Raw genomic sequence first — 54,963 nt, forward strand, 5'->3', positions numbered from 1 at the left:
CGTCGGTAACCGCGGCCTCAACACCCTGGCCGGTCGCCTGCTCGGCTCGGTGCCCTCGGGGCCCGGCCGCTTCGCTTCGTTCGTCGAGCGTCAGCGCACGGTGTGCACGATCAGCACGTCGCAGCGCGACTTGCGGGCCACGTCCGAGGGCACCGAGCCGAGCAGGCGACCGGCCAGGGTGTTGAGGCCGCGGTTACCGACGACCAGCAGGTCGGCCTCCACGTCCTTCACCAGGTCCAGCAGCGACTCGACCGGCTCGCCGACGACGGGCTTCTCCACGACGTTCACCGCGCCGAGGGCGACGGCCTTGTCGCGGGCGACGCGCAGGATCTCACTGGTGGGCGCGGAGCCGCGCACCTGGTAGGCCTCGTCCTTCAGCACGTCCGCGGCCGCGGCGACATCGCGGTCGTCGGTCGGGAAGTAGGCGCAGGCGATGTACAGCGTGGCGCCCTCGTCGCCGGCCAGAGCCGCGGCCCGCTCGACGGCGACGTACGACGAGTCCGAGCCATCGGTACCGACGACGATCGTCCGGTAGGCGGTCATTTCTCCTCCAAGTACAAGGGTCGGGGCCGCGGATTCCTCGACAGTGGGGTTTTCACCGCGGCAACTTCGCCTGACAATAGCGGCATAACCGGCGGAAATATTCGATATCGCAACACATCACACCGCGTGGCGGGATCGGCGACTGTGACATTCCCGGCACGCTCCGAACACGGCCCCGGCTACCAGCGAATTTCCCGGCGATCGCGACGCGGAACACACAATGCCAACAGCCTTGCACGCCTGGGAGATTCGTCACAAGCCCGAAATGTCCGCGGGCCGTTCGTTGTGTCATGTCACAACGAACGGCCCGGGAATCAGTGACGTCGTTTTGCCGGTCGCGGCGGATTTCCTAGGAGAGGTCGAAAAGCGGTCCGGTGAGCGTCAATCCGAGATCGTGACCGACGTGGGCGAAGAAGGCGAACAGCATGAGCGACGCGCCCGCCAGTGCGATGTCCTTGTTGAAGTGCACCATCTCGCCCTGCTTCGCCTCGGGATCGGTCTCCTTCCAGAAGGCGTGCATGAGGAAGGCGGTCGGCACCAGGAACAGGATCAGCAGCAGTGCGCCGAGGTCGGCCCAGACGCCCAGCAGCACGCTCAACCCGCCGGCCAGCAGCAGCACGCCCGAGGCGGGCACCGCCAGCGTGGGCATGGGTATGCCCTTGAACTGCGCGTACTGCGCCATCGACTCACGCTGCGCCAGATGCCCGAAGCCCGAGCCGAGGAAGAGAAACGCGAACAGGATCCGTCCGATCAACACCAGCACGTCCATGGCCCGCTCCTTCGATGATCGATGTGCCATTGGATGACATGGCAACCAACTTCATCAGGCTCACCGCTATTCCCGTACCAGTCAGTTTGTCAGGATGGTAGCGAGATGCGGGCGTATTCGAGCGGAGGCATTCCGATCTCCTTGGCGAACTCGTTGGAGAAGTGCGCCTGATCGAAATAACCGAGTTCGAGGGCCAGCGCGGCCAGGTCCGAGGTGCGGCCCTCGGCCAGCAGGTGCGCGCCGTCCTGCAGCCGATAGCGGCGCAGGACCCACTTCGGCCCCGCCCCGACATAGCGGCGGAAGAGGCGCTGCAGGGTGCGGATCGGGATGCCGAAACGCTCGGTGACCTGGTCCACCCGGGTCAGGTCGGGATCGTGCTCCATGGCCTCGATGATCGTCAGGACCTGCCGGTAGGCCTCCTGGTCGCCCTCGACGCCCTGGGCCGCCACCAGGAAATCCTCGATCAACTCGCGGCGCAGCAGCGCGTCGTCGGTGGCGAGCACGGCCTCGGCCAGGGTGTCGGCGGCGGGGAAGATCTCGGCCGCCGGGACCGAAGTGTCGCTGAGCGCGCCCACATCCAACCCGGTGAATGCGCCGAAGCCGCCGGCCCGGAACTTCACCCCGAACGTCTCACCCGCCCCGGCCAATTCGCGCACGTACTTGGTGGTCCACACGCCGGTGACGAAGGCGCCGGTGCGTTCGTGGGTGCGCTCGAAGGTCAGGTTCACGCACGGGTACGGCAGCACCTCGGCATAGAACGGCGGTTCGCCGCCGCGGTCCCAGCGGACCGCCCAGTACCACTCGACATAGCGCGACACCCGTGCGCCCGCGGGCAGCCGGGCGTGGTTGCTGGTCGCGATTTGCTGGCGGGGTCGCAGGATGCCCTTGGCCGTCTCCGGCGGTGGCACCGGCCGTGGCGCGAACCGGTTTTCGGGATTGTCAGCGCTGGTCATCGCCCCTGTCGCTTTCTTACAAGACCATCGCGGCCGCGCCGAGGAAGGTAGTGGCCATGAGCGAAACAGTGAATCCGATCCCGCAGGACTACCACTCCATCACCTGCTTCCTGGCCGTCCCCGACGCCAATGCGGCCATCGACTTCTACAGCGCCGTGTTCGGCGCGAAGGTGCTGAGCCGCAACGATCTTCCCGACGGCCAGGCCGCGCACGCCGAACTGCTGATCGGCGACTCCACCATCCAGGTCGGCATGCCGATCCCCGACGAGGGCCTGCGCGCACCCGCCGACGACTGGGTCCACACCAGCGTGGTGCACTACTGCCCCGATGTGGACGCGGTCTCGAAGTTGGCCACCGAGAACGGAGCCCGCTTCGTCTCCGAGCCGCAGACCTTCGTCACCGGCGACCGCTACGGCCGCGTCATGGACCCGTTCGGCCACCGCTGGATCGTCATGACCCGCGTCGAGGACGTCTCCCGCGAGGAAGCCGAACGCCGAGTCAACGAATGGATGGCCAATTCCGCCTCCCCGAGCCTTTAGCGGGCGGCTCAGAGCCGTCAGCACTGGGCAACCCGTGCCGGCGGTCGGGTGCCGAACCGATTTCGGGCGTACCCGGCGAGTTACCCCCACCGCCCCGAAATCAGTTGTCGCGCCGGCATTCGAAGGACCGCCGTACGACTTCCGCCTCACGACAACCCGGCGGCATCCATGCCGCGTAGTTCCTTCTTCAGGTCGGCGATCTCGTCGCGGAGGCGACCGGCCAGCTCGAACTGCAGCTCCCGGGCCGCGCTCATCATCTGCGCGGTCATGTCCTTGATCAGGTCGGCGAGTTCGGCGCGCGGCATGTTCCGCACGTCGCGCCCCTCGTAGACACCGGCGCTCACCGCCCGTCCGGGCTCGCCCTGGGCACGGCGGCCACGGCTGGCATTGCGGCCGGAGCCGCCCACCTCGACCTCGGTCTCCTCGGCCTCGCGGTACACCTGGTCCAGAATGTCGGCGATCTTCTTGCGCAACGGTTTCGGATCGATACCGCGCTCTTCGTTGTAGGCGACCTGCTTGGCCCGGCGGCGTTCGGTCTCGTCGATGGCGTGGCGCATGGAGTCGGTGATCTTGTCCGCGTACATGTGGACCTCACCGGACACATTGCGCGCCGCGCGGCCGATGGTCTGGATGAGGCTGGTGGAGGACCGCAGGAAGCCCTCCTTGTCGGCATCCAGAATGGCGACCAGCGACACCTCGGGCAGGTCCAGGCCCTCGCGCAGCAGGTTGATGCCGACCAGTACGTCGTATTCGCCCAAGCGCAACTGCCGCAGCAATTCGACGCGGCGCAGGGTGTCGATCTCCGAGTGCAGATACCGCACCCGCACACCGAGTCCCAGCAGATAGTCGGTGAGGTCCTCGGCCATCTTCTTGGTCAGCGTGGTGACCAGCACGCGTTCGTCGCGTTCGGTCCGCAGCCGGATCTCGTGCACCAGATCGTCGATCTGTCCCTTGGTCGGCTTGACCACCACGTGCGGGTCGACCAGGCCGGTCGGGCGGATCACCTGTTCGACGAACTCGCCGCCGGTCTGGCCCAATTCGTAGGGGCCCGGAGTGGCCGACAGATACACCGCCTGACCGATCCGCTCGGCGAACTCCTCCCAGGTGAGCGGCCGGTTGTCCACCGCCGACGGCAGCCGGAAGCCGTACTCGACCAGGTTCCGCTTGCGGGACATGTCGCCCTCGTACATGCCGCCGATCTGCGGCACGGTCACGTGGGATTCGTCGATGACGAGCAGGAAATCGTCGGGGAAGTAATCGAGCAACGTGGCCGGCGCGGAACCCGCGGGCCGCCCGTCGATATGCCGCGAGTAATTCTCGATACCCGAGCAGAAACCGACCTGCTTGATCATCTCCAGGTCGTATTGGGTGCGCATCCGAAGCCGTTGCGCCTCCAGCAGTTTGCCCTGCTTCTCCAAATCCGCGAGCCGCGTCTCGAGTTCGGCCTCGATGTCGTGCACCGCGCGTTCCATACGATCGGGACCCGCCACATAATGAGTGGCCGGGAAAATCCGCACCATATCCACCTGGCGCACCACATCACCGGTCAGCGGGTGCAGATAGTAGAGCGCCTCGATCTCGTCGCCGAAGAATTCGATGCGCACCGCCAATTCCTCGTACGAGGGAATGATTTCGACGGTATCGCCGCGCACCCGGAAACTGCCGCGGGTGAACGACATGTCGTTGCGGGTGTATTGCACGTCCACCAGCAGGCGCAGCAGCCGGTCCCGATCGATCTCGGTGCCGACCTCCAGCTGCACCGACCGATCGAGGTAGGACTGCGGGGTGCCGAGGCCGTAGATGCACGACACCGACGCGACCACCACCACGTCGCGGCGCGAGAGCAGGCTCGAGGTCGCCGAGTGGCGCAGCCGCTCCACGTCGTCGTTGATCGAGCTGTCCTTCTCGATATAGGTGTCGGTCTGCGCGATGTAGGCCTCGGGCTGGTAGTAGTCGTAGTACGAGACGAAGTACTCGACCGCGTTGTTCGGCAGCATCTCACGCAGCTCGTTGGCCAGCTGTGCGGCGAGGGTCTTGTTGGGGGCCATGACCAGGGTGGGCCGCTGCAACCGCTCGATCAGCCAGGCCGTGGTCGCGGACTTGCCGGTACCGGTGGCGCCGAGCAGCACCACGTCCTTCTCCCCCGAGCGGATGCGCCGCTCGAGCTCGGCGATGGCGGCCGGCTGGTCACCGGCCGGAACGTGCTCGCTGACCACCTGGAACTGGCTGTCGGTCCGCTCGACCTCGCCGATGGGCCGATGCTCCGAATGGGCCAGCGGCAGGTCGTCCGGGATCTCGGTTGCGAAAGCCATGGGACCAGCCTAGGACGGACCACCGACAAGAACACACAGCCGCTCGCCTGTTCACCGAGGGCGGACCCGACCGTGCCCCCGGTCGCGATCGGCAGTGCCCGCGGTCACGTCGCCGCGCGATGGCTGCCCGCACGGGGCACACCCGTCCAATCGCGCGACGGCTCCGAATTCTCTAGTCCGGTACTCATTTCGGTAAAGGACTTCCAATGTCCGAATTGACCTTTACCCCAACGGATTTCAGGCCGTCCGGGCCGATCGGTGTCGCGTAGATCTCAGTCCGTTCACGACGGTTTGAATCCCCGGTTCCAGGTGTACTCTGAGCTCGCTGGTCGCACGATTCGAGAGAAGGCATGGCGATGACCGGTTTGTTTACGCCACAGCGGAATTCCACCAATGGCGCGCGCCCGCACCGGACGACCGACGGCACCCCCGCGGTGTCCCCGCATCGCCCCAGACTCGAGTATTTCAATCTCGCGGATCTGTCGTGGACCGATTATCGCGGGTTTCTGCACCCCGTGGAGCGTTTACACGCCGAACCGTTCGGTCTGTATATCGAACGGACAGTGGACAATCCGCGGTACCACTACGTCGAGTCCTGGCTGCTGCCCGAGCTGTCGCTGCGCGCCACGGTGTATCACCTGCGTCCGGGCCACGATCGGACCCAGACCCACTACCTCGACATCGGCGAGTACGGGCCGTACGAGGACAAGAAGTGGCGCGCCGAGAGTCACTATCTCCACGTGGTGGCCCGCCCCGGCCGCGCGCCCGAACTGCTCGGCATCGACGACCTGCTGACCGCGCACGCTGCCGGCCAGTTCGACACCGCGCAGACCCATCGGGCCATCGAGCGGGCGGCCGCCGTGGTCGACGGCCTCGGCGCCTGCGGGCACGATGTCGACCGGTGGCTCGCCACCAAGGGCGTCACCCTCACCTGGCTCTGACCCCGGGCACCGCCCAGAGAACGCGAACGCCCGGTCCGGATGGATCCGGACCGGGCGAGGTCTTGCGGGTATCTCCGCCCTCCGACTAGCCGGAGATGCTCGGCAGCAGGCCGTTCAGACCGCCCGACAGGCTCGGGAACAGGCTGCTCGAGCCGCTGCTCAGACCGCAGCCGACGCTGCCGGTGCTGGTCAGCGGGTTGGCCTCGGCCACGTCGACGTCGATCGACTTCGAGATCAGGGTCTGGGTCACGGTCAGCGTGTGCTTGCCCGCCGTGCTCGGAGTCCAGTTGATGGTGACCTTGCCGCTCAGCAGCGACGGGGTGACCGGGCTGCCCGGCAGCTCGGTGCCATTGTCACGGAAGGCCACCGACAGCAGCCGGTCGACGTCGATCGACGCGGTCAGCGTGTAGGAGCAGCCGACATTGTGGCTGGTGCCGGAAACCTCGAGGCCGGTCGGCCACGCTCCGGCCTGGGGCGCCGCCAGGACGATGGTCCCGGCCACGGCACCGAAGGTCGTGAGGCCCATGCCGACCCGGCGGGCACGGGTTTTCTGTTCGCTCATGCAGGTATTCCCTTACGGTTGAGCCCGCCCACGAACGGCGGGTAGTCGTGCGCGACGATACAGCGCAATCGAACAATAGCGAAACATGTTCGCTTCAAATAGAGTTTTCGGGATATTCGCCCCGCTCCACGCCGGATTCCAGCAATCTGCGGGCGACGCCACCCCCGCTCCCCTGGACGGCCGCCGCTCGACAGGCGATGCTGAATGACATGACTCGGGCGCCCGCGGTGGATCTGCACCGACCCAAGGTGGAGTACTTCAATATCGACGAGCTCACCAATATCGATCCCAAGGGTTTCGTGCGGCAGGTGGAGCGCTACCAGGTGGAGCCGTGGGGGCTGTACATGGCCCGCACCTCGGACCACCCCGAGTTCCACTACATCGAATCCTGGCTGCTGCCCACGGTGTCGTTGCGCGCCACCGTCTTCCACTTCACCCCCGCGCATCTGCGCGACCAGGACTACTACATCGACATCGGCGAGTTCGCGCAGGTCGGGCCGAAGCGGTGGAAGTCGGTGGACCACTACCTGGACCTGGTGGTGCGTCAGGGCAGAGAGGTGGAGCTACTCGACGTGGACGAGCTGCTGGCCGCCCACGCCGCCGACTACCTGACCCTGGCCGAGGCCCAGCAGGCCATCGAGTCCGCCACCGCGACCATCGACGGAATCGCCGCGCACGGACACAGTTTCGAGGACTGGCTGGCCGCCCAGGGCATCACGCTGACCTGGATGTAGACCGAGAAACCAGGGGCCGTCCGCACCGAGGGGTGTCGACGGCCCCTATTTCGTCGGTCAGGCGCCGATGATCAGGGTGACCGCCCGGCCCGGGTCGGCATTGGCGTGCAGCCGCTCCCCCGCCGCGAGCTCGACGCCCGCGGCCAGCGGATCGTCGGCAGCGACGGGCGGAAAACCGATGTCCGCCAGGCGATCCCGGAGCGAGTCCGGGCCCACCCCGGTCGCGACCGTGATCCGGATGTCGAGGACGTCGGCCGCGGGCTTGCCGGCCACGGCGGTCGCCCCGACGTGTTCGATGCTCGCCGCGTCGGCCGCGCACGCCAGCGCGAGGCGGGCGATCACCCGCCGCGCCTGCGCGGGCCATTCCGGATTCGCTTCCACCACGGGCAGTTCCGGCCGCGCGGCGGGCGTGCGGGTGCGCAGATTGCGCTCGAAGGGCACGAGGCGCTCGTCCCAGAGCCGGTGCACCTCGGCGTCGATCAGGCCGGTCGCGCCATTGTTGTCGAGCAGGACGTCGGCGGTGGCGCGACGCTGGGCGTCGGTCGCCTGGGCGGCGATGCGGGCGCGGGCGTCGGCCTCGTCGATGCCGCGGAACTCCACCAGGCGGCGCAGCCGGGTCTCCTCGGCGGCGTCCACGATGACCACCAGGTTCATGAACGGCGCCAGGCCGTTCTCGACCAGCAGCGGAATGTCCTGCACCACAATGCCGTCGGCGGGCGCGGCGGCGATGAGTTCGGCGGTGCGCTTGCCGACCAGCGGATGGGTGATGCCGTTGAGGGTGGCGCGGGCCTCGTCGGTGGCGAAGGCCTTGGCCGCCAGGGCGGGTCGGTCGAGGCTGCCGTCGGCGGCGAGGATGTCGTCGCCGAACGCGGCGACCAGGGCGGCCAGGCCCTCGGTGCCGGGGGCGACCACCTCGCGCGCGATGACATCGCTGTCCACGAGCACGGCTCCGCGCTCGGTGAGAATGCGGGCCACGGTGGACTTGCCCGCGCCCATGCCTCCGGTGAGACCGATTCGCAACATTCGACCAGTCTCGCATCGTTGCCGGTTCCGTCGCGTGCCAGGGTTACCCACTCGACCCTGGTCAGGATTACCCACTCGACCCGGTCGTTTCACCTGCAAGCACAGTCCTTGCCCGTTCCGTGATGCCGGTGAGATCATTTCGCAACTTTTCCGGCCAATCCCGACCGTTTGTCGGCAACATTCCGACACGCCGGGGCGCACGCCCCGCAAAATTCTGTGACTCACACTTTTGTTCGGCTATTGTTCGCCGCAGGCGATCTTCAGGCCGGTTAACACGCAAGAGAAGGAACATCAGTGAGCACCAAGAACCTCCAGACGGGTCGCCACCGTCTGGGCCTGGCGGGCACCGTGCATTGCATCGAGATCCCCGCCGTCGCAGCCGCTCTCGCCGAGCACGGACGGTCCTGGCTGACCGCGCTGTTCAGCCCCGCCCGGCACAGCGCGACCGCCAGGCGAAAACCGTCACCCGAGTCCGGCGTCGTCCGCCGCTGGGTGCCTGCCACTGTCGGCTGATTCCGCCGGAATCTCCAGCACCGCTCCCTGATTCGCCACATACATACGCAGTGGCTCGGTCCGAACCGGACCGAGCCACTGTGTTGTGCGCGTGCCTCCTTACGCGGCAGCGGAATTACGCGATGCCGCTGGGCTTGCGCCGGGTGCCGGGATCCTGGCGCGGCATGGAGTTCGGCGGCACCGGGTACGGGGTGCCGACGGTCGCGGTACCGAGGGCGATGTTCGGACCGCACTGCGCGATGGCGTCGTTGACCTTCCGGTCCGCCGGGGCGAACACGGGCTTGGACGCATCGGCGCCGGAACCGAAGTCGAAGGCCGAGGTCATGTCACCGGTGACGCTGCGCCGCCACGCCGTCAGGTTCGGCACGTCGACTCCGAAGCGGCGCTCCAGGAGTCGCAGCTGCGAGGTGTGGTCGAAGGTCTCCGAGGCGACCAGGCCGCCGCGGCTGTAGGGCGAGATGACCAGGCCCGGTACGCGGTAGCCGAGACCGATCGGACCGGTGATGCCCTCGTGCTTCTTGTCGATCGGCACCGTGACGTACTCCCCCGGCGTGCCCGCGGGCGCGGTCGGCGGGGTGACGTGGTCGAAGAAGCCGCCGTTCTCGTCGTAGCTGATGATCAGCGCGGTCTTCTCCCACACCGCCGGGTTGGAGGTGAGAATGTCGAGCACCTGCATGATGCCGACCGCGCCGAAAGCCGGTGGCAGCGCGGGGTGTTCGCAGTTCAGCAGCGACGGGATCACCCACGACACGGCGGGCAGCTGGTTAGCGGCGACGTCGGCGGCGAAGTCCTGCGGGTAGGCCGGGGCCTTACCGCGCCGGGCCAGTTCGGAATTCGGGTCGGCGGCCTGCTTGAAGCAGCCCATCATGCCGTCCAGGATCACCGACGACAGCGGGCCGACGTCCCGGTTGTTGTAGATCTTCCAGCTGACGCCGGCATCGGAGAGGTTCTCCGGCATGGTCCGCCAGCTGTAGGCGTTCTGCGGGATCAGGGTCGGCGTCTCGAGCAGCGGGCCGCCGTTGCGCCCCTCGGGGTCGATGGTGGCCGACATCCAGTACAACCGGTTGGGGTCGGTCGGGCCGAGCACCGAGCAGTGGTAGTTGTCGAGCAGGGTGAAGGCATTGGCCAGGTCCCAGTGCACCGGAATGTCGGCCTGGGTGTAGTAACCCATTGCGGCGGGCGCGTTTCCGGGTCCGACCGAGGCGATCGACATGGGCATCCAGCCGTCGTTGCGGCCGTTGTTCCAGGCCTTGTGCATGGCCGCCCAGCTGTGGTCCGGGTCGTTGATGCACTCACCGTCGAGGCTGGCGCCGCGGGTGGTGTCGAGGCGGAACGGGTTGAGGAAGCCGTCCGCGGTGGGGCCGACGCCGGGGGTGTACCCGTACTGGTTCCAGGCCGGGGACGGGTCGTCGAACCCGCGCACCCCGGACATGGTGCCGAAGTAGTGGTCGAAGGAGCGGTTCTCCTGCATGAGCAAGACGAAGTGCTCGATGTCGCCGAGGCCGCCCATACCCGCCGGGTCTGCGGCGTAAGCCTTTTCGATGATCGGTCCGGCGACCGACGCGAGCGCGCCCGCACCGCCCGCTGCCATGGCTTTCGCCAGAAATTCCCGCCTGTTGACTCCGGCGAACACGCCCATGGTGCGGTGGTGCCTTCCCGCTAGAAGTGACAGTGAAGGGACAGCGCCGACCCGGATCGGTCGCGCGTCCAGTTCGTATCCAACCTGCGCGTCATGACAGCTCAGCGAACCGCTGGTAAACGAAAGTCCCCTGGTCGAGGACCAGGGGACTTTCGTTATCGCTTAACGCGGATCAGCGAATCAGGCGTTGCCCGACAGCTTCTCACGCAGCGCGGCCAGCTGCGCATCGCTCGCGAGCGAGCCACCGGCCGGCGCGTCCGAGGAGGAAGCGGCAGCCTGCGAACCGGACTCCGAGGAGTAGTTCTGCGGTCCACCGTTGGCAGCCTCGGCGGCGGCGTCGGCGGCCATCTTCTCCATCTGAGCGGTGTGCATCTTGTGGCGACGCTCGGCCTCGGCGTACCGGGTCTCCCACTCTTCACGCTGCTTCTCGAAACCGTCGAGCCATTCGTTGGTCTCGGAGTCGAAGCCCTCGGGGAAGATGTAGTTGCCCTGGTCGTCGTAGCTGTCGGCCATGCCGTACTTCGACGGGTCGAACTCGGCGGTGTAGTCCTCGTTGGCCTGCTTCAGCGACAGCGAGATCCGGCGACGCTCGAGGTCGATGTCGATGACCTTGACCATGGCGTCGTCGCCGACGGCGACAACCTGGTCCGGGACCTCGACGTGGCGCTCGGCCAGCTCGGAGATGTGCACCAGGCCCTCGATGCCCTCTTCGACGCGCACGAACGCACCGAACGGAACCAGCTTGGTGACCTTGCCCGGCACGATCTGACCGATCGCGTGGGTGCGGGCGAACTGACGCCACGGGTCTTCCTGGGTCGCCTTGAGCGACAGGGAGACACGCTCGCGGTCCAGGTCGACGTCGAGAACCTCGACGGTGACCTCGTTGCCGACCTCGACAACCTCGGACGGGTGGTCGATGTGCTTCCAGGACAGCTCGGAGACGTGCACCAGACCGTCCACGCCACCCAGGTCCACGAAGGCACCGAAGTTGACGATGGAGGAGACCACACCCTTGCGGACCTGGCCCTTCTGCAGCTGGTGCAGGAACTCGCTGCGGACCTCGGACTGGGTCTGCTCGAGCCAGGCGCGACGCGACAGGACCACGTTGTTGCGGTTCTTGTCGAGCTCGATGATCTTGGCCTCGATCTCCTTGCCGACGTACGGCTGGAGGTCGCGGACGCGACGCATCTCGACCAGCGAAGCCGGGAGGAAGCCGCGCAGACCGATGTCCAGGATCAGGCCGCCCTTGACGACCTCGATGACGGTGCCCTTGACGGCCTCGTCCTTCTCCTTGAGCTCCTCGATCGTGCCCCAAGCCCGCTCGTACTGAGCGCGCTTCTTCGACAGGATCAGGCGGCCTTCCTTGTCCTCCTTGGTGAGAACGAGGGCCTCGACCTCATCGCCCACGGAAACGACCTCATTGGGGTCGACATCGTGCTTGATGGACAGTTCGCGAGACGGGATCACGCCTTCGGTCTTGTAACCGATGTCGAGAAGGACCTCATCGCGATCGACCTTGACGATCGTGCCTTCGACGATATCGCCGTCGTTGAAGTACTTGATGGTCTTGTCGATGGCGGCGAGGAAGTCCTCGGCAGTGCCGATGTCGTTGACGGCAACCTGCGGCGAGGTGACAGTGGTGGGCATGTGTTGGGAGGCTCCGGACGGATTGTGGTCGGTAGTGGACATGTGGACTTTCGGTTTTGCTGCGAACAGCGGGCAATGGATCTAACGTTGCACAACGCTGCCGTGGCTGTAACTTCCAAAGACAGCTTGCGGACTCACAGCACGATTATCTGCTCTACGCGGTCTCGAGAAACCGGGTACAGAAGACACTCGCGGAAAACAGCGTACGCGACGGGTGTTGTACCAAGCAAACATGGGTCCCATCGCAAGCCTCGCTAGGGTGTGCCCATGTCCGAAGATCACTCTGCCACCCCCGACGACGCCCGGCACGCCCAGGCCAATGCCCTGCTCGGCACGGTGGGAGTGACCCGCGCCAAGGTCGATTCGGAGTCGAGTCAGCGCGCCAGCCGCAAGTGGTGGGACGCCGACGCGGCGGCCTACCACGAGACGCACGCCGACTTCCTCGGCGTGGACTCCCCCGCCGGCGAGTTCGTGTGGTGCCCGGAGGGGTTGCACGAAGGTGACTGGCATCTGCTCGGCGATATAGAGGACAAGCGGATCCTGGAGATCGGCTGCGGCTCGGCCCCCTGCTCGCGCTGGCTCGCCTCGCACGGCGCGCACCCGGTCGGCCTCGATATCTCCCGCTCCATGCTCGACCGCGGCCTGGCCGCGATGGCGGCGGGCGGACCCCGCGTCCCGTTGGTCCAGGCGGGTGCGGAGGATTTGCCGTTCGCCGACGAATCCTTCGACCTGGCCTGCTCGGCCTTCGGCGGGGTCCCCTTCGTCGCCGACTCGGCCCGCGTCATGCGTGAGGTCCACCGCGTCCTGCGTCCCGGCGGCCGCTGGGTCTTCTCCGTCAATCACCCCATGCGCTGGATCTTCCCCGACGACCCGGGCCCCGGCGGCCTGCGCGCCACCATTCCGTACTTCGACCGCACTCCCTATGTTGAGGTCGGCCCCGACGGCGAGCCCACCTACGTCGAGCACCACCGCACCATCGGCGACCGCGTCCGCGAGATCGTCGCCGCGGGGCTGATCGTGAAGGACATCATCGAACCCGACTGGCCCGAATGGCTCGACCGCGAATGGGGCCAGTGGAGCCCCCTCCGCGGCGAGATCTTCCCGGGCACAGCCATTTTCGTCACCGAGAAAGCGAACTGAGGCCCGCGACCGGCTATTTGGGCTCGCGGCCCGCTTGTCGGAGAGCCATCCGGAGCGCGTACTCGATCTGGGCGTTGATGCTGCGCAGGTCGTCGGCCGCCCATTTGGCGATGGCGTCGTGGACGGCCGGGTCCAGGCGCAGCAGCACGCGTTTCGGCTCGCGTTTGGCGGCGGACATCAGGCGTAGAGGGTGCCGGCGTTGACCACGGGTGCGGCGGAGCGGTCCCCGCACAGCACGACCAGCAGGTTGGACACCATCGCCGCCTTGCGCTCCTCATCCAGATCGACCACGCCCTGTTCCGCGAGCCGGTCCAGCGCCATGCCGACCATACCGACCGCGCCTTCGACGATGCGGCTGCGGGCGGCGACCACCTGGGCGGCCTGCTGGCGGACCAGCATGGCCTGGGCGATCTCCGGCGCGTAGGCGAGGTGGGTGATGCGGGCCTCGATGATCTCGATGCCGGCCAGTTCGGTGCGGGCGCGCAGCTCCGTGGTCAGCTCACCCGCGACCTCCACGCCGTCACGCAGGCTCGAGGTGCTCGCGTCGTCGGTCTGGTACGGGTGGGTGGTGGCCAGGTGCCGGACCGCGGTCTCGGACTGGGTGCGCACGAAGTCCTCGTAGTCGTCGACGGCGAAGGCGGCCTTGTAGCTGTCCACCACCTGGTAGACGACGACCGCGGCGATCTCGACCGGGTTGCCGTCGAGGTCGTTGACCTTCAGCTTCTGGGTCTCGAAGTTACGGATGCGCAGCGAGATACTGCGCCGGCTGGACAGCGGGGTCACCCAGTGGAAGCCGGACTCGTCGACCGAGCCGATGTAGCGGCCGAAGAACTGGATCACCTTGGCCTGGTTGGGATTCACCGTGACGAAGCCGCTGGCGGCGAGCACCGCGGCCAGGATGGTGACCGCCAGCGCGATGCCGATGACGGTCCGCGCGGCCCCGGTGGCGCCGCTGCTCAGCGCGTGCGACTCCAGCACGATTCCGACGACCAGCAGGACGAAGACCCCCAGCATGAGGAACCCGTTCAACCGGAAGGCCCGACGCATCTCCATGACACTCTCCTAGTATCGAAGTGATATCACGACGATAGCGCGGTCGTACCGGAGCGGCAAGCTCGAAAACAGCTCGCCCCGCCGCACACAGGCGCGGCGGGGCAAAGGTTGTGGTCCCGGCCGATCAATTCGGGCGGATATTGCGGTTGTTGCGGAACAGGTTGGCGGGGTCGTACTTCGCCTTGAGCGCGGCCAGCCGGTCGTAGATGGCGGGGCTGTAGCCGGCGCGGGTCTGCGCCTCGTCGGCCTGGTCGCCGCTGCCGTAGAGGAAGTTGAGGTTGTGGCCGACGGTCCACGGCCGCAACGTGTTTCGCGCCAGTGCCAGCTGGTCGCGCACCGCCTCGGCATTGTCCGGCTGCGGCATGGCCAGCACCCGTGCGATGTACTGCGCGTCGCGGTGGTCCATCGAGATTCCGTACGGGCCCCGACGGCTCAAAGCTCCACCCAGGTGCCGGAATCCGGCCACCGTGGGCAGCGCGGCCCCGGGTCCGGTCGCCGCCAGGAATGCGGCGGCGGCGTCGGCGGGCAGGTCCGAGAGCAGCGCGTTGGTGGCGGTGTAGGCGTGCGGGTGATCCGGATCCCGGTAGATGGCATGGCTTTCCGTGTAGGGCATCACCCGCAGGTCGTCGGTCATGCGCTCCCCGACCGCGCGCAGCGGCGCGACGAGGCGTTCGCCCTCCTCCTCGGTACCGGTGAACGCGATATTGACGGTCGCCACGTACCGCCCGCGCAGGTGCGGGGGCAGCTGCGGGATATCGGGGAAGGTCAGCATGGTGATGGCCGAGGTGACGGTCTCGGGCGCCTGCCGGGTCCACCGACGCCAGGCCTCCAGCGCCGGAGCCACCAGCGCGGTGTCGAACTGCAACTGGCCGCCGTACACCCGGGTGACGGGCAGCAGGTCCAGTTCCAGCGCGGTGACCACGCCGAAGTTGCCGCCGGTGCCCAGCACCGCGCCGAACAACTCGTCCTCGGGCGTCAGGCGGCGCAGGCGGCCGTCGGCGGTGACGATCTCGATGGCTCGCACATGCTCTGCGGCATAACCGTATTCGCGCGCCAGGATGCCGATCCCGCCGCCGAGGATGTAGCCGACCACGCCGACCGAGAGCGAGGAGCCGTTCAGCGGCGCCAGGCCGTGCGCGGCGGCCGCCTCGATCAGGGCTCCGGCCTGCACGCCCGCCCCGATTCGGGCGGTGCGCGCGTCCGCGTCGACGCGGATGTCGGTGAGCCGGCGGGTGGTGATGAGCACGCCGTCGGTGGCCACCGACAGTCCGTGCCCGGTGGCCTGCACGGCGACCGGAAGTCCGTGCCGCGCCGCGTATTCCACCGCGGCGCGGACGTCCTCGGCGTGGGCGGCGGCCACCACGACGGCGGGCCGGTGGGTGTACGCGGTCTGGAATCCGGCGATCTCGGCGTCGTAGCCGGTGTCGCCGGGCTGGAACACGGGTCCGGTGGTGGCGGGCAGTTCGGTGATCGCTGTCTTCGTCATGTCACCTACCCTGCTCGCCCCTGAACGATAACTCCAACAGATAGTTCTTCTCGTAGCTAGAATCAGCAGTTATGGAACTGCGTCAGCTGCGCTACTTCGTCACGGTCGCCGAGGAAGCGAACTTCACCCGCGCGGCGGCCCGCCTGCATCTGGCCCAGCCCGGCCTCAGCGCGCAGATCCGCCAGCTGGAACGTGAACTGGGACAGCCTTTGCTGGATCGGACGAGCCGTTCGGTCACGCTCACCCCGGTCGGCGAGGCGGTGCTGCCGATCGCCCGCGCGGCCCTCGAACACGTCGAGCGCATCACCCACACCGTGGACGAATTCACCGGCCTGCTGCGCGGGCACGTGCGGGTCGGCTTGATTTCCGGCGCGGCGGGCGAGGAGATCGACATCGCCCAGGTGTTGTCCGACTTCCACCGCGATCACCCACAGATCGGCATCTCCCTCACCGAGGACACCTCCGACGCCATGTACGGCGCCCTGCGTCGCGGCGAGCTGGACATCGGCCTGCTCTCCATCTCGGAGGATCTGGACCCGAGCATCGGCACCGAGCTCATCTACGAGAGCACGATCGTGGCGGCCGTGGCGGCGGCGGCCGAGGGCTTCGGCGACCGGATCATCCTGCCCGAACTGTGCGAGCACCCGCTCATCTGCCTGCCCACCGGCACCGGGCTGCGCGCCCTGCTCGAAAACGCCTGCGCCGCCGCCTCTCTGACACCCGATGTGGCGTTCGAGGCCGCCGCACCCCCGCTGCTGATCCGACTGGCCGCGCACGACCTCGGCATAGCCGTCATTCCGCGAATCCCGGCGGACGAGGCCGCCCGCCTCGGTATCCGCACCCTGGAGATCGATCCGGCGATGTGCGGCCGCCTGGTGCTGGCGTGGAGCACCGAGCGCCCCCTGAGCCCGGCCACGAAAGTCCTGCTCGGCCAACTCCGTATCGCGCTCGCGACCTGGAAGACGCCGGGTCAGGCGAATACGGCCCGCAAGCCGCCGTCGCGGACGGCCTGAATCCCGACCAGCGCCAGCAGCACCACGCCGGTCACGATGTGCTCGATGGCGTCGCTCCGGTGATTCGGGAAACTGAACATCAACACGTTGTGCGCGAACAGCGCCCAGATCCCGACCACGAATCCGCCTCCGACAGCGGCGATCACGCAGTACCAGGCGGCCCAGCGCTTGCGCAGGGCGGCGAGCAGCGCCGGCGCGAACAGCAGCAGGCCCGCCAGCCCGTGCCAGCCGTTGTAGTCCATGCCGAGAACCGGTGTGGCCGGGGCGTGTTCGCCCATCGCGAAGCTGGGTTCGGCGATCCAGCCCACGATCGCCCACACGATGTGGACGACGCCGACCACGCATATCGCCCCTTGCAGAAAGCTCCATCGCGCCCGCGCCACCGGACGCTCCCCTGTCATCGCCATGCCGTCTCCCAACGGTGCGACCGAATATCTACTACAAACTGTAGTTGACTTGACAGCCCCGCGTAAGTGCCAACACAAAATTACCCAAACTTCCCTATTGATACTCACGACAGGGAACGTTAGGGTAGTTTTCGTGACCGATCGTCTCTACTCCGTCGAGGAAGTCGCCGAACGCCTCGGCCTGCACGTACGCACTGTCCGCGGGTACGTGCGGGAAGGGAAGCTGCCCGCCACCCGCATCGGCAAGCAGTACCGCATCACCCGGGCCGATCTGGAAGCCTTCACCGGCCTGCCCGCACCCGAGGGCGGATCGACTGCCCCGCAACGGTATTCGGAGGTGTCCAGCATCATCGAGGTCGATGCCGCGGATCCCTCGATCGCCGACCGGGTCAGCACGCTGCTGACCGCGGCGGCGGGCACCCACACCGGAGACGGGCAACCGCTGCGGGTGCAGACCTTCTACGACCGCGAACGCGCCCGCCTGAAGGTCATTCTCGTCGGCGGCCTGGGTGATACCGCCCGGCTGCTCGAATACATGGAAGGAGTTCTCGCGTCGTGAACGCGATCTACAAGTCCGAGGCCGGACGGGCCGCCATCCAGGCCCGCTACCAGGAATTGGTGCGCCGCTGGCCGGTCGCGGTGGAGCAGTTGCACATTCCGACCCGGGAGGGCGACACCTTCGTACTGGCCTCCGGCCCGAAGGACGCGCCGCCGGTCGTCCTGCTGCACGGGTCCGGGGCCAACTCCGCCACCTGGCTCGGCGATATCGCCTCCTGGGCAACCGATTTCCGCGTCTACGCCGTCGACATGGTGGGCGAGCCCGGCGGCAGCGCCGAGTCCCGCCCGGCGCTCGGCTCGGACGCGGTCGCATCGTGGCTCGACGATGTCCTTGCCGGACTGGACATTTCCGCTGCCGCGTTCGTCGGCATGTCCTTGGGTGGATGGACCGCGCTGGACTACGCGGTCCGCCGTCCCGACAAGGTGACCAAGCTGGCGCTGCTGTGCCCCGGCGGGATCGGCAAGCAGCGCTTCGGCTGGATCTTCAAGAACCTGCTCGACCACCTGTTCAGCAACCACGATCTGCGCCGCTCGGCCGCCATCGTCACCGGCCTGAACCTCACCGACCACGCCGAGATCCTCGACGACGTGACGCTGACCTTCACCCACTTCAACCCGCGCACCGGCAAACTGCCCCTCTTCACCGACGCGCAGCTGAGCGCCCTCCCGATGCCGGTCCTGGTGATCGTGGGCGAGGACGACGTCATGTTCAAGTCCGCCGACACCGCCCGCCGCGCACAGCAATCCATCCCGAACGCGACCACCCGGGTGCTCCCGGGCGTCGGTCACGCCATCCTCGGCCAGACCGCGCCCGTGCTGGAGTTCCTCCGCAAGTAGCAGATCAGGGAGCCCTCGCACCGAGGGCTCCCTGATCTCGTTGCGGGACTAGAGGATTCGCGAAAGGAACGCCTTGGTCCGGTCGTGCTGGGGGTTGGCGAGCAGCTCGCGCGGATCGCCCGCCTCCACCACGACACCGCCGTCCATGAAGGCCAGCTGGTCGGCGACCTCACGGGCGAAACCCATCTCGTGGGTGACGACCACCATGGTCATGCCCGAGGCCGCGAGTTCGCGCATGACGCCGAGCACCTCACCCACCAGCTCCGGGTCCAGCGCCGAGGTGGGCTCGTCGAAGAGCATCAACTTGGGGTCCATGGCCAGGGCGCGCGCGATGGCGACACGCTGCTGCTGACCGCCCGACAGCTGGGCGGGGTAGGCATCGGCCTTGTCCGCCAGGCCGACTCGGGCCAGCAGGTCCCGGGCGCGGGCCACCGCGTCGGCCCGCTTGAGCTTCTTGACCTGGGTCGGCGCCTCGATGATGTTCTCCAGCGCCGTGCGGTGCGGGAACAGGTTGAAGTGCTGGAACACCATCCCGATATCGCGGCGCTGCTTGGCGGCGTCGCGCGGGTGCAGCTCGTAGAGCTTGCCGTTCTTCTCGCGGTAGCCGACCAGATCGCCGTCCACGTACAGGCGCCCGGCATTGACCCGCTCGAGGTGGTTGATGCAGCGCAGGAAGGTGGACTTGCCGGAGCCGGACGGGCCGATCAGGCACAGCACCTCGCCACGCTTCACCTCGAGGGTGATGCCCTTGAGCACGTTCAACGCGCCGAAGCTCTTGCACACCCGGTCGGCACGCACCATCGGCACCGCCGAGGGCGGCAGCGAGCCGTCGATCAGCGGCGTGGATTCCTTGGAGAACGAGATCGAATCCTCGGACATGTTCACCTATCCCGTTCCGCCGGCGACCTGCGCCTGGGCCAAGGCGCGCAACTGTTTCGCGGTGAGCTGCCGGGAGGAACCGCGCGAGTAGTACCGCTCCAGGTAGTACTGGCCGATCATGAGCACGCTGGTGACGGCCAGATACCAGGTGGCGGCGACCAGCAGCAGCGGGATCGGCTGGAAGTTCACGCTGTAGATGTCGCGAGCCCGGCCGTAGAGGTCGGTGGTGAGCGGGATGGCCGTCACCAGCGAGGTGGTCTTCAGCATGGAGATGAGCTCGTTGCCGGTCGGCGGGATGATCACCCGCATGGCCTGCGGCAGCACCGTGCGGGTCATGGTCTGCGACCACGACATGCCCAGCGCCACCGACGCCTCGCGCTGCCCCTCGCCCACGGAATTGATTCCCGCGCGCACGATTTCGGCCATGTAGGCGGCCTCGTTGAGACCCAGGCCGATCATCGCGAAGAAGAACGGCGCCGACCAGTGCTGCACATCGAAGTGCGCCAGCGACGGCCCGAACGGCACACCCACGGTGACGGTCTTGTACAGCGACGGGAACAGGCCCCAGAACACCAGCTGCACATAGACCGGCGTCCCGCGGAAGATCCACAGGTACGCCCACGCCACCGAGCGCAGCACCGGGTTCGGCGACAGGCGCATGACCGCCAGCAGCACGCCGAGCACCACGCCGATCAGCATGGCCAGCACGGTCAGCTCCAGAGTCACCAACGCGCCCTGGGCGATTCGCTTGTCACCCAGGTACTTGAAGTAGGTGTTCCAGTGGTAGGCCTCGTTGGTCTTGGCGCCCCAGATGAACAGGGCCAGGGCGATCAGGATGATCGCGGCGGCGATCCACCGGCCCGGCCGTCGCAGCGGAATCGCCTTGATCGGCTCGGGCTCGGCGCTCTCGACCGGCACCGAGAGGTGGTTCTTGTCCTGCGACATAGGAGGTCAGCTGGCTCCGTTGATGACGGACTTGGTGATCGCGCCCTCCTGGACACCCCAGTTCTCGGCGATCTTCTTGTACTGGCCGTTGTCCATCAGGTACTGCACGGCTTCCTGCAGCACCGGCGCCAGCGTGGAGTGCTTCTTGACCGGCCAGCCGTAGGGCGCGGAATCGAAGATCTTGCCGGCGGGCTCGATCTTGTCGCCCGCCTGCTTGATCGCGTACGCGGTCACCGGGGAGTCGGCGGACATGGCGTCGACCTGGCCCTGCACCAGCGCGTTGGCGGCGGCGGACTGCTCGTCGTAGGCGACCTTCTGGATCTCCGGCTTACCCGCGGCGACGCACGCCTTGGACTTGGCCGGGATCTCGTCGGTGTCCTGAACGGTGGTGCGCTGCACCGCGACTCGCTTGCCGCAGGCATTGTCGGGGTCGACGGTCTTGCCCTTCTGCTGGGCCCACTGGCTGCCCGCGGAGAAGTAGGTGACGAAGTCGGCGGTGGCCTCGCGCTCCTTGTTGTCGGTGAAGGAGGACATGCCGAGGTTGTAGGTGCCGGCCTCGATGGAGGGGATGATCTTCTCGAAGTCGGCTTCCTTGTAGTCCGCGTTCAGGCCCAGCACCTTGGCGACCGCGTCCATCAGGTCGACGTCGAAGCCGACGATCTTGCCGCTGGACGGATCCCGGTACTCGTTGGGCTGATACGGAACGTTGACGCCGACGGTCAGCTTGCCGGAGGACTTGATGTCGGCGGGCACCTTGGCCGCGATGGTGTCGACCTTGGCCACGTCGACCTTGGCCACCTCGGGACCGCTGGACTCCGAATTACTGGTACAGGCGGTCAGTGCGAGAGCGCCACCGGCGACGACGACAGCGGCTCGCAGGGCACGCCCGCGAAGAGAGTTACGAACAGACACAGCAGTCCTCCACAGTTCGGGTGCGCGACATCCGTGGGTCGCCCGCCGTTTGAAATGTAAGCGAGTGACACCGTCCGCGTCGGCCGGTAACCGAAGATTAATCGGCGACACGCCAGAGCGGGGCCGAACACGCCCGGCCCGGAATGCGCGCTCACCAGCGGTGCAGCCGTGCGCGCACCTGCTCGGTGAATTCGGAGGTAGAGGCTAGCCCACCCAAATCGGACGTTGCAACACCAGCCCGCAACGTATCAGCAACTGCCCGCTCGATGCGCTCGCCGACCCGGTCCAACGCGCTGTGGCGCTGAGTGCGACCCATCCAGTGCAGCATCACCGCCGCGGAGTTGAACAGCGCCACCGGATTCGCGCGATTGCGCCCCGCCAGGGTCGGGGCCGCGCCGTGCACCGCCTGCGCCATGATCTGGGTATCGGAGCAGTTCACCGAGGCGGCCATACCGAGCGAACCACTCAATTCACCCGCCAGATCGGACAGGATGTCGCCGAACAGATTCTCGGTGACGATCACGTCGTAGTCGCGGGCCGCGCGGACCAGATGCGCGGCCGCCGCGTCCACGTGCTCGTCGTCGACCTCCACGTCCGGGTAGTCCGCGGCCACCTCGTAACAGATGTCGCGAAACATCCCCATCGTCATGGGCAACACATTGGCCTTGTGCACCACGGTCAGCTTCTTCGACCGCTCCGACGCGATCTCGAACCCCAGCCGCGCGATGCGTTCGATCGCCGCCCGGGTGAACACGCCGACCGACAGCGCGACATCCCGCGACGGCTGGAACTCACCGGAACCAGCGGCCATATTGCGGTCGGCGTAGAGGCCCTCGGTGTTCTCGCGCAGGATCAGCAGATCCATGTCCGGAGCCAGGGCGCGCACACCCTCGAGGCTGCGGGCCGGGCGCACGTTCGCGTAGAGACCGAAGCGCTTGCGGACCGCGCCCGCGGGCGGCAGGCCGGTGCGGTGTTCGGGAGCGTAGGAGGCGCTGTCGTGCGGGCCCATGATCCAGGCGTCGAGTTCGGCCAGCCCGGCGAGCGTCTGCTCGGGCACCGGGTTGCCGAATTGCTCGATCGCCTCGTGCCCCAGTGGCAGCGGCACCCACTCCACCGGCGGCAGGCCCGTGGTCTCGAAGGCGTCGTCGACCACATGCCGGGTGGCACGGACGATTTCGGGGCCGATGCCGTCGCCCTCCAGCACGCCCAGCCGGATTCGAGTCTCGCTGTCGCTCATGGCAGTCATCCTCGCGCAACCCCCGCCGCCGTCGCGCCCCGGCACACGCTGCCACGCCTGTTTCGAGACCTGGGCGGCGAATCGCGCGTAAGTTCAGGACACCATGGTGCAATCGGTGGAACTGGTCTTCGACGAGGCGTCCGAGGCCGCGGTGCGGCGGCAGTGGGCGGCGCTGAGCGAACTCGGCCTGCACACGCCCGGGCCCTGGTATCGGCCGCACATCACCATGGCGGTGGCCGCCGAGATCTGGCCGCGGCTGGACAAGGTCCTGGCGCAGCAGGACTTCCGGCCGTTCCCGGTCCGGCTGGGCGGGCTGCTGGTCTTCGGATCCCATGCGGCCGTACTGGTTCGGGCGGTGGTGCCGTCCGAACCGCTGATCTCCTTGCAGCACAGGCTGTTCCGGGTGGTCGCCGACTGCCCGGGGATCCCCGGCAATGTCCGGCCCGACAGCTGGACCCCGCACGTCACCCTCGCCCGCCGGCTGAAACCGGGCCAATTCGACGCCGCGCTGGGCGCGGTGGGCTGGGACAAGGACGTGCGGGCTACCGTGGAGGACATCCGCCGGTGGGACGGTGACCGGCGCGCCGAATGGTCGGTGACCGCCGGTGACCGGCCCGCCCGGTAGCGCGGGGAAGATAACCGCAGGGCCCGGTGTTGGACCGGGGACATCGATACGAGAGGAAGCCATGGCCACCCAGACCCTGACCGAACAGAACTTCGACGAGGTAGTCACCGGTAACGACGTGGTTCTCGTCGACTTCTGGGCCTCGTGGTGCGGTCCGTGCCGCAGCTTCGCCCCCACCTTCGAGAAGTCGTCCGAAACCCACCCCGACGTGGTGCACGGCAAGGTCGACACCGAGGATCAGCAGGGACTGGCCGCCGCGGCCAACATCCGCTCCATCCCGACCATCATGGCGTTCCGCGAGGGCGTGCTGGTCTTCGCGCAGCCCGGCGCGCTGCCCCCGGCCGCGCTCGAGGATCTGGTCACCCAGGTGAAGGCCCTCGACATGGACGAGGTGCGCAAGCAGCTCGCCGAGCAGGAATCCGCCAAGTAGCCGCATCCCGCCGCAGCGTCAGCGCCGCAACTCCCGAAGGAGTTGCGGCGCTTCGCTTTTCACGGCTGATTCAGAAGTGCGAGCCGAGGTGGTTGATGCCCGCGATCATGGCGCGGATGGTCGACTCGGCGGCGTCGTCGGCGAGCGCGGCGCCCCAGCCGCGGCGGCCGTTGAACTCGCACTGCACGAAGGTGGCGGTGCCGTCCGGGGTGCTGCGCTGATGGAAGGCGAGGATCTCCACCGGGTAGCCCTCGTCGTAGAGCGCCGAGGTGAGCGCGGCCACCGGGCTGCCGGTCGCCACGACGGTGCGCAGGTGGGAGGCGATTTCCAGGGTGGCCGTACCGGCGCGGTCGCCGATCGGGGTCCACTCGCTGAGCTTCACCGGGCCCATCGGGTCGCAGTAGCGGTCGTGGAACTCGGCGGGGGTCAGGCCGGTGCATTCGGCCCGCAAGGTCGCGGGGGCGGCGGCGATGAACATGGCGGTATCCAGGGTGATGGTCATTGAACTAGGTCTTCCCGACTTCTTCCGAAGAATTGACAGAGGGGACCAGCAAAAGAAAGTTCTATCGGCCGCAGCGAGGGGCCGGTCCGAATCAGACCCCGCTACGGCGGAGAACTACGAGTACGCGATCGCCGGCCACATTCGCGGTAAGCGAAATAAGCGCTGCGCGGTCGCGGTCTGCGACGTCGAGCGCTGCGCTGCGGCTGTTGGCGGGATTCGGCACGGGTCCGAGCATAGGGGGGAGCTCACGCAATGGCAACCACATTCGTGAGGGACCCACGGGTAACTTCGTCGCAGGTCACCGCCAATGCGACGGGCGCCACACGGCCTCCGGCGCGGCCGCGAGCAAACACTGTGGGCCCGGCAAACATCCGATTCGTGAACATCCCCAGGTCGACGCAATTCCGGCAACCCGTACAACGGGTGGCGGGCGGGTGCCGACGCGCGCGGAGAGGGCGGCCGAGACACGAACCGCCCACACCGAAACCCGGTGCGGGCGGTCCGCGTGTCGCGCGACTCGCGAGTGCGTGTCGAGTTCCCTAGTGCGCGGCCGAATCCCAGCTGCGGCCCACGCCCACCGACACCTCCAGTGGCACCGACAGCTCGATGGCATTGGACATGTGCTCGCGCGCAAGCGATTCCAACTGCTCCCGCTCCCCCGCGGCGACCTCGAAGACGAGTTCGTCATGGATCTGCAGCAGCATGCGGGATTTCAGGCCCGCCTCCCGGATCGCCTTCTGGGTGTCGATCATGGCGACCTTGATGATGTCGGCCGCGGTGCCCTGGATGGGGGCGTTGAGGGCCATGCGCTCGGCGGCCTCGCGGCGCTGCCGGTTGCTGGAATCCAGGTCCGGCAGGTAGCGGCGGCGGCCGAACAGGGTCTCGGTGTAGCCGACCTTGCGGGCCTGATCGACGGCGTCGTGCAGGTAGTCGCGGATGGCGCCGAAACGGTTGAAGTAGATGTCCATCTGGACCTTGGCCTCGTCGGCGCTGATCTTCAACTGCTGGGACAGGCCGTACGCCGACAGACCGTAGGCCAGGCCGTAGGACATGGCCTTGATGCGGCGGCGCAGCTCCGGCTCCACCTCGGCGATCGGGATGTCGAAGGCCTTGGAGGCGACGAAGTTGTGCAGGTCCTCGCCCGAGTTGAAGGCTTCGATGAGGCCCTCGTCCTTGGACAGGTGGGCCATGATCCGCATTTCGATCTGGCTGTAGTCAGCGGTCATCAGCGACTCGTAGCCGGGGCCGACGACGAAGGTGTCGCGGATGCGGCGGCCCATGTCGGTGCGGATCGGGATGTTCTGCAGGTTCGGCTCGGTCGAGGACAGGCGGCCGGTGGCGGCGACGGTCTGGTTGAAGGTGGTGTGGATGCGGCCGTCGTCGGCGACCGACTTGAGCAGGCCGTCGACGGTCACCTTGAGGCGGGTGGCGTCGCGGTGCTCGAGCAGGTGCTGCAGGAACGGGTGCTGGGTCTTCTCGTAGAGGCCCTCGAGCGCGTCGGCGTCGGTGGTGTAGCCGGTCTTGGTGCGCTTGGTCTTCGGCATGTCGAGCTCGTCGAACAGGACCACCTGCAGCTGCTTGGGCGAGCCCAGGTTGATCTGCTTGCCGATGACGTCGTACGCGGCCTCGGCGGCCTCGGCGACACGGTCGGCGAACTCGCGCTGCAACTGCTCGAGCTGGGCGGAGTCGACGGCGACGCCCGCGGCCTCCAGGTCGGCCAGCACGCTCAGCAGCGGGAGCTCCATATCGCGCAGCAGCGCGGTGGACTCGATGCGCTCGAGTTCGGCGTCGAAGGCGTCGGCGAGGTCGTAAACCGCTCGGGCGCGCAGCATCTGGGCATTGGCGGCCTCGGCGTCGACCTCGTCCTCGTCGTCGAGCAGCGACAGCTGGGTCTCCCCGGCATTGTCGACGCGCAGTTCCCGGCTCAGGTAGCGCAGCGACAGGTCCTCCAGGTTGAAGGTGCGCTGGCCCGGCAGGATCAGGTAGGCGGCCAGCGCGGTGTCACTGGTGAGCCCGGCCAGCCGCCAGCCGCGCCCGCGCAGGGCGTGCATGGCGGTCTTGGCCTCGTGCAGCGCCTTCGGCGTGGCCGGGTCGGCCAGCCAGTCGCCGAGCGCCTTCTCGTCCTCGGGGGTGAGGGTGTGCACGTCGATGTAGGCGCCCTCGCCGTCGGCGGCGGCCAGGGCGATGGCCTGGGTGTCGCCGTGCGTCGGCGAGCCGTTGCCGACCACGGAAACCCCGTGCCGCACACCGGTTCCAGCGTGCTCGGCCAGCCAGGCGGCGACGGTGCCGGCGGCCAGCGCGCTGCCGCTGATCTCGAAGCCGGACTCGGCCTCGGGCTCCACCGGGGCCAGGGTGTCGAACAGGCGGTCGCGCAGCACCCGGAATTCCAGCTCGTCGAACAGCCGGTGGATCTTGTCCCGATCCCATGGCTGCATGGCCAGCTGGTCGGGTGCGTAGGGCAGCGGCACCGTCTTCACCATCTCGGTGAGCTGCCGGTTGAGCACCACGCTGGACAGGTTGGCGCGCAACGCGTCTCCGACCTTGCCCTTCACCTTGTCCACCTGGTCGACCAGGGTGGCCAGGTCGCCGTACTCGCGGATCCACTTGGTGGCGGTCTTCTCCCCCACGCCCGGGATGCCCGGCAGGTTGTCGCTCGGGTCGCCGCGCAGCGCCGCGAAGTCCGGGTACTGCGCCGGGGTGAGCCCGTACTTCTCCTCGACCGCGGCCGGGGTGAACCGGGTGAGCTCGGAGACGCCCTTCTTCGGATAGAGCACGGTGACGGTGTCCTCGACCAGCTGCAGCGAGTCACGGTCACCGGTCACGATGAGCACCCGGAACCCCTGGGCGACGGCCTGCGTGGTGAGCGTGGCGATCAGATCGTCCGCCTCGTACCCCTCGATGGCCATGACCGGAATCCCCAGCGCGCCCAGCACTTCCTGGGTGGTCTCCACCTGCCCCTTGAACTCGTCCGGGGTGGTCGCCCGATTCGCCTTGTACTCCGGGAACGCCTCGGTCCGGAACGTCTTGCGGCTCACGTCGAACGCCGCCGCCACATGCGTCGGCTTCTCGTCGCGCAGCAGGTTGATCAGCATCGCCGTGAACCCGTACACGGCATTGGTGGTCTGCCCGCTCTGCGTCTTGAAGTTCTCCGCGGGCAGCGCGTAGAACGCGCGATAAGCCAGCGAATGCCCATCCAGCAACAGCAGGGTCGGCTGCTCCCCGGACACGGCTTCGGACGCAACAACAGGACGCTGATCAGTAGAGGCAGGGGTCACCCGCAAGAGTCTAGGTACCGCCCCCGACATCCGTGGGCAGCGGGCGTACTCGGCCCGTCGCCCCAGGTCAGCGAAACCGATTTCATCCTCGACCCGCTACCTGGTAGCGTTGCCCCCGCCAAGGGGTGTAGCTCAATTGGCAGAGCAGCCGTCTCCAAAGCGGCAGGTTGCAGGTTCGATTCCTGTCGCCCCTGCTTGAAGGTTCGGGCCGGTCACCGGAAGGTGACCGGCCCGAATGCTTTTCGGGCCCCGGCGGATCAGCCGACGCCGAGGTAGGCGGACTTGACGGCGGGGTCGGTGAGCAGGGCTCGGCCGCCTCCGGTCTTGGTCACCTCACCGGTTTCCAGGATGTAGGCGCGGTCGCTGCGGGTCAGGGCCTGCTGGGCGTTCTGTTCGACCAGCAGGACCGTGGTGCCCTGGGCGTTGATGTCGGCGATGATCCGGAAGATCTGCTGGATCACCATGGGGGCCAGGCCCATCGACGGCTCGTCGAGCAGCAGCAGCTGCGGGCGGGCCATGAGGGCGCGGCCGATGGCCAGCATCTGCTGCTCGCCGCCGGAGAGGGTGCCGCCCACCTGGCGACGACGTTCCTGCAGGCGCGGGAACAGCTCGAAGACCCAGTCCAGTGTCTTCGCGTAGTCCGCCTTCGACGCGAACGGCCGTGCGTGGCAGCCCATGTCGAGGTTCTCCTGGACCGTCATGCCCGGGAAGACGCCGCGGCCCTCGGGGGCCTGGATCAGGCCCGCCACCACGCGTTCGTGGGCCTTCATGCGGGTGATGTCGCGGCCCTGGAACATGATGCGGCCGCGGGTCAGCGGCAGCAGGCCCGACAGGGCGCGCATGGTGGTGGTCTTGCCCGCGCCGTTCGCGCCCAGCAGGGTGACCAGCTCGCCCTGCCCGACCTCCAGCGAGATGCCGTGCAGCGCTTGGATTCTGCCGTAGTTCACGACCATGTCCTCGACCGTCAGCAGCGGCTCGCCGGTCGCGGCGGTGGGCGTGACGGAACCGGGCGCCTGCTTCGCCAGGTCCGGAACCGGCTCGGCGGCAATGCTTCGCGCCTCGGCCGCGTCCTCGGCCGACTCGGCGTCGGCCTCGTCGGGCACGCCCAGATAGGCGTTGATCACCGCGGGATCCTGGCGGATCTGCTCGGGCAACCCGTCGGCGATCTTGCGGCCGAACTCCAGCACCACGATGCGGTCGGTCACGCCCATGACCAGTCGCATGTCGTGCTCGATGAGCAGCACCGTGTAGCCGTCGTCGCGGATCTTGCGGATCAGATCCATGAGCGCGGACTTCTCGCTCGGATTGAACCCGGCGGCGGGCTCGTCCAGGCACAGCAGTTTCGGCTCGGTCGCCAGCGCGCGGGCGATCTCCAGGCGGCGCTGATCGCCGTAGGAGAGGTTGCGCGCCTTCTCGACCGCGTGCGCCGCGATGCCGACGTACTCGAGCAGCGCCATGCCGCGCTCGAGCGAGTCCTTCTCCTCCTCGCGGTGCCGCGGGGTGCGGAAGAGCGCGCCCGGGACCGAGGTCTTGTGCCGGGCGTCCGCGCCGACGACCACGTTCTCCAGCGCGGTCATCTCCCCGAAGAGCCGGATGTTCTGGAAGGTGCGCGCGATGCCCAGCCGGGTGATCTCGTTGCGCTTGGTCTTGGTCAGCGGCTTGCCGTCGAAGTAGACCGTGCCGTCGGACGGGCGGTACACCCCGGAGATGGCGTTGAAGCAGGTGGTCTTGCCCGCGCCATTGGGCCCGATGAGTCCGAGGATCTCGCCGCGGCGGATCTCGAAGCTCACATTGTCGAGCGCGGTCAGGCCGCCGAACCGCATGGTGAGTCCGTCGGTGCGCAGCAGCGGCGCGCCGACCGCGGTCTCGATGTCCCGGTGCGGCGCAACGACTTCCGCGACCACCTCGGGGTCCTTGTAGACGGGCAGCACCTCGGTCACGTCGAGCGTGCCGGCGCTGGGCTCCACCTCGGGCCGCGCGTACCCGGCCGCCATGTCCTCGTTGTCGAACAGCGCGTCGCCCGGCCCCGTCACTGTGCGGCTCCTGTCGTCTGCGCGGCCGGCGCCGGCCGTCGCACCGCCCGATACACCTGCCGCCCGTAGGTCAGCAGTTTCTGGCGCGCCGGGAACAGACCCTGCGGCCGGAAGATCATCACGACCACCAGCGTGAGACCGAAGAAGAGGTACTTGTAGTCACCGAGCGACTGCCCGCCCACGTTCACGCCCATGAACCGGTTGGGCAGGTACACGATCAGGAACGCGCCGACGATCACGCCGAGCTTGTTGCCCTGACCACCCAGCACCACCGCGCACAGGAACAGCATCGAGTTGATGACGTTGAACCCCTGCGGATTCACGTACTGCACCTGCCCCGCGTACAGCGCGCCCGACAGGCCGCCGATGGCCGCGCCGATCATGAACGCCCACAGTTTGAACTTGAAGGTGGGCACGCCCATGATCTCGGCAGCGTCCTCGTCCTCCCGGATGGCGACCCACGCGCGGCCCACCCGGCTGCGCTCGAGATTGCCGACCAGCATGAGCACGACGACCACCAGGACGATGCCCAGCCAGTACCACCAGGTGCCGGAGTTGGCCCGGTCCAGCACATTCCAGGTGTGCACGTCACCGAGATTGCCGGAGGAGAAGTAACCGCCCGGATGGGTGTCGGACTCGCCGAGGTGCGGGTACTGGATGCGGGACAGGCCGAGGCTGCCGTTGGTGATCTCGGGCAGATTGTCGGCCAGCAGCCGGACGATCTCACCGAAGCCCAGGGTCACGATGGCCAGGTAGTCGCCGCGCAGGCGCAGCGTCGGCGTGCCCAGGATGAGACCGGAGATCGCGGTCGCCAGGATCGCGATCGGCACGCAGGCCAGCCACGCCCACTTCGGGTCGAGCCAGCCGCCGTTGGTCTGATTCCAGGGACTGTTCGGACTGGTCAGCAGGCCGACCGAGTACGCGCCGACCGCGTAGAAGCCGACATAGCCCAGGTCGAGCAGACCCGCCTGCCCGACAACCACATTCAGGCCGATGGCGATGAGCGCGTACATGGCGAACTGCGCCATCACCCCGCCGAAACTGGTGCCGGGCGTGTCCAGCAACGGCAGCTTGAACAGCGGCAGCGCGGCCAGCACGATGATCGCCGGAATGCCGAACGCCCACTGCGCCGGGCGCGAGAGCCCGGCCCACCAGGCGCGGATGGCGTCGCCGACGCCCCGGCCCGCGGGTGAGCTCTGCGGCGCGGGAGTCGTTTTCGTGTCGGTCATGCGCGCGCCCTCCCCAGGCTCTCCCCGAGAATGCCGGTGGGCCGGACCATGAGCACCGCGACCAGCACCACGAACGCGACCACGTCACGCCACTGATCGCCGAAGAGCACCTGGCCGTAATCCTCGGCCAGGCCGAGCAGCAGGCCGCCCAGCAGCGCGCCGCGCAGGTTGCCGATGCCGCCCAGCACCGCGGCGCTGAAAGCCTTGATGCCCAGGATGAATCCGCCGTTGTAGATGATCCCGTTGGGGATCTTGAGCGTGTACAGCAGCGCGGCGGCGCCCGCGAGCACACCGCCGATGAGGAAGGTCAGCATGATGACCCGCTCCCGGGAGACGCCCATCAGCGTCGCCGTGTCGGGGTCCTGGGCGACCGCGCGAATGCTGCGGCCGAATTTGGTCCGGTTGATGAGCAATTCGGTGGTGAGCGCCAGCGCCACCGCGGCCAGCACGATCACCAGCGCGATATTGGTGACCGACGCGCCGAAGATCTTGAACTGCTCGGTGGGCGTCACCAGCTGGATCGGCTGCTGCGCGTTGGTGCCGCCGAGCTTGTTGCCGGTGAGCTTGGGCAGGATGTAGTGCACGAATTCCTGCAGCACGAACGACATTCCGATCGCGGTGATCAGGAAGATCAGCGGTTTCGCGCCGCGTTTGCGCAGTGGCCGGTACGCGACTCGTTCGAGCCCCACCGCGGCCGCGCCGGAGACCAGCATGCCGAAGACCATGGCCGCTGCGAGGTAGACCACGGTCAGTCCGACACCCTGGGAGTACGTATCACCGCTCGCCGCGAATCCGAACACCATCAATCCGACCAATTGGCCGAAGGTGCCGAGCATGAATACTTCCGAATGGGCGAAATTGATCAGGCGCAACACACCGTAGACGAGTGTGTAGCCGACCGCGACCAGGGCATAGATCGAGCCGTAGGTGAGTCCTTCGACGGTGAGCCGCCAGAATTGATCGGCGACCCCGGACAGATCGAACTTGATGGACCCGCTCGCGAGGAGGGTCACATCGGCCAAAGCGGGTGCAGACATTCGTTACTTTCCGCTGTCGTGGAAAACAGCGTGTGCCGAAACGAAATTCGGCACACGCTGTTCCGATTAACAGTGATCGCTACTTGACCTGATACATCCAGATCAACGCGTTGGCCAATTCACCGGTGGAACCCCACTTGTACTGACGCGCCAGACCCTGGCCGTCGTAGCCGCGCACGTATTCGACCAGGTCGGGGCGGGTGACCTTACCGGCCTCGATGCCCTTGAGCACGATCGTGGTCAGGTCGTAGCCCTCGGTCGAGTAGGTGCCGGGCTCGTAGTTGTTGAACGCCTTGTAGGCGGTGGCGAACTTGTCACCGGCCGGACCACACGGGCAGGAGAGCAGCGCGTCCTTGGACTTGCTGCCGGCCTGCTTGGTGAACTCGACGTCCTTGGTGCCGTCGTCGGAGATGAAGGTCGCGGTCACGCCGCCGTCACGCAGCTGGCTCACCAGCGGGGCGGCCTCGGCGTAGTAGCCCGCGTAGAAGATGCCGTCCGGCTTGGCCGATGCCATCTTGGACACCGTCGCCGAGAAGTCCTTCTGCTTCGCCTTCACGCTGGCCGCGCAGCTCGGGTCGGCGATCGGGCCCAGGCCCTCGGTGACAGTCTTGGCCAGGCCGGTGCCGTAATCCGAGTCGTCCTGGATGACGCAGATCTTCTTGAACTTGCCGGTGCCCTTCAGGTATCCGGCCACCGCCGGGCCCTGGATGCCGTCATTGCCCAGACCGCGGAAGAAGTTGGTCCAGCCGTTGGTGGTGAGGGTGACGTTGGTGGCCGACGGCGTCAGTGACAGCAGGTTGGCCTGGTTGAGGATCGCGCCGGTCGCCTTGGTCTCGCCGGAGAAGGTGGGGCCGATCAGCGCCACGATCGACGGGTCGCTGACGATGGTCGGAATGACCTGGGTGGCCTTCTGCGGGTCGCCCTCGGTGTCGAATTCCTTGACCGAGACCTGGCAGCCGGGGTTGGCCTTGTTGTGCTGGTCCAGCGCCAGCTTCACACCGCGGATGATGTTGAGGCCGAGGTTGGCGTTGTCGCCGGTCAGCGGGCCGGCCATCGCGATGGTCTGCGGGGCGCACTTGCCCTTGCCGTCACCGGCGGGGTCGGCGGCCGCGCTGGAGTCCGTGACCGGGACCTCCTTGCCCTGCGAGTCCACCTGCACCAGGGGCGCGATGGTCAGATTCGACCCGCCTCCACCCGAATTGTCCGTCGATTTGCTACTGCAGCCGGCACTGCCCAATGCGAGTACGGCCGCGGCCCCGACGACAAGCATCTTGACCGTGCGACTGTGCCGCAGGGTCGACGTGCGCGTCATTGAACCAAGCACGATTCACCTCATGTTCTGTGCGCCCCCGGGGTGACCGAGGAGGGCCGCCCCATCGATCGGCCCGCACAGAAACATAGTCGGGCCACGTTAGGTCCGCATCACATTCGAATCATCCATGTGACATCGCAACTAAAGTGGAACGCCCTGTTGTTACCGCACTGTAAATTTCCTCAGTGCATTAGTGGCAACAACAGGGCGACGACCCGGCAAATGCGACTTACTTCGGTGCGAGGTTCTCCAGCACCACTTCCGCGACCGCCTTCATAGTGGTGCGACGATCCATGGCGGTGCGCTGAATCCACTTGAACGCCTGCGGCTCGGATAGCCCCTGGGTCTGCATGAGCACACCCTTGGCACGCTCCACCAGCTTGCGCGTCTCGAGCCGGTCGGTGAGGTTCGCGACCTCGCTCTCGAGCGCGGCGATCTCATGGAATCGCGATGCGGCCAATTCGATGGCCGGCACCAGATCCGACTTGGTGAACGGCTTCACCAGGTACGCCATCGCCCCCGCGTCGCGTGCCCGTTCGACCAGGTCGCGCTGGCTGAAGGCGGTCAGGATGACCACCGGCGCAACGCGTTTCGACGCGATCTCGGCCGCCGCGTCGATGCCGTCCCGGCGCGGCATCTTCACGTCCATGATCACCAGATCCGGACGCAGCTCCACAGCGAGGTCCACGGCCTGCTGACCGTCACCCGCCTCACCCACCACGTGATAGCCCTCCTCGGAGAGCATCTCCACCAGGTCCATCCGGATGAGCGCCTCGTCCTCGGCAACCACCACCCGCTTGGGGGCGGACGCCGCAGCGTCCTTCTTCGAACCGCCCCCTGCTGTCGTTCCCATAGATGAACCCCTGTCGCTTCCGAAATCCGATACCCGATGCCACCTCGTCTTGCGCCACCCTCACAGGACCAGCACGCACCCGAGTCTCCCAAAGAGTACCGTTCACCCGGCCCTACAACCCACGTACCCAGCGCAAACCGACCAGTATCACAACCCTGTAGTGCGCCGACCCCCTCGATTAGTTGGTTTGCACCACTACCCGCTATCATTTCCCTCCGGTGCGCCGAGTTGGCGGAATTGGCAGACGCGACGGTCTCAAAAACCGTTGCCCGGAAGGGCGTGTGGGTTCGATTCCCACACTCGGCACCAAGGGAGATCTCGGATCCGGAGATCGGTCACCCAATCACTTCCCCCGCGTTTCGCGGATTCGCCGACGGCTGCGCACGGTCCGGCCGCGGTAGGGCGGTCGCACAGATCGGGCCGAACAGCGCGCGTGCGGTGCGCGCGAATTCTCTTCGGGTGCAGCCCAATTGACGTAACGCCCGGCCGTGATCGACCAGCACCACCGCGATCGCGACGTGCAGGATTCCCCGCCAGACAGCGCGGACGAGGGGACGTAATCCGGGCGGTGTGGCGGCGAAGGCGAGGCGCAGACGCTGCGCGTGGAACGGAATGTGGCGTTGCTCGTCGGCCAGGATCAGGGCGGCGGTGCGGGTGGCGAGCGGGTCGCGGGCGCCGTCGCGGAGCGCCGAGTAATAAGGGATGGCGATGACCTCGGCGATCGACAGCACCATGAGTTCCAGCCGCAAGCCCAGTCCCCGGCGCAGGACGACGAAGACCGCGTCGGTCCAATGGCGCGAGATCGGCCGCTCCCCCGCGGCGTGCAGGAGGTTCAGCAGCAGCCGCGCGTGGTTCGCCTCCTCGGCGACGAACAGCCGAACCGCCGCAGCGTAAACCGGATCCCCGGCGGCGTCGGCCTTGGCGATGAGATGCGCCCCGTCACCCGACTCCCCCACCTGAAAACGCTGGATACTGCGCACGAGGGCGGGATGCAGGGTCGCGCCGGCGGTCCAGTCCGGGTCGCCGGTCCGGGCCCGGGCACGCGCCTTGGCCTCGAATTCCGCAGTCCACCGGGTGAATTCATCCGAGTCGCGCATGCGAACCCTCCGTTCTCCATTATTCGGGCCGTTCGCACACCGACACTAGGAACCGGATGTGCGGTCCCGGCGGACACCGTGTGGAGATTCTGTGGCCGTATCGCGGATGATCGCGTCGATGGTGGAACGAGTTGGCTTCCAGCCCATTTCGGCGATCGCCTGGGATGGGTCGACGACCAGGACCGGCGGTTCCGGGGCCGGGGGCCGGTGGTCGAGGGCGACCCGGCGACCGGTCACCCGTTCCACCGCGGCGACCACCTCGATGATGCTGGTGCCGTGACCGCTGCCGATGGTGTAGCGGGCGACCACGCCGGGGGTCGACAGGTGGTCGACGGCCGCCGTGAAAGCGCGGGCGGCATCGTCGACGTGCAGGTAGTCGCGGGTGGCGGTGCCGTCACCATTCACCGGCAGGGGTGAATTCCCCGCTGCCGCAGCCAGTGCGCGCGGGATCAGGCGGGTCGGATCGGGGTCGGCGCCGCCGGCGATATTGGACAGGCGGAGGATCACCGCCGCCAGATCACCGGACTGGGCCGCGCCTTCGATGGCCAGCTCGGCGGCCAGCTTGCTGCGGGCATACGGATGCGGTGGGGCGTCCGGGAGGTCTTCGGCCATCGGCTGCCGGTCGGGGGTCCCATAGATCGCGGCGGTCGACGCGAAGACCAGGCGCGGGACGCCGGCGGCGGACATGGCCTCGAGCAGCGTGAGGGTCGCGGTGGTGTTGCCGCGGAAGTAGCGCAGCGGCTCGGACAGGGACTCGCGGGCCCGGGTCAGGCCGGCGAGATGGCAGACCGCGTCGATGTCGCGCAGGGCGCGGGCGAGCGCGGGTTCGTCGAGCAGATCGGCGGTGCGGACCTCGGCGGCGCCGGGGATCGGCGGGGCGGCGGCGCGGATCATGGCGACGGGTTCGTGGCCCGCGGCGGACAGGGCCGCGACGACGGCGCGGCCGAGATATCCATTCGCTCCGGTAACCAGTACACGCACTCGGTCATCATGGCGCATGATCGGTGGGCCGTTGTTCCGGAAGCTGTATGGAGGCCGTATGCGAATCCCGAAGACCTCGATGGCGAGAGGCGGGTGGGGCCTCGCCGTGGGTGTGCTGATCGCGGGGCTCATCGGGGGATGCGGATCGGAGACGGACGGGCACGCGATGCCCGAGACGACACAGACGGGGATGACGACCGTGCGACAGAATTCCACGACCACGAATTCCGCGAAGGACACCACGAAAGCCTCGGGCGGATTACCCGCGGCGGCGAATGGGACCGATCTGGGGGCCTGTTCGAAAGGTAATTGCGAAATTCGGGTCGATGGGCCCACGACCATTCCGGTCCCCGGATATTCGCGGATCGGCGGCAGTGTGCGGATCGGGGAGATCAGCGCCCTGTCGACCACGGCGTCCACCACGGTGTTCGGGCTGCCGGTGAGCGGATCCACCGGGGTCGGCGGGACCATTTTCCTGAATGGCCTGACCGTGAAGATAGTTGCTGTCCAGGGCAGCTCGGCGGTCCTGCGGTTGAGTACGTCGTAGACTCGATTCGCAGGACCGCGTTTCGAACCGCGGGCACGGGAGCCACGTAGACCCGCACAGAGGAGCCAACCGTGCGGAGGTCACGAATGCCGGTGAAGAGAACGACCGCCGACCTGGCCGACTATCCGGACCTGGTCGTGATCCTGCTCGGCATGCGCGTGCACAGGCCGCGCGGGATGCTGCGGCTGCTGGGCCTCGGGCCGAAGCTGTACAGATCGCATCAGGATCGGCCCGACGGGCTGCTGTCCCACGAGGACGTGGTGTGGTCGCTGTTCCCGCCGCACTGGGGGGCGCGGCAGTACTGGCGGGACCTGGAGAGCCTGGAGCGGTGGACGCGGTCGGACCCGCATCGGGACTGGTGGCAGCGGTTCCTGCGGGACTCCGGCGGGACCGGGTTCTGGCACGAGGCCTATTTCTCCAGGGGTGGAATAGATTCCGTGTACGACGACATGTCCGCGGACATCGGACTGGCGCGATTCGCGCCGATCGTCCCGGCCCGCGGGCGACTGTTCTCCACCCGCGGGCGCACGCGCGGCGCCGCATCCGAAATCGCGCCCGTGGTAACGGAATCCGCGTTGTACGGCACGACCGACGAATAATCGTCGAGCTATTGATTCGGCGTGCGCGAAAAGGCATGATCGTCCGCGATGCCGTTGGCCCGCCGGACACTCCGGTAAACACCCGCCGACAACAGGTGAGCGACATCCGGCCACCGCATGAACAATCCGGTTGAAACGTGTGATTCGGTCACGGAACTGTTTCGAATCGACAACGGCGGGCATAGGTTGTCCGCATGCACGTCCTGTTCGTCTGCAGCGGAAATGTTTGCCGATCCGTCATCGCCGAACGCCTCACCTTGGCGGTGGCCGCCGACCACGGACTACAAGAGCTCACCGCCGAGAGCGCCGGCGTGCGCGCCCTGGTGGGCTTCCCCGTGGAACCCCTGGCCGCACAGACGATTACCGGCCTCGGCGGTGACGCCTCCAACTTCAAGGCCCGGCGGCTCAAGCCCGAGATGGTGCACCGCGCCGACCTGGTGCTCACCATGACCGAGAAGATCCGCGACCAGGTTCGCGAACTCGTGCCCGCCGCGCTCCCCCGCACCTTCACCCTGCTCGAGGCGTACCGGATCGCGAAGGTCAGCGGTGCGCGCACCGTGGTCGGCCTGCACGCCGCGCGCGACGACCTGGCCTATGTCGGGCGCGAGAACATCTCCGACCCGGTCGGACTGTCCCCGCAACAGTATTGCGATGTCGGCGACAAGATCGCCGAGGCGCTGGTGCCGCTGCTGCTGGCGATGCACGCGCATCAGCATCCGCAGGCCACGCTGCGCCCGCGCAGCGCCGCCGACGGGCAGCCGCCGCTGCTGGTGATAGACGGCGGACGCGGCGAAGCGGGCAGACGCCCCGAATCACCCAGAGCGGCAGCGCAATCACCGGCCACGCCGTCGCCTCATCCGATCCAGTACCCGGCCCGCCGCGCGGCGGAATCCGCCGGATAGCAGGGGAACCCGGCAAACCGGCCGGTCGGAGTCCGCGTGTCAATACACCTTGCTGCCGCGATGGTCCGGTAAGGGATTACACTCTCGCGCGGAACACTTATCCGTTCCGCCGAACGCCACTGCCGGTGGTTCGACACAAGAACAGGACCAAGGACATGCCGAAGCGCATTTCGGATGTTTCGCTCCATGTTTACGTGACACCTCACACCCTGCGCCGCGTCACCGAGACGGTGTGCCGGGTGGTCGACGAATACGTCGCCGATCGAGATATCTTCGCGTGGCGCTTCACCCTCCCGGTGGAGTGCGACGATCCCGCCCACACGGTGCTCGAAACCCAGTGGCGGCTGGATCATCCCGCCGCCGAACCGGGCGAGCGCCGCACCTACGAGATCGCGCTCAGCCTCGTCGGGGAAGCCCGCCAGCTCACCAAGGCGGGCATCGCCAAACTGGAGCAGCGGCTGCTGCTGGAGCTCTCCGCGGGTGAGCCGATCCCCTACATCGTGCACGCCCTGCAGCGCGAGAACTTCGACCTCGAAGAGAATCGGGAACTGATCTAGCCCGGACGTGACAACGGGCCGCACCCCCAGGGGTACGGCCCGCCATCGCGTGTCTCAGCGGCGCGCCGGGAAGTGGCGGATCACGCCTTCCTGGACGGTCGTCGCCAGCAGGTCGCCGTTCGTGGCGTAGAAGTGCCCGCGGGCCAGGCCGCGCGAGCCCGCCGCCACCGGCGACTCGGTCGCGTACAGCGACCAGTCGTCGAAGCGGAAGGGCCGGTGGAACCAGATGGAGTGGTTCACCGTGGCCGCGATGATGCGGTCCCAGCCCCACGACAGGCCGTGCGTGGTGATGATCGAGTCCAGCACCGTGGTGTCGGACGAATACGCCAGCGCCGCAACGTGAATCAGCGGATCGTCGGGCAACGCGCCGTCGGTGCGCATCCAGACCCGGTTGTGGCCGAGGCTCTCGCCCTTGCCCTTGAGGATCCAGGCCGGGTCGTTGGTGTAGCGCATCTCGATGGGATGCGGTGCGTCCACGAACATCTGGAGCTTGTCCTCCATGCCCGCGAACGACTCCTCCACGCGCGGAAGGCCTTCCGGTCCGGGCACGTCGGGCAGGGGTGTGCCGTGCTCGAGCCCCTTGCCCCAGTCCTGGAAAGCCGCGAGCATGACGAACAGCTCCTGGCCGTCCTGGTACGCGGTCACCGTGCGGTTGGCGATGGAGCGGCCGTCGCGATGCCGATCGACGTGGTATTCGATCGGCTGCTTCGGGTCGCCGCCGCGCACGAAGTGCGCGTTCACCGCGTGGATGGGCCGTTCCGGTCCCACGGTCCGGCCCGCGGCGATGATCGCCTGTGCGACCAGCTGGCCGCCGAACGTGCGGCTCCACACCTTCTCGGGGTGATGTCCGAGGAAGATGTCGGGGCCGTTCTCCTCGAGATCGAGCAGACGCAGCAGCACCCGCAGATCATCCGATAGCCCGGCCCCCTCGGGGTCCGCGACGACGTCCGCAGACGTCTCGTCCAGCGACGCACTCAAATTAGTGGTCCTCCTCGCCGATGCGATGCACGTGGATCAGGTTGGTGGACCCGACAGTACCCGGCGGGGAGCCGGCCACGATGACCACGAGATCACCCTTGCTGTACCGCCCGATCGACAACAGCGCGTTGTCGACCTGGTGGATCATCTCGTCGGTCGTGCCCACCGGAGGAACGATGAACGTTTCGACGCCCCACGTCAAGGCCAGCTGACTGCGAATCGCGGACTGCGGGGTGAAGGCCAGCAGCGGCAGCGGGGTGTGCAGGCGAGCCAGGCGGCGCACCGTGTCACCGGACTGCGTGAACGCCACCAGCGCTTTGGCATTGAGGCGCTCGCCGATGTCGCGGGCGGCGTAGGAGATGACCCCGCGCTTGGTCCGCGGCACGTGGGTCAGCGGCGGCACCCGGGTCGAGGACTCGGACTCCACCGCGTGCACGATGCGGGCCATGGTGCGCACGGCCTCGATCGGGTAGTCGCCGACCGAGGTCTCGCCCGAGAGCATGACCGCGTCCGCGCCGTCGAGCACGGCGTTGGCCACGTCGGAGGCCTCGGCGCGGGTCGGGCGCGAGTTGGTGATCATGGATTCCAGCATCTGGGTGGCCACGATGACCGGCTTGGCGTTCTCCCGCGCCATCTGCACGGCACGCTTCTGCACCAGCGGCACCTGCTCGAGTGGCAGCTCGACGCCGAGGTCGCCGCGGGCGACCATGATGGCGTCGAAGGCCAGCACGATGGCCTCCAGATTGTCGATGGCTTCGGGCTTTTCGAGCTTGCCGATGACCGGCACGCGGTGGCCCACGCGGTCCATGATGTCGTGCACCAGCTCCACGTCGGAGGGCGAGCGCACGAAGGACAGCGCGATGAAGTCCACGCCCAGCTTCAGGGCGAATTCCAGGTCGTCGATGTCCTTTTCGGACAGCGCGGGCACGGACACGTCCATGCCGGGCAGCGAGACGCCCTTGTTGTTGGAGACGGGGCCGCCCTCGGTGACCTTGCAGATGACGTCGTTGTCATCGACGCTCAGCACGGTCAGCCCGACCTTGCCGTCGTCCACGAGCAGGCGGTCGCCGGGCTTGGCGTCCTTGGCCAGGTGCTTGTAGGTGGTGGAAACACGGTCGTGAGTGCCGATGACATCCTCGACGGTGATACGGACTTCCTCGCCGGTGTTCCACACCGTTTTGCCGTCGCCCTCGAACCGGCCCAGCCGGATCTTGGGGCCCTGCAGGTCGGCGAGGATGCCGACCGCGCGACCGGCGGTATCGCTGGCCGCACGCACCTTCTTGTAGTTCTCGGCATGATCGGAGTGCTCGCCGTGGCTGAAGTTCAGGCGCGCAACGTCCATGCCACTTTCGACGAGCTCACGAATCCGGTCCTCGGATGACACTGCGGGTCCGAGGGTGCACACAATCTTCGTTCGTCGCATCACGCGTTCAACCCTAGACCTGTGGTAAGGCTCATGCCGACCCCGGCACACACATATACGGTTCTTGTAAGCACCCGTTCAGCTATCGGCAGGTCATCGGGCGACGTGCCTGGCCAGACGGGTCTCCAGGAAGGTTTGGAAGAATCCCAGGATGAGGCAGACAACCCAGTAATAGATGGCGGCCACGCCGTAGAGGGCGAAAAAATCGAAGGTCGGCGCGGCAGCCATCTGCGCGGTGCGCAGCAACTCGGTGACCAGGATGGTCGACGCCAGCGAGGTGTCCTTCACCAGCGAGATCAGCGTGTTGGACAGCGGCGGCACCGCGATGCGGGAGGCCTGAGGCAGGATCACCAGCCGCAGCGACTGGGCGTAGCTCATGCCGACCGAGTACGACGCCTCCCACTGCCCGTGGGCCACCGAAAGAATCGCGGCCCGAATGATTTCCGCCGCGTACCCGCCCACATTGAGGCTGAACGCGATGATCGCCGCCGGGAACGGCTCCAGCACGATGTCGAACGCCGGCAGGCCGAAGAAGATGATGAACAGCTGCACCAGCAGCGGCGTACCGCGAATGATCGAGATGTAGACGCGTGCGGCCGCCGACAGCGGCCACACGCTCGACATCCGCGCCAGCGCCACGAACAGCGCGATCACCAGCCCGATCAGGAAACTGATCGCGGTCAGCGGCAGCGTCTTGTTCACCGTGGCCTCGAGCATGGGCCACAGGTTGTGCCGGATCAGCGCCCAGGTGGCGTCGTCCATGTCGAAATGCCCCGCGCCGCTTACTTGCTGACGTCGGTGCCGAAGTACTTCTCGGAGATCTTGGCCAGGGTGCCGTCGGCGCGCAGCTCGTCGAGAGCCTTGTTCACCTGATCGGTGAGGGCCTGGGAGTCCTTGCGGGCGGCGAAGGCCTGCTTGGAGGTCTCACCGGTCTTGCCGGCGACCTGCACGATGCCCGCGCCCTGCTGCTTGGCGTAGGCGTTCACCGCGAGGGTGTCGTTGACGGTGGCGTCGGCGCGGCCGGTCTTGAGCAGCTGCACGGCCTCGACGAAGCCGGGGATGGCCTCGACCTTGCAGCCCGCGCCGCGCGCGACCTCGGCCCAGTTGCTGGTCTCGGACTGGGCGCAGGTCTTGCCCGACAGGTCGGTGAGGGCGTGGATGCCGCCGTTGCCGGTCTTGGTGACGATGACGCCCTCGGAGACCGTGTAGGGCTGCGACAGCGAATACTTCTGCTCGCGTTCGGGTTTGACGGTCACCTGGTTGGCGACGAGGTCCACACGCTTGGATTCCAGGGCCGCGAACAGCGAGTCCCAGGGCGCGGTGGTGAACTCGACCTTCTTGCCGAGCTTGTCGCCGACGGCCTTGATCACCTCGACGTCGTAGCCGGTGAGGCTGCCGTTGTCCTGGTAGGTGAAGGGAGAGTAGTTGCCCTCGGTGCCCACCTTCAAAGTGTTCGCGTCGTCCTTGCTCGAGCTGCAGGCGACGAGCCCGGCTGCGGCGACGACGGCGAGCAGGACGGCGGCTAGCTTGTGGCGCACGACGGGGACCTCTCCTCGGGCGTGTGGGGTGAACACGCGACAAACAACCGACAAAGGGTACGCCGCGGACCGACCGGGCGGCACGGCAACCATCACGATGCGCGAAAACCTGGATCCGGCTCCGGCCCGATGATAAGCGCGAACGGCCGCCACCCGGTCGAGTGACGGCCGCCGATATGCGGAGTGTCGCGCTCAGTCGCGCAGCGGACGCCCCTGGAGATCGGGCACCTTGCCGGTGAGGATCAGGATGCCGTCGATCAGCGCCCAGATACCGCAACCGCCACAGGTGACCAGCTGCAGCACGCCGATCGTGGTGTAGCCCAGGTAGAAACGGCCGATTCCGAAACCGCCGGCGAGCAGCTGCAACAGGCCCGCGGTCAGCTTGCTCTTGTCCGACAACGGAACTCCGAACGGATCCCGGCCGAACGGGGCCTCCGGGTCCGCGCCGTAGGGTCCGTACGGGCCGGGCGCGGCGAACTGCTGCGGCTGGCCGTAGGGCTGGCCCGGCTGCGCGAACTGCTGGGGCTGGCCGAACTGGTCACCCGGCTGGCCGAACTGCTGGCCGGGCGCGGCGAACTGCTGGGGATCCGGATAGGGCTGCTGGCCGTAGGGCTGTCCGTACTGCGGGCCCGTGCCGGGCGCGCCGTACTGCGGGCCGTCCTGCGGCGGCTGTTTCTGGAAGGGATCGGTCACGCAGGAATTATCGCGTGCCGTCGCGGATTCGTTGCCGGGCGAAGCGAATCGACCGCTACATGGCGCTGAGTGTGCGCGCGTAGTTCACCTGGTGCATGACCATCGGGAAGGTGGATTCGTTGTGCACCGCGATCATCGCCGAGTGGAACCGGCCCGCGCTGTTCACGGTGACCTGCACGTATCCGGCCACCACCTTCTGCTTGATGAGCAGGAACAGCAACCCGAGGAAACAGAAGGGCAGGAACAGGATCGCCAGCACGATGGCGTACGGCGGGGTCCGCTCCGAGGATTGCGACATATCGGTCGCGGTCCAGATCGCCCCGCGCAGCGGGAAACTGCCCGACGGAGTGGTGATCAGACCCTCCGAGACCGCGATATCGCCGATCGCGATCAGGAACCCGGGTTGTCGCGGAGCGGCCGCGGGCATCGGAGCCGGGAGGCCGTACTGCTGCCCCGCCGGTCCGGTGCCCGGTGGACCGTACTGTGGCCCACCGAAACCGGGTTGCTGCTGATACGGACCGGTCACTCGCCCCTCCTGGCATGCGGACGGGTGCTCCCGCCGACCCGTTCCCCCTACGGCCGCACCGGCGGCCGTCGATGCCCGATTGTCTCCCGAATCACCGCGCCGCGCTACGGGATTCGCGCGATTCCATGATCAGGAATCGCTCTTGCTGTCCGCCTTGTCCGCGGTGTCGGACTTCTTGGCGACCTCGACCTTCTCCGGCTCAGCCGCGGCCTCGGCCTTGTCGGCGGGCTCCGCGTCGTCGGCAGGCTCTGCCTTGTCAGCGGATTCGGATTCGGCCTCGTCAGTGGATTCGGCCTGGCCGGCTGAGTCGTCGGCGCCGGACTTCTCCTCAGCGGACTCCTTCGCCGCGGCGCCCGTGCTCGGAATCGCGGGTTCGGTCGCGACGGCCGCTCCGTAGGCGCGCAGTGCGCCGAACTGCCATGGCCAGGGGCGTTCCGCGCCCGCCCGCACCTGCGCGGGAGTCTCCCGGCCCTTGGTGGCGAGCAGGAAATAGGCCACGGCGCAGACGAATACGATCGCCGAGGTGAAGGTGTTCACGCGCAGGCCCGCGATGTGGGTGGCCTCGTCGTCGCGCAGCAGTTCCACGAAGAACCGGCCGAAGCAGTAGATGGCCACGTACAGGGCGAACAGACGGCCGTGGCCGATGCGGAACTTGCGGTCCACGTACAGCAGGATCGCGACGCCCAGCAGGTTCCACAGCAGCTCGTAGAGGAACGTCGGCTGCACGACGTGCACCACCACGCCGTTGGAGACGCCGTTCATCGGGTCGGAGCCGCCGTTGGCGTCGAAGCGGTCGAAGATCTCCAGACCCCACGGCAGGGTGGTCTCGCGGCCGAAGAGCTCCTGGTTGAAGTAGTTGCCCAGGCGACCGATGGCCTGCGCCAGCAGCACGCCCGGCGCGATGGCGTCACCGAAGGCGGGCAAGGGGATTCGATAGTGGCGGCAGCCGATCCAGGCGCCGAACGCGCCCAGCAGCACCGCGCCCCAGATGCCGAGCCCGCCCTGCCAGATGGCCCACCAGTGGGCGTCGGCCTTGCGATGCGGGCCGAAGTACTTCTCCCAGTCGGTGGCCACGTGGTAGAGCCGCCCGCCGATCAGGCCCAGCGGCACCGCGAACATGGCGATGTCGAGCACCGCGCCGGACTCGCCGCCGCGGGCCACCCACCGCTTCTCGCCCAGCCAGATGGCCGCGACGATGCCGATGATGATGCAGATCGCGTAGGCGCGCAGCGGGAACGGCCCGAGGTACCACACGCCGCGAGGCGGACTGGGGATATAGGCCAGGACATCGGCGCCGGTGCTCTCGGCAAGGGCTCGTAAGGTCACGAGTCCCCACCGTAGCAGTGTTCGAGCGACCCCTCCGTACGGCCACGGGCAGGTTCACGGCCGAAAAGAAAGGTGTATACCGAATTCGGTACACACCTCTCAAAAGGTCCTTCGGCTAGGAAGCGACCGCCGCCGAGCGGACGCCCTGCGCCAGCTCGTCGGTCAGCGCCCGGATCGCGTCCAGGCCCTGCGCGGCCGCCGTCACCAGGGCCGAGCCCACGATGACGCCGTCGGCGTAGGAGGCGATCTCGGCGGCCTGCGCGCCGCTGCGCACACCCAGGCCGACGCCGATCGGAATGTCGGAGTGGGCGCGGATGCGGGCGCACAGCGCCGGAGCCATCGACGACACCGCGTCACGCGCGCCGGTGACGCCCATGGTGGAGGCCGCGTACACGAAGCCCTTGGAGGCCTCGAGGGTCTTGACGAGCCGCTCCTCGGTGGAAGACGGCGCGACCAGGAAGATGCGGTCCAGGTTATGGGTGGAGGACGCCACGAACCAGTCGTCGGCCTCCTCCGGAATCAGGTTGGGGGTGATCAGGCCCAGACCGCCCGCCGCCGCGAGATCGCGGGAGAAGCTGTCCACGCCGTACTTCAGCACCGGATTCCAGTAGGTCATGACGACGGCCTTGCCGCCCGCCTGGGAGATGGCCTCCACGACCTTGAACACGTCGCGCACCCGCACGCCACCGGCCAGGGCCTGTTCGGCGGCACGCTGGATGGTGGGGCCGTCCATCACCGGATCGGAGTAGGCGACGCCGACTTCGATGATGTCGCAACCGGATTCGACCATCGCCTTGCACGCGTCGATCGAGCCCTGCACGTCCGGATAGCCCGCGGGCAGGTAGCCGATGAGCGCGGCGCGGTTCTCCTCGCGGCAGGCCGCGAAGGTGTTGGCGAGACGGGACTGCTGGCTCACTTGTCGTCCCCCTCGGGCGTGTCGAACAGCCCGAACCACTGGGCGGCGGTGTCCATGTCCTTGTCACCGCGGCCGGACAGGTTGACCACGATGATCTTCTCCGGGCCCAGCTCCTGACCGAGCTTGATCGCGCCCGCCACCGCGTGCGCGGACTCGACGGCCGGGATGATGCCCTCGGCACGGCTCAGCAGCAGGAGCGCGTCCATGGCCTCGGTGTCGGTGACCGGGTAGTACTCGGCGCGCCCGATGTCCTTGAGGTAGGCGTGCTCCGGGCCGACGCCCGGGTAGTCCAGACCCGCGGAGATCGAGTGCGATTCGATCGTCTGCCCGTCCTCGTCCTGCAACAGGTACGAGTACGCGCCCTGGAATGCGCCCGGGCTGCCACCGGTGAAAGTGGCGGCGTGACGGCCGGTTTCGACGCCGTCGCCGGCGGCCTCGTAGCCGATCAGGCGCACGGCCGGATCGTCGAGGAAGGCGTGGAAGATGCCGATCGCGTTGGAACCGCCACCGACGCAGGCGGTTACCGCGTCGGGCAGGCGGCCGGTGTGGGCCTGGATCTGCTGCCGCGTCTCCAGGCCGACGACGCGCTGGAAGTCGCGCACCATGAGCGGGAACGGGTGCGGGCCCGCGGCCGTGCCGAAGCAGTAGTAGGTCTGCTCGGCATTGGTGACCCAGTCGCGCAGCGCCTCGTTGATGGCGTCCTTGAGGGTCTGCGAACCCGTTGTCACGCTGATGACTTCGGCGCCCAGCAGGCGCATGCGGGCCACGTTCAGCTGCTGGCGCACGGTGTCGACCGCGCCCATGTAGATGACGCACTCGATGCCCAGCAGCGCGCACGCCGTGGCGGTGGCGACGCCGTGCTGGCCCGCGCCGGTCTCGGCGATGACACGGGTCTTGTTCATGCGCTTGGCCAGCAGCACCTGGCCGAGCACATTGTTGATTTTGTGAGAACCGGTGTGGTTCAGGTCTTCCCGCTTCAGGAAGATGCGCGCGCCGCCCGCGTGCTGCGAGAGGTTCTTGCACTCGAACACCGGCGAGGGACGCCCGGTGTAGTCGCGCTGCAGCCGGTCCAGCTCGTCGAGGAAGTTCGGGTCCACCCGGCACTTGTCGTATTCGGCGGTGACCTCTTCGATCACGGCCATCAGCGCCTCGGGCACATGGCGGCCGCCGTACACGCCGAAGTGGCCGCCCACGTCGGGTTCGTGACTCTTGTGCGCGACACCGTCGCTGGCCTGGGGCAGGCCGAGAGTGTTCTTGCCGGACAGCTTTTCGGTCTGTGTCATCGCTTCTTTCACCGTCCCCGGCGAACCGGTTTCGGGCAGGACGGGTGGGTTCCGGCGGTCACCAGCTCGGCCACCGCGGCGCGCGGGTCGCCGCTGGTCACCAGGCCCTCGCCGACGAGCACGGCGTCCGCGCCCGCACCGGCGTAGGCCAGCAGGTCGGCGGTGCCGCGAATGCCGGACTCGGCCACGCGGATCACTTCACTGGGCAGACCGGGGGCGATGCGCGCGAACACATCCCGGTCCACCTCAAGGGTCTTCAGGTTGCGGGCGTTCACGCCGATCACGCTGGCCCCGGCCTCGAGGGCGCGGTCGGCCTCTTCCTCGGTGTGCACCTCGACCAGCGCGGTCATGCCCAGCGATTCGGTGCGGTCGATGAGCGCGGACAGCACGTCCTGCTCCAGCGCGGCCACGATCAGCAGGATCACGTCGGCGCCGTGCGCGCGGGCCTCGTGGATCTGGTACGGGCCGACGATGAAGTCCTTGCGCAGGACCGGGATGTCGACCGCGGCGCGGACCGCGTCCAGGTCGGCCAGCGAACCGCCGAAGCGGCGCTGCTCGGTGAGCACGCTGATGATGCGGGCGCCGCCGTCCTCGTAGGCGCGGGCCAGGTCGGCGGGGTTGGGGATGTCGGCGAGCGCGCCCTTGGAGGGGCTGGCCCGCTTCACCTCGGCGATGACGCCGATGCCCTCGGCGTGCAGGGCGGCCTTGGCGTCACGCGGGGAGCGCGCCGCCGCCGCGGCCGCTTTCACGGCCTGGAAATCCAGAAGGGCTTCCCGCGCGGCCACGTCCGCACGGACCCCGTCGAGAATCGAGTCGAGTACCGTCATCTGGCTCGAATCCTTTCTGGGGAGACGGACTTGCTGCCTGAGAATCCCCCCAGGCGCTGTCTCACCGCTGCTGATAAAGAGTAAATGGCTATGTTCCCGGTCTTGACGGCGGGGCTGGAAGCGGCGACGCTGCCGCTGTCCGGCCCAGCTCAGTGGTGTTCCCCGCGCGCGGCCCCGGAACCCGGATCGTCCTGCGCGGCAGAGTGATCGGCGTCGTCGTCGGTCGGATCCAGGCCCTCGTCGAGCGCGTCCCACAGCACGCGACCCGACAACTGGTCCTTGGACGGCGACTGTGACCCGGATTCCGCGGGTCCCCGGTCGGCGTGATGCTGGGCAACCTGTTCGGCCGCCGCGGACTTCCGCACGGCCGGGCTGTCGTACTTGCCCGACATGCGGGCCGTCTCGCGGGGCATACGCACCAGCAGCAGCCCGGCCACGAACGCCGCCACCGCCCCGACCAGCGCCAGCACGGCCGGCAACGACGCGGTGGTCACGGTTCCGGGGTGCTCCCAGCCCCGCAGCTCGGCCAGCCGGGCGGCCCGGTCACCGGTCCTGCCCTGATGGACCAACAGGGCGTAGGCGGGCACCGCGGCCACCGCGGCGAGCACCGCCACCACCACGCCCACGCCGCGCCGCCACCAGCCGTGGGTGGCGAACACCGCCGCGATGGTGGCCAGCAGGACCAGGGCCAGCGGCGTCAGCGCGCCGAACCAGGTACTGCCGTTGAGGTGGGCGGTGCGCGGCGGGCCGAGCTCGCTGGTCACCTCGAGGGTCACCCAGGTCATGCGCGAGGACGCCCACAGCAGCGCGGCGGCGATCGCGAGCAGCGCTACGGCCGCGATGGGCCGCGGCCGTTTGCGCGCGCCCTCGGCTTCCGCGGCTCGGGCATCGGCTTCGGCGGCCCGGGCGTCAGCCTCGGCGACCCGCGCATCGGCCCCGGCGGCCCGAGCGTCCGCCTCGGCCCGCGCGGCATCCGTGGCCGCGGCATCCCGGTCCGCCGCGCCCGCTCCCCCGGTATGCGTATCAGCCTGCGGTGCAACCGGTTCCGCGGCGGACTCGGTCCCCGACGGTCCGGCGGCGTCCGCCGGGCGACTATCGGGGTCGGGATCGGTCATTGCGCGGCGCCGTTCGGCCGGTAGGCGCGAACGGTCTCCGCGGCCGCGATGGCCTTGAGGACCGCCATGGCCTTGTTGCGCGATTCCACGTCCTCGTACTCCGGGTCGGAGTCGGCCACGATGCCCGCGCCGGCCTGCACGTAGGCGGTGCCGCCCTTGAGCAGCGCGGTGCGGATGGCGATCGCGGTGTCGGCGTCACCGGCGAAGTCGAGGTAGCCGACCACGCCCGCGTACACGCCGCGGCGGGTGGGCTCGAGTTCCTCGATCAACTCCATGGCCCGGACCTTGGGCGCGCCGGACAGCGTTCCGGCCGGGAAGCAGGCCTGGACCGCGTCGAGCGCGACCTTGCCCGCCCGCAGCCGGCCCGACACCGTGGACACCAGGTGCATGACGTGCGAGTACCGCTCGACGTGCCGGTACTCGGTGACCCGCACGGTGCCCGGCTCGCAGACCCGGCCCAGGTCGTTGCGGCCCAGGTCGACGAGCATGAGGTGCTCGGCGTTCTCCTTCGCGTCCTCGAGCAGGCCCTTCTCCAGCAGGAGGTCGTCCTCCTCGGTGGCCCCGCGCCAGCGGGTGCCCGCGATCGGGTGCGTGGTGGCCACGCCGTCCTTCACCGTGACCAGCGATTCGGGGCTGGAACCGACGATGGAGAACGCGGTGCCGCCGGAGCCGTCCGGGATGTGCATGAGGTACATGTACGGGCTCGGGTTGGAGGCGCGCAGCATGCGGTAGAGGTCCAGCGGGGTGCCGTGGTAGTCCATCTCGAAGCGCTGCGAGAGCACCACCTGGAACGCCTCGCCCGCCTCGATCTCCTTGACCAGGCGACGCACGCCCGCGCCGAACTCCTCGGAGGTGCGCTGGCGGCGGTAGTCGGGCTCGGGCCGGTCGAAGACCGAGACGGTGGATTCGGCGGGCGCGGCCAGGGCCTCGGTCATGCGGTCCAGGCGGGCGACGGCGTCGTCGTAGGCCTCGTCGACGCGCTCGTCGGTGCCGTTCCAGTTCACCGCGTTGGCGATCAGGGTGATCGCGCCCTCGTGGTGGTCGAAGGCGGCCAGGTCGGTGGCCAGCATCAGGACCATCTCGGGGACCTGGAGGTCGTCGGTGGCCAGGCTGGGCAGCCGCTCGAGCCGGCGCACGGTGTCGTAGCCGAGGTAGCCGACCAGGCCGCCGGTCAGCGGCGGCAGGCCGGGCAGGCGCTCGGTGCGCAGCACCCGCAGCGACTCGCGCAGCGCTTCGAGGGGGTCGCCGCCGACGGGCGCGTCGGCCGGGGTCTGCCCGAGCCAGGCGGCCTGGTCGTCGACCACGGTGAGCGCGCTGGGGCTGCCCGCGCCGATGAACGACCATCGCGACCACGAGCGGCCGTTCTCCGCCGACTCCAGCAGGAAGGTGCCGGGCCGGTCGGCGGCCAGTTTGCGGTAGGCGGACAGCGGAGTCTCGGAGTCCGCCAGCACCTTTCGGATCACCGGGACCACGCGGTGATCGGCCGCGAGCGACCGGAACTGCTCCCGGGAGGTGGTGGTGTCGATTGGCAAACCGTGGGCGCCGTGCATTGCCCCATCATTCCAGGCCCACCGGGCGGGATCTAAATCGCTCTCCCTGCCCAGCCGAGCGGGCCGCTGCGGCGAATACCTGAAGCGGTCTCACCACGCTCGCGGCGGTAGCACGCGGTATCCCCCATTTTCGAGAGGAGATCAACACAGATGTACCCCTCGCAACCGGTGGCTCCGGAGGGTTCACGGCACCCAGCTCCGCAGATGGCCCCGGGCGTCATGCCCGGTCAGCTGCCTCGGATGATGAATATGAACCCCGGCGGTAAGTACTCCGCCATCTCCTCGTTCGTCACGTACGTGAAGGCGCTGGAATCGCTGGATCCGCGCAACTTCCCCGACGAGTACGCCGAGCACACCGATCGCATCAAGGAACTGAAGCCGTTCCTGCGCGCCCACGGCATCCTCGACGTGATGAACATCAAGAACCCGGAGGTCGCCGCCCTGATCGGGGTGTGACGCCGCACCGACACCGTGTGTCGGGGGTGGTTGGGGCTCCGGGGGCCGACCCCCGGACCCCCAGGCAGGGAAGTGACGGACAGGCCGGCGGTGGGCACCCACCAAGCACCGTGCCCGGCAAGGGATTCCGGCCGGACGGTGACCGCCTCCCCGAAAAGCTCGTGCACGATGAATTGGGGGTAGGGTACGGGCATGAAGGTCGGTCAGCTCGCACCCAATTTCGAACTATCGGATCAGTCCGGCACCGCGCGTTCGCTCGAGTCATTGCTCGCGGACGGCCCGGTGGTGCTGTTCTTCTATCCCGCGGCGAACACGCCGGTGTGCACCGCCGAGGCGTGCCACTTCCGGGATCTGGCAACGGAATTCAAGGCCGCCGGGGCGAGCTGCGTGGGCATCAGCGCGGATTCGGTCGAGGTGCAGTCGGGATTCGCCGAGAAGCAGGGACTGGGATACCCGGTGCTCTCGGACCCGGGCGCGAAGGTCGCCGCGGAGTTCGGCGTGAAGCGCGGCCTGCTGGGCGCGATCGTGCCGGTCAAGCGGACCACCTTCGTGATCGACCCGGATCGCACCGTGGCCAAGGTGATCAACAGCGAGATGCGCGCCAACGTGCACGCCGACGAAGCTCTGAAGTTCCTGCGCGAACGCTGACGGACCGCTCCTGCCCGGCCCCGGCACGCGACCCCGTCGCGTCGGTGCTTCGCCCGCTGACAATTCGGACATACGCTGAGCGCATGACTACGGCCGGCACCGAGCAGGAGCGAAAGTCTTCAACCTTCGTCACGTGGCGCAATCGCATCATTGCCGCGGTGGTGACCCTGGCGGTGTTGTGGGTGTCCTATCTGATCCTGGCCGCGTTCATTCCGCGATGGTGGGCGCAGCGCCTGGGGGAAATGGTCGGTTCGAGTTTCGCCAAGGGCATCTGGTACGGCCTGTTGATGGGCCTGATATGCACGGCAGTGCCACTTTTCCTCTTGCTGACGGCGGGCCTGTCCTGGCGTAAACGGGCCGGAAAGTTCGTCGCGGGCGGGGCCATCGTCCTGGCCCTGATCCTCGCCATCCCGAATTTGATGACGCTGACCATCGTGTGGGGCAACTCCAATGCCGCGCACGCCGGGGAACGCATTCTCGACGTCGACGCGCCGGGATTCCGCGGCGCCTGCCTGGCGGGCGCGATCATCGCCGCCCTGTTGTTCCTGCTGGTCGCATTTCTCTTGGCGCGCAGGGGATTCCGCCGCCACCGCGCCGACAAACAGCGAAACGAACCGGAAAAGCCGAGCGTGTCGCCGGAAACTCCGGCAAATCCTCCCGAAGTAGGCACGAACTAATTCCGCGTGCAACACGCGTGACCGATGTCACGTCATTCAGCAACACCGTGACTGACGAGCGAAGTCGTGGCAAACTTTGACGTGCGAGTGACTTGTTCGATGCCGCGACACGGGCTCTCGAACGGTCGGGGACCAACCGTCACTCGGCTGGTACGAGAGGGCGCGCACGGTGACCAAGTCGATGAATCCCCAAGAACAGCGAGCTTGGCGAACCTTGATCGCGCTCACCACCCGACTGCCCGCCGCTTTGGATACCCAGCTGCAACGCGAGTCCGGGATTACCCATTTCGAATACTTCGTGATGACCTTGCTCTCCGAAGAACCCGATCACCGCTTGCAACTCAGCGACCTCGCGCAAAAGGCAAACGCATCGCTATCACGGCTCTCGCACGTGGTGTCCAAACTCGAGCGGCTCGGCTGGGCGCAACGCGTGGCGCTGACCGGCCGTCGCGGGGCCCAGGCCGTGCTCACCGACGCGGGATATCGAAAGGTCAGCGACGCCGGGCCCGGCTATCTGGAGTGCGTGCGCGGCCTGGTGTTCGACGGCCTCGACGCCGATCAGACCGAGCAGCTGCTGACCCTCGGTGAAACCCTGGTGGCGCAGCTCGACAAGGGCATGACCCGCGGTCTCGGCCGCGCGGGGCGGCCCAGCTCGCATCTGGGTCTGGATCCCGCCGAATCCGACTGAGGCTCAGCCCTCGTCGGACAGCAGCCGATCGCCCCGCGACAGCAGCACGTCGGTGTCGAAGCAGGTGTGGGTGCCGGTGTGGCAGGCCGCGCCCTCCTGGTCGACGATGAGCAGCACGGTGTCGCCGTCGCAGTCCAGCCGCACCTCGTGCACGTACTGGGTGTGGCCGGAGGTCTCGCCCTTGACCCAGTACTGCTGCCGCGAGCGCGAGTAGTAGGTGCCCTTGCGGGTGTCGAGGGTGCGGGCCAGCGCCTCGTCGTCCATCCACGCCATCATCAGCACGTCGCCGGTGCTCTTCTCCTGCGCGATGGCGGCGAACAGGCCGTCGGCATTGCGCTTGAGGCGGGCGGCGATCGCGGGATCCAGGGCGCTCATCGAACCGTGATTCCTTCCGTGCGCATGGCGTCCTTGACCTCGCCGATGGTGAGATCGCCGAAGTGGAAGACGCTGGCGGCCAGCACCGCGTCCGCGCCCGCCTGCACGGCCGGGGCGAAGTCGGCGACCTTGCCCGCACCGCCGGAGGCGATGACCGGCACCGACACCGCGGCGCGCACCGCGCGGATCATGGTCAGGTCGAAACCGGCCTTGGTGCCGTCGGCGTCCATCGAGTTCAGCAGGATCTCCCCCACGCCCAGCTCGGCGCCGCGCACGGCCCACTCCACGGCGTCGATGCCGGTACCGCGCTTGCCGCCGTGGGTGGTGACCTCCCAGCCCGACGGAGTGGGGTCCTGGCCCGCGGGCACGGTGCGGGCGTCGACCGACAGCACGATGCACTGCGAGCCGAACCGCTCCGACATCTCGCGCAGCACCTCGGGGCGGGCGATGGCGGCGGTGTTCACCGACACCTTGTCCGCGCCGGCGCGCAGCAGCCGGTCCACGTCCTCGACGGTGCGCACGCCGCCGCCGACGGTGAGCGGGATGAAGATCTGCTCGGCGGTGCGGGTGACCACGTCGATCATGGTGCCGCGGTCGCCGGTGGAGGCGGTGACGTCGAGGAAGGTCAGCTCGTCCGCGCCCTGGGCGTCGTAGGTGGCCGCCAGTTCGACGGGATCGCCCGCGTCCCTGAGGTTTTCGAAGTTGACGCCCTTGACCACGCGCCCGGCGTCGACGTCCAGGCACGGAATCACGCGTACCGCAAGTGTCACTGCTCTGCCTCTCCTCGGACCCGATCGGCGGTGTCGGCGATCAGTTCCAGTAGTTCCTCGTGCACGCCGGGCGCGGCGGCCAGCACCGAACCGGATTCGATGGTCCAGTCCGCGCCCAGCAGATCGGTGACGACCCCGCCCGCGGCCCGGACCAGCACCACGCCCGCGGCGTTGTCCCACGGGTGATGTCCGAACACCACGGCCCCGCCCAGAATTCCGGACGCGGTGTAGGCCAGGTCGATGCCGGTGGAGCCGTACATGCGCTGCCGGCCCGACAGTCGCGACAGCGCGCCCAGCAGGTTGAAGCGGAAGATGCCCGGAATCCGGCCCGCCCCATCGATATTGAAGCTGCCGAACCCGATCATGGCGGTGGCCAGTTTGGCCGGGGCCAACTGCGGCAGCGGGGTGCCGTTGAGCAGCAGCGGCCCGCCGTCGACGGCCGCGTAGCGCTGGCCCAGGATCGGCAGCCAGGTCAGGCCGATGACGGGGACGCCGTCACGCACCAGCGATAGCAGCATCCCGCACATGGGGCTGCCCGCCGAGTAGTTGAAGG

General features: G+C 67.9%; 57 protein-coding genes, 2 tRNA genes and 2 pseudogenes (1 of these 61 only partly in view). 20 read left to right on the top strand and 41 right to left on the bottom strand.

All coding sequences use genetic code 11. The features are described 5' to 3' along the window. Nucleotides 1–90: 90 nt before the first annotated feature. The 3 genes from ABZ382_RS34440 to ABZ382_RS34450 form a co-directional block, all read right to left on the bottom strand. Nucleotides 91–543, bottom strand: a complete 453-nt coding sequence (locus ABZ382_RS34440; RefSeq protein ID WP_357097823.1) for a universal stress protein — start codon at nt 541–543, stop codon at nt 91–93. Nucleotides 544–892: 349 nt separating this feature from the next. Further along, a complete protein-coding gene (locus tag ABZ382_RS34445; RefSeq protein WP_357097825.1) occupies nt 893–1,312 on the bottom strand; it encodes a DoxX family protein in 420 nt (139 codons plus the stop codon). An 89-nt stretch (nt 1,313–1,401) separates the two neighbouring features. After that, nucleotides 1,402–2,265 carry a helix-turn-helix domain-containing protein gene (locus ABZ382_RS34450; RefSeq protein ID WP_357097828.1) on the bottom strand — a complete coding sequence of 288 codons (864 nt, stop codon included), beginning with the start codon at nt 2,263–2,265 and terminating at the stop codon, nt 1,402–1,404. A 56-nt stretch (nt 2,266–2,321) separates the two neighbouring features. On the opposite strand from ABZ382_RS34450, the gene ABZ382_RS34455 reads away from it, so the two are divergent. Then, on the top strand, nt 2,322–2,804 hold the full coding sequence (locus tag ABZ382_RS34455) for a VOC family protein (RefSeq protein WP_357097831.1): 483 nt from the start codon (nt 2,322–2,324) through the stop codon (nt 2,802–2,804). A 146-nt stretch (nt 2,805–2,950) separates the two neighbouring features. Here ABZ382_RS34455 and uvrB read toward each other — a convergent pair whose 3' ends face one another. After that, nucleotides 2,951–5,116 carry an excinuclease ABC subunit UvrB gene (gene uvrB / locus ABZ382_RS34460; protein ID WP_357097834.1) on the bottom strand — a complete coding sequence of 722 codons (2,166 nt, stop codon included), beginning with the start codon at nt 5,114–5,116 and terminating at the stop codon, nt 2,951–2,953. Nucleotides 5,117–5,472: 356 nt separating this feature from the next. On the opposite strand from uvrB, the gene ABZ382_RS34465 reads away from it, so the two are divergent. Next, a complete protein-coding gene (locus ABZ382_RS34465) occupies nt 5,473–6,057 on the top strand; it encodes a DUF402 domain-containing protein (RefSeq protein ID WP_357097837.1) in 585 nt (194 codons plus the stop codon). Between the two features lie 85 nt (nt 6,058–6,142). Here the strand turns inward: ABZ382_RS34465 and ABZ382_RS34470 are convergent, their stop codons facing one another. Further along, nucleotides 6,143–6,619 carry a hypothetical protein gene (locus ABZ382_RS34470; RefSeq protein WP_357097840.1) on the bottom strand — a complete coding sequence of 159 codons (477 nt, stop codon included), beginning with the start codon at nt 6,617–6,619 and terminating at the stop codon, nt 6,143–6,145. 209 nt (nt 6,620–6,828) lie between these two features. Between ABZ382_RS34470 and ABZ382_RS34475 the strand changes: the two genes are divergently transcribed. Beyond that, nucleotides 6,829–7,353: a DUF402 domain-containing protein gene (locus tag ABZ382_RS34475; RefSeq protein ID WP_357097843.1), complete on the top strand. Its 525-nt coding sequence runs from the start codon at nt 6,829–6,831 to the stop codon at nt 7,351–7,353. Between the two features lie 66 nt (nt 7,354–7,419). Here the strand turns inward: ABZ382_RS34475 and coaE are convergent. Continuing rightward, nucleotides 7,420–8,376 (bottom strand): annotated as a pseudogene (gene coaE, locus ABZ382_RS34480) (dephospho-CoA kinase); the annotation flags it as partial. A 294-nt stretch (nt 8,377–8,670) separates the two neighbouring features. Between coaE and ABZ382_RS34485 the strand changes: the two are divergent. Continuing rightward, nucleotides 8,671–8,889 carry a hypothetical protein gene (locus ABZ382_RS34485; protein ID WP_357097845.1) on the top strand — a complete coding sequence of 73 codons (219 nt, stop codon included), beginning with the start codon at nt 8,671–8,673 and terminating at the stop codon, nt 8,887–8,889. A 115-nt stretch (nt 8,890–9,004) separates the two neighbouring features. Here the strand turns inward: ABZ382_RS34485 and ABZ382_RS34490 are convergent, their stop codons facing one another. Further along, a complete protein-coding gene (locus ABZ382_RS34490) occupies nt 9,005–10,528 on the bottom strand; it encodes an alkaline phosphatase family protein (protein ID WP_357097848.1) in 1,524 nt (507 codons plus the stop codon). Nucleotides 10,529–10,708: 180 nt separating this feature from the next. After that, a complete protein-coding gene (rpsA, locus tag ABZ382_RS34495) occupies nt 10,709–12,175 on the bottom strand; it encodes a 30S ribosomal protein S1 (protein WP_357097851.1) in 1,467 nt (488 codons plus the stop codon). A gap of 267 nt (nt 12,176–12,442) precedes the next feature. Between rpsA and ABZ382_RS34500 the strand changes: the two genes are divergently transcribed. Further along, nucleotides 12,443–13,315 (top strand): methyltransferase domain-containing protein, encoded by an 873-nt coding sequence (locus ABZ382_RS34500; protein ID WP_357097854.1) that lies wholly within the window; start codon nt 12,443–12,445, stop codon nt 13,313–13,315. A gap of 13 nt (nt 13,316–13,328) precedes the next feature. Here ABZ382_RS34500 and ABZ382_RS34505 read toward each other — a convergent pair whose 3' ends face one another. The 3 genes from ABZ382_RS34505 to ABZ382_RS34515 form a co-directional block, all read right to left on the bottom strand. After that, nucleotides 13,329–13,493: a hypothetical protein gene (locus ABZ382_RS34505; RefSeq protein WP_357097856.1), complete on the bottom strand. Its 165-nt coding sequence runs from the start codon at nt 13,491–13,493 to the stop codon at nt 13,329–13,331. Further along, nucleotides 13,493–14,368 (bottom strand): SPFH domain-containing protein, encoded by an 876-nt coding sequence (locus ABZ382_RS34510; RefSeq protein WP_357097859.1) that lies wholly within the window; start codon nt 14,366–14,368, stop codon nt 13,493–13,495. Before ABZ382_RS34510 ends, ABZ382_RS34505 begins: the two co-directional genes overlap by 1 nt. Nucleotides 14,369–14,492: 124 nt before the next feature. Then, entirely contained in the window at nt 14,493–15,854 is a 1,362-nt protein-coding gene (locus tag ABZ382_RS34515) for an FAD-binding oxidoreductase (protein WP_357097862.1), read from the bottom strand. Nucleotides 15,855–15,925: 71 nt separating this feature from the next. Here ABZ382_RS34515 and ABZ382_RS34520 point away from each other — a divergent pair, with 71 nt between their 5' ends. Further along, nucleotides 15,926–16,867, top strand: a complete 942-nt coding sequence (locus ABZ382_RS34520; RefSeq protein WP_357097865.1) for a LysR family transcriptional regulator — start codon at nt 15,926–15,928, stop codon at nt 16,865–16,867. Here the strand turns inward: ABZ382_RS34520 and ABZ382_RS34525 are convergent. Then, nucleotides 16,825–17,274 carry a DUF4383 domain-containing protein gene (locus ABZ382_RS34525; protein WP_357097867.1) on the bottom strand — a complete coding sequence of 150 codons (450 nt, stop codon included), beginning with the start codon at nt 17,272–17,274 and terminating at the stop codon, nt 16,825–16,827. The two genes, ABZ382_RS34520 and ABZ382_RS34525, sit on opposite strands and share 43 nt — an antisense overlap. A gap of 133 nt (nt 17,275–17,407) precedes the next feature. Between ABZ382_RS34525 and ABZ382_RS34530 the strand changes: the two genes are divergently transcribed. After that, on the top strand, nt 17,408–17,833 hold the full coding sequence (locus ABZ382_RS34530) for a helix-turn-helix domain-containing protein (RefSeq protein WP_357097870.1): 426 nt from the start codon (nt 17,408–17,410) through the stop codon (nt 17,831–17,833). Further along, complete coding sequence (locus tag ABZ382_RS34535; protein ID WP_357097873.1) at nt 17,830–18,669, top strand: alpha/beta fold hydrolase; 840 nt, start codon at nt 17,830–17,832, stop codon at nt 18,667–18,669. The genes ABZ382_RS34530 and ABZ382_RS34535 overlap by 4 nt, the downstream gene beginning before the upstream one ends. Nucleotides 18,670–18,717: 48 nt before the next feature. Here the strand turns inward: ABZ382_RS34535 and ABZ382_RS34540 are convergent, their stop codons facing one another. The 4 genes from ABZ382_RS34540 to ABZ382_RS34555 all read right to left on the bottom strand — a co-directional run bounded on the left by ABZ382_RS34540 (nt 18,718) and on the right by ABZ382_RS34555 (nt 22,642). Continuing rightward, nucleotides 18,718–19,470 carry an amino acid ABC transporter ATP-binding protein gene (locus tag ABZ382_RS34540; RefSeq protein ID WP_357098025.1) on the bottom strand — a complete coding sequence of 251 codons (753 nt, stop codon included), beginning with the start codon at nt 19,468–19,470 and terminating at the stop codon, nt 18,718–18,720. Nucleotides 19,471–19,554: 84 nt separating this feature from the next. Then, a complete protein-coding gene (locus tag ABZ382_RS34545; protein WP_357097876.1) occupies nt 19,555–20,493 on the bottom strand; it encodes an amino acid ABC transporter permease in 939 nt (312 codons plus the stop codon). Between the two features lie 6 nt (nt 20,494–20,499). Continuing rightward, nucleotides 20,500–21,405 (bottom strand): ABC transporter substrate-binding protein, encoded by a 906-nt coding sequence (locus ABZ382_RS34550; protein ID WP_357097879.1) that lies wholly within the window; start codon nt 21,403–21,405, stop codon nt 20,500–20,502. A 151-nt stretch (nt 21,406–21,556) separates the two neighbouring features. After that, nucleotides 21,557–22,642 (bottom strand): isocitrate/isopropylmalate family dehydrogenase, encoded by a 1,086-nt coding sequence (locus ABZ382_RS34555; RefSeq protein ID WP_357097882.1) that lies wholly within the window; start codon nt 22,640–22,642, stop codon nt 21,557–21,559. 103 nt (nt 22,643–22,745) lie between these two features. Between ABZ382_RS34555 and ABZ382_RS34560 the strand changes: the two genes are divergently transcribed. Then, nucleotides 22,746–23,267 carry a 2'-5' RNA ligase family protein gene (locus ABZ382_RS34560; protein WP_357097884.1) on the top strand — a complete coding sequence of 174 codons (522 nt, stop codon included), beginning with the start codon at nt 22,746–22,748 and terminating at the stop codon, nt 23,265–23,267. Between the two features lie 61 nt (nt 23,268–23,328). Continuing rightward, nucleotides 23,329–23,697: a thioredoxin gene (gene trxA / locus ABZ382_RS34565; protein WP_357097888.1), complete on the top strand. Its 369-nt coding sequence runs from the start codon at nt 23,329–23,331 to the stop codon at nt 23,695–23,697. Nucleotides 23,698–23,767: 70 nt separating this feature from the next. On the opposite strand, the gene ABZ382_RS34570 is transcribed toward trxA, so the two are convergent. Both ABZ382_RS34570 and polA read right to left on the bottom strand, forming a co-directional pair. Next, on the bottom strand, nt 23,768–24,199 hold the full coding sequence (locus tag ABZ382_RS34570; RefSeq protein WP_357097892.1) for a 2-keto-3-deoxygluconate kinase: 432 nt from the start codon (nt 24,197–24,199) through the stop codon (nt 23,768–23,770). Nucleotides 24,200–24,738: 539 nt separating this feature from the next. Continuing rightward, nucleotides 24,739–27,474 carry a DNA polymerase I gene (polA, locus tag ABZ382_RS34575; protein WP_357097895.1) on the bottom strand — a complete coding sequence of 912 codons (2,736 nt, stop codon included), beginning with the start codon at nt 27,472–27,474 and terminating at the stop codon, nt 24,739–24,741. 121 nt (nt 27,475–27,595) lie between these two features. Here polA and ABZ382_RS34580 point away from each other — a divergent pair. Further along, nucleotides 27,596–27,668 (top strand) — tRNA-Trp (locus tag ABZ382_RS34580). 63 nt (nt 27,669–27,731) lie between these two features. Here the strand turns inward: ABZ382_RS34580 and ABZ382_RS34585 are convergent. The 6 genes and pseudogenes from ABZ382_RS34585 to ABZ382_RS34610 form a co-directional block, all read right to left on the bottom strand. Further along, on the bottom strand, nt 27,732–28,427 hold the full coding sequence (locus tag ABZ382_RS34585; protein WP_357098028.1) for an ABC transporter ATP-binding protein: 696 nt from the start codon (nt 28,425–28,427) through the stop codon (nt 27,732–27,734). A gap of 132 nt (nt 28,428–28,559) precedes the next feature. Next, nucleotides 28,560–29,468, bottom strand: a pseudogene (locus ABZ382_RS34590) (ABC transporter ATP-binding protein); the annotation flags it as partial. A 35-nt stretch (nt 29,469–29,503) separates the two neighbouring features. After that, complete coding sequence (locus tag ABZ382_RS34595; RefSeq protein ID WP_357097898.1) at nt 29,504–30,736, bottom strand: branched-chain amino acid ABC transporter permease; 1,233 nt, start codon at nt 30,734–30,736, stop codon at nt 29,504–29,506. Next, entirely contained in the window at nt 30,733–31,773 is a 1,041-nt protein-coding gene (locus ABZ382_RS34600) for a branched-chain amino acid ABC transporter permease (protein ID WP_357097901.1), read from the bottom strand. The genes ABZ382_RS34595 and ABZ382_RS34600 overlap by 4 nt, the downstream gene beginning before the upstream one ends. Nucleotides 31,774–31,852: 79 nt before the next feature. Beyond that, nucleotides 31,853–33,043, bottom strand: a complete 1,191-nt coding sequence (locus tag ABZ382_RS34605) for a branched-chain amino acid ABC transporter substrate-binding protein (RefSeq protein WP_357098031.1) — start codon at nt 33,041–33,043, stop codon at nt 31,853–31,855. A gap of 271 nt (nt 33,044–33,314) precedes the next feature. Beyond that, on the bottom strand, nt 33,315–33,938 hold the full coding sequence (locus ABZ382_RS34610) for an ANTAR domain-containing response regulator (RefSeq protein ID WP_357097904.1): 624 nt from the start codon (nt 33,936–33,938) through the stop codon (nt 33,315–33,317). A 222-nt stretch (nt 33,939–34,160) separates the two neighbouring features. Here ABZ382_RS34610 and ABZ382_RS34615 point away from each other — a divergent pair. Beyond that, nucleotides 34,161–34,247 (top strand) — tRNA-Leu (locus tag ABZ382_RS34615). A gap of 26 nt (nt 34,248–34,273) precedes the next feature. On the opposite strand, the gene ABZ382_RS34620 is transcribed toward ABZ382_RS34615, so the two are convergent. Together ABZ382_RS34620 and ABZ382_RS34625 are read right to left on the bottom strand one after the other, a co-directional pair. Next, on the bottom strand, nt 34,274–35,035 hold the full coding sequence (locus ABZ382_RS34620; RefSeq protein WP_357097907.1) for a ferritin-like domain-containing protein: 762 nt from the start codon (nt 35,033–35,035) through the stop codon (nt 34,274–34,276). Between the two features lie 45 nt (nt 35,036–35,080). Next, entirely contained in the window at nt 35,081–36,016 is a 936-nt protein-coding gene (locus tag ABZ382_RS34625; RefSeq protein ID WP_357097909.1) for an NAD-dependent epimerase/dehydratase family protein, read from the bottom strand. Nucleotides 36,017–36,128: 112 nt separating this feature from the next. Here ABZ382_RS34625 and ABZ382_RS34630 point away from each other — a divergent pair, with 112 nt between their 5' ends. The 4 genes from ABZ382_RS34630 (at nt 36,129) to ABZ382_RS34645 (ending at nt 38,621) form a co-directional block, all read left to right on the top strand. After that, complete coding sequence (locus ABZ382_RS34630) at nt 36,129–36,563, top strand: hypothetical protein (protein ID WP_357097912.1); 435 nt, start codon at nt 36,129–36,131, stop codon at nt 36,561–36,563. Nucleotides 36,564–36,649: 86 nt separating this feature from the next. Next, nucleotides 36,650–37,162 (top strand): DUF4188 domain-containing protein, encoded by a 513-nt coding sequence (locus ABZ382_RS34635; RefSeq protein ID WP_357097914.1) that lies wholly within the window; start codon nt 36,650–36,652, stop codon nt 37,160–37,162. A 194-nt stretch (nt 37,163–37,356) separates the two neighbouring features. Beyond that, entirely contained in the window at nt 37,357–38,064 is a 708-nt protein-coding gene (locus ABZ382_RS34640) for a low molecular weight phosphatase family protein (protein ID WP_357097917.1), read from the top strand. A 194-nt stretch (nt 38,065–38,258) separates the two neighbouring features. Beyond that, nucleotides 38,259–38,621, top strand: coding sequence for a hypothetical protein (locus ABZ382_RS34645; protein ID WP_357097919.1), 363 nt, complete (start codon nt 38,259–38,261; stop codon nt 38,619–38,621). A 54-nt stretch (nt 38,622–38,675) separates the two neighbouring features. On the opposite strand, the gene ABZ382_RS34650 is transcribed toward ABZ382_RS34645, so the two are convergent. The 12 genes from ABZ382_RS34650 to ABZ382_RS34705 all read right to left on the bottom strand — a co-directional run bounded on the left by ABZ382_RS34650 (nt 38,676) and on the right by ABZ382_RS34705 (nt 50,796). Further along, entirely contained in the window at nt 38,676–39,587 is a 912-nt protein-coding gene (locus tag ABZ382_RS34650; RefSeq protein WP_357098034.1) for an acyl-CoA thioesterase II, read from the bottom strand. Nucleotides 39,588–39,600: 13 nt separating this feature from the next. Next, nucleotides 39,601–41,025, bottom strand: coding sequence for a pyruvate kinase (gene pyk / locus ABZ382_RS34655; RefSeq protein ID WP_357097921.1), 1,425 nt, complete (start codon nt 41,023–41,025; stop codon nt 39,601–39,603). Between the two features lie 90 nt (nt 41,026–41,115). Next, nucleotides 41,116–41,784 carry an amino acid ABC transporter permease gene (locus tag ABZ382_RS34660; protein ID WP_357097924.1) on the bottom strand — a complete coding sequence of 223 codons (669 nt, stop codon included), beginning with the start codon at nt 41,782–41,784 and terminating at the stop codon, nt 41,116–41,118. Nucleotides 41,785–41,804: 20 nt separating this feature from the next. Beyond that, complete coding sequence (locus ABZ382_RS34665; RefSeq protein ID WP_357097927.1) at nt 41,805–42,560, bottom strand: transporter substrate-binding domain-containing protein; 756 nt, start codon at nt 42,558–42,560, stop codon at nt 41,805–41,807. Nucleotides 42,561–42,752: 192 nt separating this feature from the next. Continuing rightward, on the bottom strand, nt 42,753–43,253 hold the full coding sequence (locus ABZ382_RS34670; protein WP_357097930.1) for an NINE protein: 501 nt from the start codon (nt 43,251–43,253) through the stop codon (nt 42,753–42,755). A gap of 55 nt (nt 43,254–43,308) precedes the next feature. Beyond that, on the bottom strand, nt 43,309–43,779 hold the full coding sequence (locus tag ABZ382_RS34675) for a hypothetical protein (RefSeq protein ID WP_357097933.1): 471 nt from the start codon (nt 43,777–43,779) through the stop codon (nt 43,309–43,311). A gap of 129 nt (nt 43,780–43,908) precedes the next feature. Next, nucleotides 43,909–45,105, bottom strand: a complete 1,197-nt coding sequence (lgt, locus tag ABZ382_RS34680) for a prolipoprotein diacylglyceryl transferase (RefSeq protein WP_357097936.1) — start codon at nt 45,103–45,105, stop codon at nt 43,909–43,911. Nucleotides 45,106–45,220: 115 nt separating this feature from the next. Then, on the bottom strand, nt 45,221–46,021 hold the full coding sequence (trpA, locus tag ABZ382_RS34685) for a tryptophan synthase subunit alpha (RefSeq protein ID WP_357097939.1): 801 nt from the start codon (nt 46,019–46,021) through the stop codon (nt 45,221–45,223). Further along, nucleotides 46,018–47,304: a tryptophan synthase subunit beta gene (trpB, locus tag ABZ382_RS34690; protein ID WP_357097942.1), complete on the bottom strand. Its 1,287-nt coding sequence runs from the start codon at nt 47,302–47,304 to the stop codon at nt 46,018–46,020. Before trpB ends, trpA begins: the two co-directional genes overlap by 4 nt. Before the next feature lie 8 nt (nt 47,305–47,312). Continuing rightward, entirely contained in the window at nt 47,313–48,131 is an 819-nt protein-coding gene (trpC, locus tag ABZ382_RS34695; RefSeq protein ID WP_213560553.1) for an indole-3-glycerol phosphate synthase TrpC, read from the bottom strand. Between the two features lie 149 nt (nt 48,132–48,280). Beyond that, entirely contained in the window at nt 48,281–49,246 is a 966-nt protein-coding gene (locus tag ABZ382_RS34700; protein WP_357097945.1) for a TIGR02234 family membrane protein, read from the bottom strand. Further along, nucleotides 49,243–50,796: an anthranilate synthase component I gene (locus tag ABZ382_RS34705; RefSeq protein WP_357097948.1), complete on the bottom strand. Its 1,554-nt coding sequence runs from the start codon at nt 50,794–50,796 to the stop codon at nt 49,243–49,245. Before ABZ382_RS34705 ends, ABZ382_RS34700 begins: the two co-directional genes overlap by 4 nt. A gap of 240 nt (nt 50,797–51,036) precedes the next feature. Here ABZ382_RS34705 and ABZ382_RS34710 point away from each other — a divergent pair, with 240 nt between their 5' ends. The 4 genes from ABZ382_RS34710 (at nt 51,037) to ABZ382_RS34725 (ending at nt 53,265) form a co-directional block, all read left to right on the top strand. Beyond that, nucleotides 51,037–51,252 (top strand): hypothetical protein, encoded by a 216-nt coding sequence (locus ABZ382_RS34710; protein WP_357097951.1) that lies wholly within the window; start codon nt 51,037–51,039, stop codon nt 51,250–51,252. Between the two features lie 192 nt (nt 51,253–51,444). Then, nucleotides 51,445–51,900: a peroxiredoxin gene (locus ABZ382_RS34715; protein ID WP_357097954.1), complete on the top strand. Its 456-nt coding sequence runs from the start codon at nt 51,445–51,447 to the stop codon at nt 51,898–51,900. An 83-nt stretch (nt 51,901–51,983) separates the two neighbouring features. Further along, nucleotides 51,984–52,577: a permease gene (locus ABZ382_RS34720; RefSeq protein WP_357097956.1), complete on the top strand. Its 594-nt coding sequence runs from the start codon at nt 51,984–51,986 to the stop codon at nt 52,575–52,577. A 181-nt stretch (nt 52,578–52,758) separates the two neighbouring features. Beyond that, a complete protein-coding gene (locus ABZ382_RS34725) occupies nt 52,759–53,265 on the top strand; it encodes a MarR family transcriptional regulator (RefSeq protein ID WP_357097959.1) in 507 nt (168 codons plus the stop codon). A 3-nt stretch (nt 53,266–53,268) separates the two neighbouring features. Here ABZ382_RS34725 and hisI read toward each other — a convergent pair whose 3' ends face one another. The 3 genes in view from hisI to ABZ382_RS34740 are tightly spaced (each overlapping or abutting the next) and all read right to left on the bottom strand, a layout consistent with a single transcriptional unit that may run on beyond the window. Beyond that, nucleotides 53,269–53,640 carry a phosphoribosyl-AMP cyclohydrolase gene (gene hisI, locus ABZ382_RS34730; protein ID WP_357097962.1) on the bottom strand — a complete coding sequence of 124 codons (372 nt, stop codon included), beginning with the start codon at nt 53,638–53,640 and terminating at the stop codon, nt 53,269–53,271. After that, complete coding sequence (gene hisF, locus ABZ382_RS34735; protein WP_357097965.1) at nt 53,637–54,410, bottom strand: imidazole glycerol phosphate synthase subunit HisF; 774 nt, start codon at nt 54,408–54,410, stop codon at nt 53,637–53,639. The genes hisI and hisF overlap by 4 nt, the downstream gene beginning before the upstream one ends. Continuing rightward, nucleotides 54,407–54,963 carry the 3' portion of an inositol monophosphatase gene (locus ABZ382_RS34740; RefSeq protein WP_357097967.1) on the bottom strand. Its footprint extends 262 nt past the window's final position, so 557 of the gene's 819 nt are visible here — the last part of the coding sequence; the start codon falls outside the window, past its right edge; the stop codon is at nt 54,407–54,409. The genes hisF and ABZ382_RS34740 overlap by 4 nt, the downstream gene beginning before the upstream one ends.

This window comes from Nocardia sp. NPDC005825, from assembly GCF_040630175.1.
Taxonomy (GTDB): domain Bacteria; phylum Actinomycetota; class Actinomycetes; order Mycobacteriales; family Mycobacteriaceae; genus Nocardia.

Excerpts from the sequence above, each read along its gene's own strand:
- ABZ382_RS34465 (WP_357097837.1), top strand. The coding sequence starts at position 5,473 with ATGACCGGTTTGTTTACGCCACAGCGGAATTCCACCAATGGCGCGCGC.
- ABZ382_RS34510 (WP_357097859.1), bottom strand. The coding sequence starts at position 14,368 with ATGGAGATGCGTCGGGCCTTCCGGTTGAACGGGTTCCTCATGCTGGGG.
- ABZ382_RS34720 (WP_357097956.1), top strand. The coding sequence starts at position 51,984 with ATGACTACGGCCGGCACCGAGCAGGAGCGAAAGTCTTCAACCTTCGTC.
- trpB (WP_357097942.1), bottom strand. The coding sequence starts at position 47,304 with ATGACACAGACCGAAAAGCTGTCCGGCAAGAACACTCTCGGCCTGCCC.
- ABZ382_RS34450 (WP_357097828.1), bottom strand. The coding sequence starts at position 2,265 with ATGACCAGCGCTGACAATCCCGAAAACCGGTTCGCGCCACGGCCGGTG.
- ABZ382_RS34700 (WP_357097945.1), bottom strand. The coding sequence starts at position 49,246 with ATGACCGATCCCGACCCCGATAGTCGCCCGGCGGACGCCGCCGGACCG.
- ABZ382_RS34520 (WP_357097865.1), top strand. The coding sequence starts at position 15,926 with ATGGAACTGCGTCAGCTGCGCTACTTCGTCACGGTCGCCGAGGAAGCG.
- ABZ382_RS34475 (WP_357097843.1), top strand. The coding sequence starts at position 6,829 with ATGACTCGGGCGCCCGCGGTGGATCTGCACCGACCCAAGGTGGAGTAC.
- ABZ382_RS34600 (WP_357097901.1), bottom strand. The coding sequence starts at position 31,773 with ATGTCTGCACCCGCTTTGGCCGATGTGACCCTCCTCGCGAGCGGGTCC.
- ABZ382_RS34490 (WP_357097848.1), bottom strand. The coding sequence starts at position 10,528 with ATGGGCGTGTTCGCCGGAGTCAACAGGCGGGAATTTCTGGCGAAAGCC.
- ABZ382_RS34610 (WP_357097904.1), bottom strand. The coding sequence starts at position 33,938 with ATGGGAACGACAGCAGGGGGCGGTTCGAAGAAGGACGCTGCGGCGTCC.
- ABZ382_RS34710 (WP_357097951.1), top strand. The coding sequence starts at position 51,037 with ATGATGAATATGAACCCCGGCGGTAAGTACTCCGCCATCTCCTCGTTC.
- ABZ382_RS34605 (WP_357098031.1), bottom strand. The coding sequence starts at position 33,043 with ATGCTTGTCGTCGGGGCCGCGGCCGTACTCGCATTGGGCAGTGCCGGC.
- ABZ382_RS34725 (WP_357097959.1), top strand. The coding sequence starts at position 52,759 with ATGAATCCCCAAGAACAGCGAGCTTGGCGAACCTTGATCGCGCTCACC.
- ABZ382_RS34545 (WP_357097876.1), bottom strand. The coding sequence starts at position 20,493 with ATGTCGCAGGACAAGAACCACCTCTCGGTGCCGGTCGAGAGCGCCGAG.
- ABZ382_RS34540 (WP_357098025.1), bottom strand. The coding sequence starts at position 19,470 with ATGGTGCGTGCCGACCGGGTGTGCAAGAGCTTCGGCGCGTTGAACGTG.
- trxA (WP_357097888.1), top strand. The coding sequence starts at position 23,329 with ATGGCCACCCAGACCCTGACCGAACAGAACTTCGACGAGGTAGTCACC.
- ABZ382_RS34555 (WP_357097882.1), bottom strand. The coding sequence starts at position 22,642 with ATGAGCGACAGCGAGACTCGAATCCGGCTGGGCGTGCTGGAGGGCGAC.
- ABZ382_RS34585 (WP_357098028.1), bottom strand. The coding sequence starts at position 28,427 with ATGGTCGTGAACTACGGCAGAATCCAAGCGCTGCACGGCATCTCGCTG.
- ABZ382_RS34560 (WP_357097884.1), top strand. The coding sequence starts at position 22,746 with ATGGTGCAATCGGTGGAACTGGTCTTCGACGAGGCGTCCGAGGCCGCG.
- ABZ382_RS34440 (WP_357097823.1), bottom strand. The coding sequence starts at position 543 with ATGACCGCCTACCGGACGATCGTCGTCGGTACCGATGGCTCGGACTCG.
- ABZ382_RS34525 (WP_357097867.1), bottom strand. The coding sequence starts at position 17,274 with ATGGCGATGACAGGGGAGCGTCCGGTGGCGCGGGCGCGATGGAGCTTT.
- uvrB (WP_357097834.1), bottom strand. The coding sequence starts at position 5,116 with ATGGCTTTCGCAACCGAGATCCCGGACGACCTGCCGCTGGCCCATTCG.
- ABZ382_RS34470 (WP_357097840.1), bottom strand. The coding sequence starts at position 6,619 with ATGAGCGAACAGAAAACCCGTGCCCGCCGGGTCGGCATGGGCCTCACG.
- ABZ382_RS34640 (WP_357097917.1), top strand. The coding sequence starts at position 37,357 with ATGCACGTCCTGTTCGTCTGCAGCGGAAATGTTTGCCGATCCGTCATC.
- ABZ382_RS34705 (WP_357097948.1), bottom strand. The coding sequence starts at position 50,796 with ATGCACGGCGCCCACGGTTTGCCAATCGACACCACCACCTCCCGGGAG.
- trpC (WP_213560553.1), bottom strand. The coding sequence starts at position 48,131 with ATGACGGTACTCGACTCGATTCTCGACGGGGTCCGTGCGGACGTGGCC.
- ABZ382_RS34445 (WP_357097825.1), bottom strand. The coding sequence starts at position 1,312 with ATGGACGTGCTGGTGTTGATCGGACGGATCCTGTTCGCGTTTCTCTTC.
- ABZ382_RS34660 (WP_357097924.1), bottom strand. The coding sequence starts at position 41,784 with ATGGACGACGCCACCTGGGCGCTGATCCGGCACAACCTGTGGCCCATG.
- rpsA (WP_357097851.1), bottom strand. The coding sequence starts at position 12,175 with ATGCCCACCACTGTCACCTCGCCGCAGGTTGCCGTCAACGACATCGGC.
- ABZ382_RS34500 (WP_357097854.1), top strand. The coding sequence starts at position 12,443 with ATGTCCGAAGATCACTCTGCCACCCCCGACGACGCCCGGCACGCCCAG.
- ABZ382_RS34570 (WP_357097892.1), bottom strand. The coding sequence starts at position 24,199 with ATGACCATCACCCTGGATACCGCCATGTTCATCGCCGCCGCCCCCGCG.
- ABZ382_RS34620 (WP_357097907.1), bottom strand. The coding sequence starts at position 35,035 with ATGCGCGACTCGGATGAATTCACCCGGTGGACTGCGGAATTCGAGGCC.
- ABZ382_RS34595 (WP_357097898.1), bottom strand. The coding sequence starts at position 30,736 with ATGACCGACACGAAAACGACTCCCGCGCCGCAGAGCTCACCCGCGGGC.
- ABZ382_RS34515 (WP_357097862.1), bottom strand. The coding sequence starts at position 15,854 with ATGACGAAGACAGCGATCACCGAACTGCCCGCCACCACCGGACCCGTG.
- ABZ382_RS34455 (WP_357097831.1), top strand. The coding sequence starts at position 2,322 with ATGAGCGAAACAGTGAATCCGATCCCGCAGGACTACCACTCCATCACC.
- hisI (WP_357097962.1), bottom strand. The coding sequence starts at position 53,640 with ATGAGCGCCCTGGATCCCGCGATCGCCGCCCGCCTCAAGCGCAATGCC.
- ABZ382_RS34715 (WP_357097954.1), top strand. The coding sequence starts at position 51,445 with ATGAAGGTCGGTCAGCTCGCACCCAATTTCGAACTATCGGATCAGTCC.
- ABZ382_RS34505 (WP_357097856.1), bottom strand. The coding sequence starts at position 13,493 with ATGTCCGCCGCCAAACGCGAGCCGAAACGCGTGCTGCTGCGCCTGGAC.
- ABZ382_RS34635 (WP_357097914.1), top strand. The coding sequence starts at position 36,650 with ATGCCGGTGAAGAGAACGACCGCCGACCTGGCCGACTATCCGGACCTG.